Annotated in this window: 36 protein-coding genes (2 of these 36 cut by a window edge); 18 read left to right on the top strand and 18 right to left on the bottom strand. The window is 73.1% G+C overall.

What is annotated here, in order from left to right; all coding sequences use genetic code 11:
• The 3 genes from P696_RS0128220 to P696_RS0128210 all read right to left on the bottom strand — a co-directional run.
• On the bottom strand, positions 1–1030 hold the 5' portion of the coding sequence (locus P696_RS0128220; RefSeq protein ID WP_026414945.1) for an Hsp70 family protein. 554 nt of this gene lie to the left of the window's left edge; the window shows 1030 of its 1584 coding nt (coding positions 1–1030); it begins with the start codon at positions 1028–1030; its stop codon lies beyond the left edge, outside the window.
• Positions 1031–1155: 125 nt separating this feature from the next.
• Positions 1156–1959 (bottom strand): nucleotide exchange factor GrpE, encoded by an 804-nt coding sequence (locus P696_RS58385; RefSeq protein WP_245627844.1) that lies wholly within the window; start codon positions 1957–1959, stop codon positions 1156–1158.
• A gap of 369 nt (positions 1960–2328) precedes the next feature.
• Positions 2329–3243, bottom strand: coding sequence for a carbohydrate kinase family protein (locus P696_RS0128210; RefSeq protein ID WP_026414944.1), 915 nt, complete (start codon positions 3241–3243; stop codon positions 2329–2331).
• 59 nt (positions 3244–3302) lie between these two features.
• Here P696_RS0128210 and P696_RS48700 point away from each other — a divergent pair, with 59 nt between their 5' ends.
• From P696_RS48700 to P696_RS0128195, 3 genes are all read left to right on the top strand, one after another.
• Positions 3303–4034, top strand: coding sequence for a class II aldolase/adducin family protein (locus tag P696_RS48700; protein WP_245627843.1), 732 nt, complete (start codon positions 3303–3305; stop codon positions 4032–4034).
• A gap of 40 nt (positions 4035–4074) precedes the next feature.
• A complete protein-coding gene (locus tag P696_RS0128200) occupies positions 4075–4884 on the top strand; it encodes an enoyl-CoA hydratase (RefSeq protein WP_034487342.1) in 810 nt (269 codons plus the stop codon).
• Between the two features lie 64 nt (positions 4885–4948).
• Positions 4949–5380 carry a TIGR03668 family PPOX class F420-dependent oxidoreductase gene (locus tag P696_RS0128195; protein WP_026414942.1) on the top strand — a complete coding sequence of 144 codons (432 nt, stop codon included), beginning with the start codon at positions 4949–4951 and terminating at the stop codon, positions 5378–5380.
• On the opposite strand, the gene P696_RS57035 is transcribed toward P696_RS0128195, so the two are convergent.
• Genes P696_RS57035 through P696_RS0128175 form a run of 4 tightly spaced genes read right to left on the bottom strand, consistent with a single transcriptional unit; the run spans position 5349 to position 8611 of the window.
• Entirely contained in the window at positions 5349–5897 is a 549-nt protein-coding gene (locus P696_RS57035) for a hypothetical protein (RefSeq protein WP_170026601.1), read from the bottom strand. The two genes, P696_RS0128195 and P696_RS57035, sit on opposite strands and share 32 nt — an antisense overlap.
• Positions 5898–5905: 8 nt before the next feature.
• Positions 5906–6904: an ADP-ribosylglycohydrolase family protein gene (locus P696_RS0128185; RefSeq protein WP_425394168.1), complete on the bottom strand. Its 999-nt coding sequence runs from the start codon at positions 6902–6904 to the stop codon at positions 5906–5908.
• Between the two features lie 37 nt (positions 6905–6941).
• Positions 6942–8060 carry an acyl-CoA dehydrogenase family protein gene (locus P696_RS0128180; protein ID WP_026414939.1) on the bottom strand — a complete coding sequence of 373 codons (1119 nt, stop codon included), beginning with the start codon at positions 8058–8060 and terminating at the stop codon, positions 6942–6944.
• 50 nt (positions 8061–8110) lie between these two features.
• The gene (locus tag P696_RS0128175) at positions 8111–8611 is read right to left on the bottom strand and encodes a MarR family winged helix-turn-helix transcriptional regulator (RefSeq protein WP_026414938.1); all 501 of its coding nucleotides are present in this window, start codon (positions 8609–8611) and stop codon (positions 8111–8113) included.
• Between the two features lie 109 nt (positions 8612–8720).
• Here P696_RS0128175 and P696_RS48695 point away from each other — a divergent pair, with 109 nt between their 5' ends.
• Positions 8721–9941 (top strand): MFS transporter, encoded by a 1221-nt coding sequence (locus P696_RS48695; protein WP_051468278.1) that lies wholly within the window; start codon positions 8721–8723, stop codon positions 9939–9941.
• A 94-nt stretch (positions 9942–10035) separates the two neighbouring features.
• Here P696_RS48695 and P696_RS48690 read toward each other — a convergent pair whose 3' ends face one another.
• The 4 genes from P696_RS48690 to P696_RS48685 form a co-directional block, all read right to left on the bottom strand.
• A complete protein-coding gene (locus tag P696_RS48690; RefSeq protein WP_051468277.1) occupies positions 10036–10380 on the bottom strand; it encodes a DUF6092 family protein in 345 nt (114 codons plus the stop codon).
• Complete coding sequence (locus P696_RS0128160) at positions 10364–10972, bottom strand: nitroreductase family protein (protein WP_084338280.1); 609 nt, start codon at positions 10970–10972, stop codon at positions 10364–10366. The genes P696_RS48690 and P696_RS0128160 overlap by 17 nt, the downstream gene beginning before the upstream one ends.
• A gap of 106 nt (positions 10973–11078) precedes the next feature.
• Positions 11079–12296, bottom strand: a complete 1218-nt coding sequence (locus tag P696_RS0128155) for a cytochrome P450 (RefSeq protein WP_026414936.1) — start codon at positions 12294–12296, stop codon at positions 11079–11081.
• 2 nt (positions 12297–12298) lie between these two features.
• Positions 12299–13006, bottom strand: coding sequence for a tRNA-dependent cyclodipeptide synthase (locus P696_RS48685; RefSeq protein ID WP_051468276.1), 708 nt, complete (start codon positions 13004–13006; stop codon positions 12299–12301).
• Between the two features lie 330 nt (positions 13007–13336).
• Between P696_RS48685 and P696_RS0128140 the strand changes: the two genes are divergently transcribed.
• On the top strand, positions 13337–14779 hold the full coding sequence (locus tag P696_RS0128140; protein ID WP_026414935.1) for a hypothetical protein: 1443 nt from the start codon (positions 13337–13339) through the stop codon (positions 14777–14779).
• A gap of 92 nt (positions 14780–14871) precedes the next feature.
• Here P696_RS0128140 and sbnB read toward each other — a convergent pair whose 3' ends face one another.
• Positions 14872–15897 (bottom strand): 2,3-diaminopropionate biosynthesis protein SbnB, encoded by a 1026-nt coding sequence (sbnB, locus tag P696_RS0128135; protein WP_026414934.1) that lies wholly within the window; start codon positions 15895–15897, stop codon positions 14872–14874.
• Positions 15898–15971: 74 nt separating this feature from the next.
• Entirely contained in the window at positions 15972–16979 is a 1008-nt protein-coding gene (gene sbnA, locus P696_RS0128130; protein ID WP_026414933.1) for a 2,3-diaminopropionate biosynthesis protein SbnA, read from the bottom strand.
• Positions 16980–17347: 368 nt separating this feature from the next.
• Between sbnA and P696_RS0128125 the strand changes: the two genes are divergently transcribed.
• From P696_RS0128125 to P696_RS0128095, 7 genes are all read left to right on the top strand, one after another.
• Positions 17348–18868, top strand: coding sequence for an amino acid adenylation domain-containing protein (locus P696_RS0128125; RefSeq protein ID WP_026414932.1), 1521 nt, complete (start codon positions 17348–17350; stop codon positions 18866–18868).
• A 456-nt stretch (positions 18869–19324) separates the two neighbouring features.
• A complete protein-coding gene (locus P696_RS0128120; RefSeq protein ID WP_026414931.1) occupies positions 19325–30331 on the top strand; it encodes a non-ribosomal peptide synthetase in 11007 nt (3668 codons plus the stop codon).
• Positions 30331–38043, top strand: a complete 7713-nt coding sequence (locus P696_RS0128115) for a non-ribosomal peptide synthetase (RefSeq protein ID WP_026414930.1) — start codon at positions 30331–30333, stop codon at positions 38041–38043. Before P696_RS0128120 ends, P696_RS0128115 begins: the two co-directional genes overlap by 1 nt.
• Complete coding sequence (locus P696_RS48680) at positions 38040–42011, top strand: non-ribosomal peptide synthetase (protein ID WP_051468275.1); 3972 nt, start codon at positions 38040–38042, stop codon at positions 42009–42011. Before P696_RS0128115 ends, P696_RS48680 begins: the two co-directional genes overlap by 4 nt.
• Positions 42008–42217 (top strand): MbtH family protein, encoded by a 210-nt coding sequence (locus tag P696_RS0128105; protein ID WP_026414929.1) that lies wholly within the window; start codon positions 42008–42010, stop codon positions 42215–42217. Before P696_RS48680 ends, P696_RS0128105 begins: the two co-directional genes overlap by 4 nt.
• On the top strand, positions 42210–42857 hold the full coding sequence (locus P696_RS0128100) for a GNAT family N-acetyltransferase (protein ID WP_051468274.1): 648 nt from the start codon (positions 42210–42212) through the stop codon (positions 42855–42857). The genes P696_RS0128105 and P696_RS0128100 overlap by 8 nt, the downstream gene beginning before the upstream one ends.
• Positions 42854–43597 carry a thioesterase II family protein gene (locus tag P696_RS0128095; RefSeq protein ID WP_026414927.1) on the top strand — a complete coding sequence of 248 codons (744 nt, stop codon included), beginning with the start codon at positions 42854–42856 and terminating at the stop codon, positions 43595–43597. Before P696_RS0128100 ends, P696_RS0128095 begins: the two co-directional genes overlap by 4 nt.
• Positions 43598–43702: 105 nt before the next feature.
• Here the strand turns inward: P696_RS0128095 and P696_RS0128090 are convergent, their stop codons facing one another.
• Positions 43703–44770, bottom strand: a complete 1068-nt coding sequence (locus P696_RS0128090) for a S1 family peptidase (RefSeq protein ID WP_026414926.1) — start codon at positions 44768–44770, stop codon at positions 43703–43705.
• Positions 44771–45065: 295 nt separating this feature from the next.
• Positions 45066–46160, bottom strand: a complete 1095-nt coding sequence (locus P696_RS0128085) for a S1 family peptidase (protein WP_084338275.1) — start codon at positions 46158–46160, stop codon at positions 45066–45068.
• 333 nt (positions 46161–46493) lie between these two features.
• Here P696_RS0128085 and P696_RS0128080 point away from each other — a divergent pair, with 333 nt between their 5' ends.
• The 3 genes from P696_RS0128080 to P696_RS48675 all read left to right on the top strand — a co-directional run bounded on the left by P696_RS0128080 (position 46494) and on the right by P696_RS48675 (position 49382).
• A complete protein-coding gene (locus tag P696_RS0128080) occupies positions 46494–47498 on the top strand; it encodes an ABC transporter ATP-binding protein (RefSeq protein WP_026414924.1) in 1005 nt (334 codons plus the stop codon).
• Positions 47499–47523: 25 nt separating this feature from the next.
• A complete protein-coding gene (locus P696_RS0128075) occupies positions 47524–48477 on the top strand; it encodes an ornithine cyclodeaminase family protein (RefSeq protein ID WP_026414923.1) in 954 nt (317 codons plus the stop codon).
• 92 nt (positions 48478–48569) lie between these two features.
• Positions 48570–49382, top strand: a complete 813-nt coding sequence (locus P696_RS48675) for a patatin-like phospholipase family protein (protein ID WP_051468273.1) — start codon at positions 48570–48572, stop codon at positions 49380–49382.
• On the opposite strand, the gene P696_RS56285 is transcribed toward P696_RS48675, so the two are convergent.
• Positions 49379–49588 (bottom strand): hypothetical protein, encoded by a 210-nt coding sequence (locus tag P696_RS56285; protein ID WP_034487338.1) that lies wholly within the window; start codon positions 49586–49588, stop codon positions 49379–49381. The two genes, P696_RS48675 and P696_RS56285, sit on opposite strands and share 4 nt — an antisense overlap.
• A gap of 141 nt (positions 49589–49729) precedes the next feature.
• Between P696_RS56285 and P696_RS48665 the strand changes: the two genes are divergently transcribed.
• Together P696_RS48665 and P696_RS0128055 are read left to right on the top strand one after the other, a co-directional pair.
• Positions 49730–50575, top strand: a complete 846-nt coding sequence (locus tag P696_RS48665) for an SDR family oxidoreductase (RefSeq protein ID WP_051468272.1) — start codon at positions 49730–49732, stop codon at positions 50573–50575.
• A 2-nt stretch (positions 50576–50577) separates the two neighbouring features.
• Entirely contained in the window at positions 50578–51639 is a 1062-nt protein-coding gene (locus P696_RS0128055; protein ID WP_026414922.1) for an NAD(P)H-dependent amine dehydrogenase family protein, read from the top strand.
• A 4-nt stretch (positions 51640–51643) separates the two neighbouring features.
• Here the strand turns inward: P696_RS0128055 and P696_RS58875 are convergent, their stop codons facing one another.
• Together P696_RS58875 and P696_RS48660 are read right to left on the bottom strand one after the other, a co-directional pair.
• A complete protein-coding gene (locus tag P696_RS58875) occupies positions 51644–54610 on the bottom strand; it encodes a helix-turn-helix transcriptional regulator (protein ID WP_281174998.1) in 2967 nt (988 codons plus the stop codon).
• A 164-nt stretch (positions 54611–54774) separates the two neighbouring features.
• Positions 54775–56220 (bottom strand): glycosyltransferase, encoded by a 1446-nt coding sequence (locus P696_RS48660; RefSeq protein ID WP_245627842.1) that lies wholly within the window; start codon positions 56218–56220, stop codon positions 54775–54777.
• Positions 56221–56615: 395 nt separating this feature from the next.
• Here P696_RS48660 and P696_RS0128040 point away from each other — a divergent pair, with 395 nt between their 5' ends.
• Positions 56616–57671: the 5' portion of a serpin family protein gene (locus P696_RS0128040; protein WP_026414920.1), read on the top strand. Its footprint extends 192 nt past the window's final position; the window shows 1056 of its 1248 coding nt (coding positions 1–1056); the start codon lies at positions 56616–56618; its stop codon lies off the right edge, out of view.

The raw sequence follows: 57671 nt of genomic DNA, 5'->3' as shown, positions 1-57671 counted from the left end.
CCGCGCCCTTGGCGACCGCGAGGTCGGGGTCCTGGAGGCGCGGGTTCAGGCCGAGCTCGGTGGACAGCCGCGCCGCGACGACCGGCATCTTGGTGGACCCGCCGACCAGGACCAGGTCGTCGAAGTCGTCGACGCCCTTCTCCTTGGCGGTCTCCAGCGTCCGGCCGGTGATCTCGATCGTCCGGTCCAGCAGGTCGCGGGTCAGCTCCTCCAGGCGCTCGCGGGTGATCTCGACCGTCGCGCTGCGCCCGTCGTGCATCACCCGGACGGTGTGCGCGGTGCGGTTGGTCAGCGACTTCTTGGCGTCCTCGGCGTCCCGGCGCAGCTGCTGCTCGGACTGGCGGTCGTCCAGCGGGTCGCCCGCGTCGGGGTGCTCGGCGCGGAACCGCTCGGCCAGGTACTCCACCAGCCGCGCGTCCCAGTCGGCGCCGCCGAGCTCGTGGTCGCCGTCGGTGCAGATGACCTCGATGTGCCCGCCGCGCAGCGTGATGACCGTCGTGTCGAACGTTCCGCCGCCGAGGTCGTACACCAGGATCGTGCGGTCCTGCTCGGGGTTGAGCACGCCGTAGGTGATCGCGGCGGCGATCGGCTCGGACACGATGTCGATGACGTTGAGCCCGGCGATCCGGCCCGCCTTGCGGGTGGCGTCGCGCTCGGCCGCGCCGAAGTAGGCCGGGACGGTCACGACCACGTCCCGCGCGTCCTCGCCGGACTGGGTGCGCGCGTCGGTGACCAGCTTCAGCAGGATGAACGCCGACAGCTCCTCGGGGGTGTACTCGATCCCCTGGATGTCGCGGGCCACCTCGCGGCCCATGTCCCGCTTCACCAGGCTGACGACGTTCTCGGGCTCCAGGACCGCGGTGTCCTTCGCGGTCTGCCCGACCACCACGTTGTCCTCGCTCTCGAAGTACACCACCGAGGGTGTGGTGTCGGTGCCCTCCAGGTTCCGCAGGACCGCGGGGCGTCCCACGTCGTCGATGGAGGCAATGCAGGAGTAGGTGGTTCCCAGGTCGATCCCGTAGACAGCCATATCCTCTTCACCTATCGCTACCGGGGTGCGGCGGGCGCCGGCCACCGGGTCGCCGGCCACCGGTCGGGCGGACGGCGTGCCGTCCCGCGCCGGGCCGCCGGGAGTGGGCGGTCCGGTCCGGGAGGTCAGCGCGCCGGCCGTCGATGACCATCGTCCCGCTCCGTCCGCCGCCGCGCATCGCTCTTGACCGACTTCCCGACACGGACCCCGGCCTTGCGGACGACCCGGTCGCCCTTCTCGAACCCGTCCGTCAGGACGGCGACGACCGTCCCGTCGCGGTCCGGGTCGTCCACCTCCACCCGCTCCACGGGGCGGTGTCGGGAGGCGTCGTAGGGCTGGCCGGGCTCGACCTCGAACCGGACGGATCCGGTCCTGGCCAGGGTGTCGGCGACCTCGTTCGCGCAGTCGCCGAGCAGCCTGGCGGCCTGCTCGGGCTCCGGCGGGGACGCGGCGGCCTGCCGTAGTGTGTCGTGGACCTTGTACAGCGCGGCGCGGACCGGTTCAAGCATCGACTCGAGCTCGCCGCGCCGCAGCCGCTGGTTCTCCTCGTGCAGCCGGTCGATGACCGACTCGCGGTGGGCGGCGCGGTCGGTCTCGCGGTCGAGCCGTCCGAGCAGGTCGTGCAGCGCGTCGCGGACCTCGCGGGCGACCGCGGTCGCCTCTCCGTCCGCCGCTCCGGCCTCACTCGCGGACTGCCCGGCCTCCGCCGCGTCCTCGCCGTCGTCGGTCGGTTCGGTGGTCGCGTCCGCCGCGTCCGTCGATTTCTCTGTCGTCGTGTCGCCGTCGTCCGAGGACGTCGCGGACGCCGTCTCGTCGGCCTCGGTCCCGGGGGCGGAGGCTCCGGTGGGTGCGGTGCCGTTCGCCGACCCGGTCGGTGGCCGTTCGTCCCGTGACCCCGCGCTGACTTCCCGCTTCCGATCGCTCGACACGTTGAGTCACCCTAATGGGACGAACCTCGCAGGCATAGGGCGCGCTTGACGGCGCGCTGACATTTCCGCGACGCAAGCCGGACCCGCTTCCGACTTCTCCGTCGGAACACGGCGGGCCCGGGCGACGGAAACGCGTGGACGTGACCCTCCTGACGTCGGAGAACGTCGCGCACGGTGTCCTCGCCGCCACAGTTTCGGCGTGTGGTCGCGCGGGGTCGCGCGGTGGGGAAAGAGAAACGCGCAGAGAAGACGAAACCGGACGCCATGGGCGTGCGTCTCATTTCTCGGACACGGCTCCCGGTCGCGGCGGCGCGGTCGCGCTCGGGGCCGTGTCCACGTTCGTTTGTGTCCGCGTTCTTCCGTGCCGGGTCAGAGCAGGGCGAGGACGGCGTCGAGGTCGGTGAGGCCCGCGTCGGAGCCGAGCCCCTGGGCGACGGTCGCGGCGGCGGCCGTGCCCCAGCGCGCGGCCTGCCTGCAGGAGAGGCCGCGCAGCAGGGCCGTCAGGTAGCCCGCGCAGTAGGCGTCGCCGCAGCCGGTGGTGTCGACGACCGGAACGTCCAGCGCGGGGATCCGGTGGACCTCCTCGCGGGTCGCGACCAGGCTGCCCTCCGCGCCGAGCGTGACGACGACCGACGTCGGGCCCTCGGCGAGCAGCGCCCGGGCGGCGAGTTCCGGGTCGTCCTCGCCGGTCAGCGCGGCGGCCTGCTCCTCGTTCGGCAGGACGTGGTCCACGTGCGCGAGGAACGGGCGGGCGCCGTCCAGCAGGTCGGGCATGTTGGACAGGAAGTCCATCGTCACGATGGTCCCGGACGCGCGGGCGGCGTCCAGGGCGGCGAGGAACCCCGGGTCGTTCAGGCCGAACGTCACGTCCGGGCCGCCGAGGTGGACGGCGTCGGCGGCCATGAGCAGGCCGGGGTCGACGGCGCTCGCGGTCAGCGTCAGGTTCGCGCCGGGGGCGTGGAACGAGGGCCGTCCGCCGTCCGCGCGGATCGGCAGGACGGACGCGGAGGTCTGCGCGTCCGTGCGCCGGACCAGGCCGCCCACGTCGACGCCGTGCCTGGTCATCAGCGAGGTGAGCAGGCCGCCGAGGTCGTCGTCGCCGATCGCGCCGACCGACACGACTTCGTTGCCGAGGTGCGCGAGGACGACGGCCGTCCCCGCGGCGGACCCGGCGGCGGTCACGCGGATCTCGTCCACGACGACCGTGTCCTGGCCGTCCGGGATCGCCTCCACCGGGCGGGCCAGGACGTCCACGATGTGCGCTCCGAGCGTCAGAACCACCACGTCGGGTCTCCCTCAGAAGATCGGCAGGGCGTTAGCCTACGGTCCGGAACGTCTCGAATGTGAGGGGTGGACGGGTGCTGCTGCTCGGCGCGGGTCGGACGAGTGTGTGCTGGGCGGGTCGGCGCGTGGTCGAGGAGGGCCTCGTCACCGGCTCGGCGGGGAACATCAGCGTGCGCGTCCGGGACGACAGGGTGGTCGTCACCCCGGGCGGCGCCAGGCTCGACCGGCTGGACGAGCGCGACTGCCCCGTCCTCGAGATGGACGGACGCGTGCTGGAGGGCGCGCGGGAGCCGTCGTCGGAGACGCCGATGCACCTGGCGATCTACCGCGAGACCGACGCGGGCGCGATCGTGCACACGCACTCGGCCGACTGCGTGGCGGTCTCGGCCGTCCTGGACGAGCTGCCGCCGATCCACTACTACACGCTGATGCTGGGCGGGATCGTCCGGGTCGCCGGGTACGCGACGTACGGGACGCCCGAGCTGGCCCGCAACGTCCTCGCGGCGCTGGAGGGCGGACGGCGCGCGGCGCTCATGGCGAACCACGGCGCGGTCGCGCTCGGCCGCGACCTGGACGAGGCGATCCAGAACGCGCTGCTCCTGGAGTGGCTGTGCGGGGTGTACCTGAGGGCGCGGGCGATAGGCGAGCCGCGGGCGCTGACGGAGGCGCAGCTCGGCGAGGCGGTGGAGCGGTTCGCGGGGCCCGGTTACGTCCCTCCCGCGGGTCCGGCGGTCGCGCGGTTCGTGGGGGGCCGGGCCCGGCTCCTCCCGCCTGAACCCGGGGGTGTGTAACCTAGCGCTTGCTAGGTGACCCTGGAGTGAGGGGATGCCCATGTCCGACTTCGTGCTGGTCGAACGGCCCCGTCCGCACGTCGCGCTGGTCACGCTGAACCGGCCCGAGCGGATGAACGCGATGGCGTTCGACGTCATGGTCCCCTTCCGCGACACGCTCGCCGCGCTGTCCCGCGACAACGACGTGCGCGCGGTCGTCGTCACCGGCGCCGGGCGGGGGTTCTGCTCGGGCGCCGACCAGGAGTCGCCCGGCCGCATCCCCGGCATCGACGGCCTCACGGTGTCGACGATCGCGCTCCGCTCGATGGAGCTGCTCGACGACGTGATCCGGACGCTGCGCCGCATGCGCCAGCCGGTGATCGCGGCCGTGAACGGCCCGGCGATCGGCGGCGGGCTGTGCCTGGCGCTCGCCGCCGACATCCGGCTCGCCGCGTCCGGCGACGCCTACTTCCGCGCCGCCGGGATCAACAACGGCCTCACCGCGAGCGAACTCGGCCTGTCCTACCTGCTGCCGCGCGCGATCGGGTCGTCCCGCGCGTTCGAGATCATGCTGTCCGGACGGGACGTCGACGCCGCCGAGGCCGAGCGCGTCGGCCTGGTCTCCCGGGCCGTCGAACCGGACAAGCTGCTGGACGCCTGCTACGAGCTCGCCGAGCGGATCATCGGGTTCAGCCGTCCCGGCGTGGAGCTCACCAAGCGGATGCTGTGGGCGGGTCTGGACGCCGGGAGCCTGGACGCGCACATGGACCACGAGGGCCTCGGCCAGCTGTTCGTCCGGCTCACCACCCGCAACTTCGAGGAGGCCACGTCGGCGCGCAAGGAGGGGCGCTCGCCGCGGTTCGCCGACTGACAGGGTTCGCCGACCGGCAGGGTTCGCGGACTGCCCCTCGGACGCGCTGTGATCTGATGGGCGGGTGCCGAGCCTCAGCCACGAGGACGCGCTCGCCCGCCTGGCCGCAGCGCCCGTCGCCCGCCTCGCCACCGTCACGCCCGGGGCGGACGGGGCGGCCGGCCGTCCGCACCTCGTGCCGATCACGTTCGCCGTGTCCGGCGGCAGCGTCTTCACGGCCGTCGACCACAAGCCCAAGACCACCCGCGACCTGCGGCGTCTGGAGAACCTGCGGGCGAACCCGCGCGCGTCCGTCCTCGCCGACCACTACGAGGACGACTGGGACCGGCTGTGGTGGGTCCGCGTGGACGGCCACGCCCGCCTCATCACCGACCCGGACGCGATGGCCGTCCCGCTCGACCTGCTCGCCGCCCGCTACCCGCGCTACCGCGAGCGCCGTCCGGACGGCCCGGTGATCGAGGTCGTCATCGACCACGTCGTGGGCTGGACGGCATAGACCACGTCGTGGGCCGGACGGCCGCGTTCTGGGCGTTCTGGTCGAGGCGTCGGCCGCGGTTCCACAGGACGGTCGCGCTGACCCCGCCCAGGATGCCGAGGACGCCGAGGACGAACGTCCCCATCGAGTTCGCGACCGTCGAGCCCCACTCGGCCTTTCCGCCCTCGGCCTGCACGAACCGTCCGACGTCACGGACCCGGATCCGCTGCCCGGCGCGGACGGACGACTCGTGCGCGCCGCGCAGTTCCCGGTCACGCGCGTCGGGCGCGGCGAGGCCGTCGGCGGTGAAGCCGCCGTACCAGGAGCACGTCCTGCCGCAGCGCCGGACGTCGGCGGTGAAGGTGCCGGGACGTCCCTTGCCCGCGTGGGCCCGGCTCGTGGCGTCGCCCTGCGTGATCGCGCTCTCCAGGCACAGGCCCGCCCCGGCGAACATCGCCGCGGTCAGAAGGAGCGTCGTCGCCAGCCTGACCCACGGACGTCGCGCCCTGACCGGCTGATCCGCCTGTCGTGTGCTCATCGGACGGCTCAGTCCCAGGCGTCGGCGACGGCGTGGAGCCGGTCGGCGTACTCGATGCGGGACGCCCATCCGGCGGGCCAGGCGTCCATGCCGAGGTGCGCCCCGGCGAACGCCCCGGCCAGGCAGGCGATCGAGTCGGAGTCGCCGGAGCTGGCCGCGCCGCGCCAGATCGCCGACACGGGATCCTCGGGGAACAGCAGGAAGCAGTAGAGGCCGGTCGCGAACGCCTCCTCGGCGATCCAGCCCGCGCCGGTCGCCTCGCACGGGTCGGCGCTGCGGTCGGGGAGGGCGAGCGCCGCGTCCAGGCGGTCGAGGACGGCCAGGCAGTCGTCCCAGCCGCGCGCGATGAACGCTTCGGCGGACGGATCCTGGGAGTGCGTCCACAGCGCGCCGAGCCACGCTTCCCGGTACACCGTGCGCTGCTCGTTCGCGCGCTGCCGGAGCGCGGCGGGGAGGTCGGCCGGGGCCAGGCCGTCCGCGAGCCATCGGGTCGCGAACGCCGTCAGTTCGCTCGCGGCGAGCCCGGTCGGGTGCCCGTGCGTGAGCGCGGCCTGGAGTTGCGCCGCGCCCGCCCGTTGGTCGTCGCCGAGGCCCGGCGCGAGGCCGATCGGTGTCACGCGCATGTTCGCGCCGCAGCCCTTGGACCCCATCAGGGTCGCCTGCTGCCAGGGCAGGCCCCGGTCGAGTCCCTCGCAGGCCCGCAGGCAGGTGTTGCCGGGCGCGCGGTTGTTCTCGGGATCGTGCAGCCAGTCGATGAAGCGCCGCCGCCACATCGGCGTGACCAGGTCGGCGGTGAACGGCGGATTCCGCAGCGCGTCGACCAGTCCTTCGGCTACGGCGAGCGCCATCTGGGTGTCGTCGGTGACGAGCGCGGGCGTCCGCTCGAAGTCGCGCGGCCCGTCGAATCCGTACCGCTTGTGGATCTGCTTCATGCCGAGGAACTCGGTGGGCGCGCCCAGCGCGTCCCCGTAGGCCAACCCGAAGAGGCTCCCGCTCGCACGTTTCACACGTGTCATTGTGCCCCGGACGCGTACATACCGGGAGTCAGGCCGTCGCTGCGCCCGTGATGCCGACCAGGCCCGCCAGCCGCCTGCGGTGGTCGGCGGGCGGGCCGAACAACTCCTGCGACGCCCTCGCCCGCTTGAAGTACAGGTGCGCGTCGTGCTCCCAGGTGAACCCGATGCCGCCGTGCAGCTGGATCGTCTCGGCCGTGACGTGGAAGTAGGCGTCCGAGCAGAACGCCTTGGCGAGCGCGGCGGCGGTGGGCAGCTCCTCCGGGGCGTTGTCGGCGGCGTCCACGGCGTTCAGCATGGCCGAGCGCGCCGACTCCACCTGGACGAACATGTCCGCGCAGCGGTGCTTGACGGCCTGGAAGCTCCCGATGGCCCGTCCGAACTGCTTCCGCACCTTCACGTACTCGACCGTCATCTCCAGCCCGCGTTCGGCCCCGCCGACCTGCTCGGCCGCGAGCAGCGCGGCGGCCACGTCTCGTGCGCGCGCAAGGGCGGCGTCCCCGCTCTCGGTGAGGAGCCGGGCGGGCACGGAGTCGAAGTCGAGCCGGGCGAGCTTGCGGGTCTGGTCGAGGGTGGGGAGCGGGGTCCGGGTGAGCCCCGGCGCGTCGCCGTCCACCGCGAACAGGGCCGTCGCGCCGTCGCGCCTGGCCGTGACGAGGACGACGTCGGCCGTGTGGCCGTCCAGGACGTAGGTCTTCGTGCCGGTGAGGACGCCGTTCTCGGAGGACGTAGCGGGCGGGGCGTCCCAGCGGTCATCCTCCGTCCAGGCGAGGGTCGCGACGGTCGATCCGTCGGCGATGCCCGCCAGGACGTCGGCGGCCTCCCCCGAAGCGGCCGTGGCCAAGGCCGCCTCGGCGGCGGGCAGCGCGAGGCCGACGGTGGCGAGGAACGGACCGCAGAACAGGACGCGTCCCATCTCCTCGAAGACGACGGCGAGTTCGCGCGCCCCGAAGCCGGACCCGCCGTGCTCCTCGGGGACGGCGAGCCCCTGAAGTCCCAGCTCACCGGCCATCCGCCGCCACAGCCCCCGGTCGAGACCGTCGCGGGTCGCCATCAGCCGCCGCGCCTCGGCGACCGGCGCGTGCTCGGTGAGGAAGCGGCGCAGGACCTCGCGCAGCTCCCGCAGCTCGTCGGTCTCGACCAGGCCCATCGTCCGCCTCCCGATGTTGCGGCCAAACGCTTGCTTGGCAAGCATACGGGTCAGTCGATGGACGTGTCGTCCAGGGCCTCCAGCAGGATCCGCAGCGAGGCGTCGAACTGCTCGCGCCGCTCGGGCGTCAGCGCCGACAGCATCCGGGAGACGTTCGCGACGTGCGGCCCCATCAGGCCGTCGATCAGCTCCAGCCCCTCCGGAGTGAGCTGGATGAACACCGAGCGGCGGTCGGCGGCGTCCCGCACCCGCTCGACCAGGCCCTTCGCCTCCAGCTTGTCGATCCGGTTGGTGATCGCCCCGGACGTGACGAGGGACGCCTTCAGCAGGCCCCCCGGCGTCAGCCGGTAGGGGGCGCCGGACCGGCGGAGCGTGGCGAGCATGTCGAACTCGTGGTTCTCCAGCCCGTGCTCGGCGTAGAAGTCCCGGTTGGCCTGCTGGAGCCGGTGCCGCAGCCGTGCGAGGCGGCCGTTCACGCCCATGGCCCAGGTGTCCAGGTCGGGGCGCTCGTGCGCCCACTGCTCGAGGATCGCGTCCATCGCGTCGCCCATGGCGGGGTCCTCCCTGTGGCAGGTGTCTCAATGCTAAGAGACTTGACGTTGAAGCGCTTCCATGATGATATCTCAACGTTGAGATTATCAAGATGAAGGGGACAGGGCGATGAACTCCACGAAGGCCAGGCCCGCCCAGGCACCGGCCCGGACCCAGGCGACGGCCCAGGCCCAGGCCCCCGAGAAGGTCCCGCTGCGCCGCTGGCTGGGCGTGGGCGCGGTCGCGTCCGGGACGTTCGCGATGGTCACCCTCGAGCAGCTGCCCGTCGGCCTGCTCAGCGCGGTCGGCTCCGACCTGCGCGTCTCCGAGGGCGTCGCGGGCCTCATGGTGACCGTGCCCGGCCTGGTCGCCTCGGCCGCCGCGCCCCTGCTGCCCGTCGCGATCCGCCGCCTCGACCGGCGCCTCGTCCTGATCGGGCTCATCTCCCTGATGGTCGTGGCGAACATCCTCACCGCGATCGCCCCGAACTTCCCCACCCTCCTGGCCGCGCGCTTCCTGGTCGGCATCGGCATCGGCGGCTTCTGGGCGATGGCCGCGGGCATCGCGGTCCGCCTCGTGCCGTCCCACGCCGTCCCCAAGGCCACGGCCCTGACCTTCGGCGGCGCGACGGCCGCGAACGTCCTGGGCGTCCCCGCGGGGACGCTGATCGGCAGCCTCACCGACTGGCGCGTGGCGTTCGTGGCGGTCGCCGTCCTCGGGCTGCTGATCGTCGGCGCCCTGGCCGCCCTCCTGCCGTCCCTGCCCGCGGGCGACCCCGTCCGGCTGCGGGCGCTGGGCGAGCAGCTGCGCGTCCCGGCCGTCCGGACCGGCATCCTCGCCACGTTCTTCCTGGTCAGCGGCAACTTCGCCGCCTTCACCTTCATCAACCCGCTGCTGCGCGAGGTGGCGGGTCTTCCGAAGAACTCGGTCGGCGGCCTGCTCCTGCTCTTCGGCGCCGCCGGGATCGCGGGCAACTTCCTCGCGGGCATGATGCTCTCCCGCGACATCCTCCGGACGATCCTGACCCTCAGCCTGACCCTCGCCGCGGTCCTCGCCCTGTTCCCCCTGGTCGGTGCGAACCCGGTCGGCGGCGTCGCCCTCCTCGTCCTGTGGGGCCTGGCGTTCGGCGGCATCCCGGTCAGCGTCCAGACCTGGATCCTGCGCTCGGCCCCCGACGCCGCCGAGGCCGCGACCGCCCTCAACACCAGCCTCTTCAACCTGGCCATCGCCCTGGGCGCCCTCTTCGGCGGCCTGGTCGTCGACCACCTCGCACTCCGGGGCGTCCTCTGGCTGGGCGCCGTCCTGATCCTCGGAACCTCCACCGCCGTCTACCGGGCCCGCAAGCACTGACGGAACACGTCAGAGAGGCACCCTGGGGCGTCGGCCTCGGGGTGCCTCTCCTGTTGTTCGTCCGTCCCTGCCAGGCGGCGCGGCGGACGGGTGATCAGAGGTTGGTGTCGAGGGTGTCGGGATCGGCGGCCTTGAGGGCGTGGGCCATCTGAAGGCACAGGGTGTCGAGGAAGGCCTGGACGTCGACCTCGGTCTTGGCGCGGACGACCTCTTCGATCTGGGTTCGGACGGCGGTGAAGTCGGCGTTGGCGACGCCCTCGGACTCCAGGATGAGCAGCGTCCGGCGGGCCGCGTCGATGAGGCGGAAGGAGCCGTAGACCGCGGGGTCGTCCAGGAGCGAACGACTGCTGGCCAGGAGATAGGCGGCCAGCTGGGCGAGTTCGGATTCCCGGCGGCTGAGACCGGCCTCCCGGCGGGTGGACTCAGGCGTAGTTGTCATAGTGGACGACCTCGTCGATGTCGCGGCGCGGAGCGGGTTTCGGCGGGTGGGCCGGGTGACCGGCGGAGACCACCATGACGGGTTCGAGATGGTCGGGCAGATCCAGCAGCACCCGGATCGGGCCGGGAAGGAAGCTGGAGGACGGGCAGGCGCCCAGGCCGAGCGCGTGCGCCGCCAGCAGGAAGTTCTCCACGGCCATCGCCACGCACAACCTGCCCTCTTTGTGGGTCCGGGTGTCGCTCTCGTCGGCGGCGCGGGAGTGGTCGAGACAGGCGACCAGGATGAGCGCCGGGATCGCGAACACGCCGGGCGCGAAGGCGCGGACCGAGAGCAGGAGCTGAGGCCTCCGGACGATGACGAACGCCCACGCCTGCAGGTTCGCGCCGTTGGGCGCAGCCACCAAGGCGGCGGCGAGGGCCTTGGCGTCGTCGTCCGAGACGGGCTCGCCGGTGAACTCGCGGACGACGGCGCGCGTCCGGATCACCTGGAGGACCCCGGCGGGGTCGACGGCGTGTTCGGCGGGCGGCGGCGCCGGTGGCGCGGACGTCGCCTGTGGCGCGGCCGGCGCCGGAGGAGCGGTGTCGGTCGTCATGCGGACTTCTCTCCCATCTCCGCTCGGGCGGGCCGCCCTCGCGGGGTTCCTCGTTCGCCGGAGGCGGCACCGTTCACCGGGCGCGTCGCGGCGTTTCCCCGGCGGGTCACCAGGTCACGGGGATGGCCCGGGGGATCCGGAAGGCGGCGCCCTCCGTCCAGCGCAGGTCGTGGGCGGGGACGGCGAGGCGCAGCTCGGGGGAGTGGCCGGCCAGCGCGGCGACCGTGGCCTCGATCTGCATCCGGGCGAGCCGGTTGCCCGGGCAGAAGTGGCCGCCGTGCCCGAAGCCGAGCTGGCCCGGGGAGTCCCGCCCGGGGGTGAAGGCGTCGGGGTCGTCGAAGGCGGCCGGGTCGTGGTTGGCCGCCTCCAGCGAGACCAGGACGAGCTCGCCCGCCCTGATGGTCAGCCCGTCGAGGTCGATGTCCTCCAGGGCGACGCGCTTCGCGCCGCCGGTGGCCATCGGGGTGTAGCGCAGCAGTTCCTCGGTGGTCGCCGGGACGAGCGCCGGATCGTCCCGGACGGCCCGCAGGACGTCCGGGTGGCGCAGCAGCGTGACCAGCGCGCCGCTCAGGAAGCTCGACGAGGTCCGGTATCCGGCGATGTACATCAGGACGGCGAAGACCGCCAGGTCGGGTTGGGCGAGCACGCCGGGAGCGGCGATCTTCCTGACCAGGTGGTCGCCCGGGGCGGCGACGAGGTCGGGGACGCGGCTGAGGAAGTACCGGTAGATGTCCTCCTGGGCCGCGGACAGGTCCGCGAGTTCGTGGCGGGTGTGCTTCGGCCCCCACGTCAGGATGGTGTCGGCCCACGCGTTGAGCCGGGGCAACTCGTCCTCGCGCAGGTCGCCCAGCAGGATCCGGCCGGTGACCGCGAAGGGGAGCCGCAGGGCGAGCCCGGCCCGCAGGTCGGCGGGAGCGCCGCCGCGGACGAGTTCGTCGAGCAGCCGCCGGGCCTGTCCGACCGTCCACTCCTGGTGCCGTCTCACCGCCTTCGGGCCCAGCGCGTCCGCGACGACCTTGTGCAGGCCGGCCTCTCTGAGCGTGGCCATGACGTCCCCGGTGCCCTCGGACGCCCGCAGCGGCAGCGGCTCCTGCCGAGGGGCCCCGGGCTCCAGGGCCGCGGCCAGGCTCACGCGCGGATCGCCGAGGATCCGGCGGCCGAGGTCGTAGCGGGTGACCAGCCAGGCGCGGTCGCCGCTGACGGTGGTCACCCGGCACGCGGGTGGGCGGGCCGCGCGCGCTCCCGCGTACTCGGGAGCGAGCTCGAAGCCCCAGTCGCCGAAGGGGAAGGGAAGGGCGTCCGCGGACGCGTCCGTCTCGATCACGGCTACCGGCCTCCCTCGGACGGCCGCACGACGGCGTGGCCCTGCAGGGGCGAGACGTTCAGGTACGGCGAGGAGAACATCACCTCCGCCATGGGCAGCCGGTGGTGGTAGACGGCCACGGACGAGCTGACGCCGAGGAGCGCGGGGGTGTCGAGGCACAGCGGCATCTCGGCCGTCAGGTAGTTCTTGCCCTCCTCGACCTGCTCGTCGGTGGGCTCCTCGTCCTTCAGGAACGCGCTCAGCACCCTGCGGCTGGTCTGGAGGAACGCCTCGCGCAGCGCGGGGTCCCGCTCGACGGCCCGGTCGGTCTCGTCGCGCAGGTGGGTGTAGACGGGGTGGTCGACGAAGTCCGACAGCAGGTGGATGCGCTGCTCGCCCGGCGGGACGCCGATCTCCGCCCAGGCCCGCGCGACGCGCCGGTAGGTCTTGCCGACCTTGTGCCTGGCGTTCGTCCACGCGGTCTCCGGGGACTGCCCGAGCGCCTGGTAGGTGTGCACCAGGGACGCGTCGGGGACGATCGCGTCCACTTGGCCGAACGTCGCGCTCGCCCAGCGCAGCAGCGCCGTGAGCCGTTCCTGGTTGAAGTAGCCGTTGCCGGGGCTGACCCCTACGAGCACGTGTTCGGCCCGCTCGCTCAGCCGCGCGCAGTTCTCCGTGTACGGCGTCATGGTGAAAGGCGCGGTCAGCCTCTCCACGGCAGCCTCGTGCATGGTGGAACCTCCCCCCGAATGACCGATAACAACTTTCTGTATATCCACTATCACTCTTGGTTAGCGCACTGGTGAGTCCCGTGGGATAGGCGAGGTAAAGGGTGTGCGCCCGCCGGGTGGAGCCGCGGTCGCTCCCGGCAGAGGCGCTCCCCGGTGAACGGCCCCTCCGTGATGGCTGGACGTCACCTTGGCGTGGGCGGTATGACCACTGAAAGCCGCCATTGCCGGATTTAGCCATCAATGGCATGGTCGAGGGCCACCAGTGAAGTGATCTTGGTCGTGACGCTCCCCGCTTCGTGCGCGGCCAAGACCCCCGAACAGGAGCCCCCCATGCCAGCACGCCTTCGGGCGCTGGGCCGGATCATCGCGGCGACCGCCGTGGCGGTCGCCGGCCTCACGGCGGTGACGGCCGCGCCCGCGCGGGCCGACGAGCCCACCCCCAGCCTGGACAACTACTACATGCGCGAGGCCAACAACCAGGACGAGCTGATGCAGCGGGTGAAGGAGCTGGATGCCGAGCTGCCCAAGCTCGGCATCCAGAACATCCTCGCCGAGGCCCCGCGGACCGGGAAGCTCGCCGACGACAAGGCCTGCAACACGAGCGCGGTCGATGGCGGCAACCCGGTCAACGTCGACTTCAGCTTCTGCTGGGACACCGCCGACTCGGCGAACACCTCCGACTACGAGTGGACGCCGCAGGGCATCACCACGGTCGCGGACGCGCAGGAGGACAAGCACTGGGGAACCGCCCAGCCGCTGATCGCCACCTGGTACCAGGAGCCGCACGGCGCCGCCGTGGACGAGAAGTGCGAGTTCAAGGACGCCAACGGCGACTGGGCCGAGCAGAAGTGCGTCAAGGGCGCGCGGATCTCGATCATCGACCCGAACACCGGCAGGTACGCGCACGTCCTGCTGGCGTACCCGTTCCTCAACGACTCGGGCAACGCCACCTACATGAGCCTGCGCACCCAGCAGAACTCCGACGGCACGTCGCTGCACGCGGGCGGCATCGCCTGGTACGGCAACTACCTGTACGTCGCGGACACCGCGCGCGGGCTGCGGGTGTTCGACACGCGCTACATCCTCGACCTGCAGGCGGCGGGCGACAAGGGCGACACCACCAACAAGAAGCGCATCGGACGCCATGACGGCACGTTCTACGCGCACGGCTACCGGTACGTGATGCCCGAGGTCGGCGCGTACACCAACAACAGCCCGCGCCTGAACGACCCCGACCCGGACAAGGACGGCACGACCGGCGAGCCGTTCGCGTGCGACAACAACAGCTCGCCGAACACCTCCTTCGTGTCGATCGACCGCAGCGGCGCCGACCACCTCATCACCGGTGAGTTCTGCCGCCGGGACTCCGGCAACACCAACGGCCGCGTGGCGACGTGGGAGCTGGACGGCGACACCGGCAAGCCCAAACTGAACGCCACCTGCGTGTCCAGCACGCCCGGGCACCTGACGATCCCGTGCTGGCACGCCGACGGCGCGTACACCATGTACGCCGACAACATCCAGGGCGCGGTCCGGTACGACAACCGGTGGTTCACCAGCAAGAGCCGGGGATCCACCGGGGGGCTGCTCGTCCAGGGCAACCAGCCCGCCGGGGCGACCGGTGTCATCGAGGCGCGCACTCCGGCGAACAACATGGCCATCGGCCCTGAGGACCTGTCCTACTGGCCGGGCGGCGACGCCAACCGCAGCGGCATATGGACGCTGACCGAGCATCCCGGGCAGCGGATGGTCTACCTGACGCCCAAGCCCTGACCGACCCGGTCGAGCGCCGCCTCCGTGAGGAGGCGGCGCTCCGTCTTCCGCCGGGGCGAGACGCGCAGGATGACCGGAATCTGGCCAGAAGGTCAGCCGTAGCGCTTCATTTCGTGGAAGAAGCCCGGGACCTCCTGGAGCTCGCCGGACGCCGTCACGTGGTCGTACACGTGGCGGGCGACGGCGAGGTCGAGGACGCCGAGGCCGAAGGGGGAGAAGACGACGGGCCGGTCCGCGGGCGGGACGACCTTGCCGACGAGCACGTCGTACAGCGCGCCCGCCACGAAGTCGCGGTGGCCGACGCGCTGTTCGGCCAGGTGGGGGGAGGTGTTGGCCTTCATGCAGTGCTCGACGTCGTCCACCACGTTGCAGGACGCGAGGATGATCTCGGGGGACAGGTCGCGCAGCGACACGTGCAGCACCAGCGGGTTGTGCGCGAACCAGGCCGGGTCGTGGACGTGCGGCTCGCCCGCGACCGTCGCGAAGACGATCAGGTCGGACGAGGTGACCAGGTCCTCCGCCGAGCCGTGGACGGTGATCTCGCCGGTCTCGGTGCGCCCGAGGTACTCCTTGAAGCCCTCGGCGTGCTCCCGCTTCAGGTCGAAGACGCCAAGCTCGTCGAAGGCGAAGCCGTTCGCGGCCAGGTAGGTGTGGATGTACCGGGCGATCAGGCCGACGCCGAAGAACCCGACGCGGCGCGGGCGGTCGCCGCGGGCGTCGGCGATGCGGGCGGCGGCGAGGGCGGCGGACGCGGCGGTGCGGGCGGCGCTGATGATGGACGACTCCAGGCACGCGAACGGGTACCCGGTCGCGGTGTCGTTCAGGATCAGGACGGCCGAGGCGCGCGGGATGCCGTCCGCGACGTTCCCCGGGAACGAGGAGATCCACTTGATGCCGTGCGCGTTCACCTCGCCCTTCACCGACGCGGGCAGGGCGATGATGCGGTTGGCGGGCTCGTCCGGGAAGCGCAGGAAGTAGGAGTCGGGATTGACCGTCGCGCCCTCGCCGTGCAGCCGGTAGGCCGCCTCGACCATGGCGGTGACCTCGGTCTCGCGGCCGTGCACGGCGTCGTGCACCTGCGCGCCGGAGATCACGGCGAAGGACGGGGTCTGGGACATCAGGGGTCGCTCCTCTGCGGGTCGCGCGAATCGGGGATCGGGGCGCTCGGGCCGGGTCAGGCGCCCGGGCCGGGTCAGGGGTGGACGCCGAGGACGTCGGCGTCCGTCAGCTCCAGCCCGGAGGGTGCGGGCAGGTCGGGGAAGTGCTCGGCGAGCCAGCCCTCCTCGTAGATCGAGTCGAGGTAGCGCTCGCCGAGGTCGGGGGCGATGGCGACGGCGACCGGGCGGCGGCCTCCGGACGGGTGCCGGGCGGCGAGCCAGCGGGCGGCGCCGGAGACGACCGTCCCGGTGGAGCCGCCGAACAGGAAGCCGCGCGCGGCCAGCCGGTGGACGGTCCGGATCGTGTCGGGCTCGGGGACGCGCACGACCTCGTCGATGTACGACTCGTCCACCAGGGCCGGGCGGGTGCTGGTGCCGAGTCCCGGGACCATGCGGCGCTGGGGGATGTCGCCGAAGGTGACCGAGCCGACCGCGTCGATCGCGACGATGGTGACCGGACGGCCGCGTTCGCGGAAGTAGCGGGCGCAGCCCATGAGGGTTCCGGTGGTGCCCGCGCCGACGAACAGGACCTCCAGGTCCGGGAAGCGGCGGTCGATCGCGGGCGCGGTGCCGCTGTAGTGGGCGAGCCAGTTGTTGCGGTTGGCGTACTGGTTCAGCCACACGTGGTCGGGGCAGTCGGCGCAGAGCCGCCGGACGTGGGCGATGCGGCTGGCGAGGTAGCCGCCGTTGGCGTCCTGGTCGGCGATCACCAGCACCTCGGCGCCGAGCGCGCGCATCACCCGGATGGACGCGGGGTTGCAGCGCGGGTCGGTGACGCACAGGAAGCGGTAGCCGCGGTCGGCGGCGATCACGCTGAGCGCGATGCCGAGGTTGCCCGAGGAGGACTCGACGATCGTGGAGCCGGGGCGCAGCAGGCCGTCCCGCTCGGCCGCCTCCACCATCGCGGCGGCGGCCTTCAGCTTCACCGAGCCCGCGAAGTTGAACCCCTCGCACTTGAGGAGCAGCGGAACGTCGAGCACGGGACCGAGGTCCACATAGAGGTCCTCGACGTTGAAGTCCTGCGGCGAGGTGATGATGGGCACGCTGCCACCCTGGGGAGAAAACCGATCTCGTTGGCCGGAGGAAGTGGGGACGACACCATGGCGAAAGGGTTCGGAAGGCCTCTCGCCGATCCGTTGTACGAATGGCTCGAACGCAATTTCCGGCCGTTCTCCAGCTTCTCCGAACTGTGCCGCGATCATCTGGTCGAACCGTGGCCGATCATCACGGTACCTAGCAGCATGTTCTCCCGCAACCCCCGGCTTACCGGCCGGTAGGGTGGATATCCGACAGAAACCCGGCAGGACTGGCCGGGGCCGGACATAAGCTTCTCCCGCGCTGCGAACCGGGTCCGAACAGGCGGATTATCCGGTGATGACGGGTGAGCGCCACCACATCACGGAGGGTGACGATGAACGCTGGGCTGCCGGTCCGCGACCGCCTGCTGCCGGTCGAGGCGCTGCCGGTGCTGGACGTCCCGTCCGCTGAGATCGCGCGCGCCCGCGAGCTGGCCGCGCGGCACGGCATGGTCCGTGACAGGGGCCTGGACATCGACGCGCCGGTGATCGCCCGGGTGGAGCGGTTCGCCGCGGAGCGCGACCGTCCGGCGGTGGCCGACGGACGCCGCCAGCTCAGCTACGCGGAGCTGGCCGTCGAGGCGCGGCGGTTCGCCACCCTGCTGGAGCGCGAGGGTGTAGAGCCGGGCACGGTCGTCGGCGTGGGCGGCGAGCGGCGCATCGAGGTGCTGGCCGCTTTCCTGGCGTTGGAGCTGGTGGGGGCCTTGTACGTGCCCGCCGACGGGAGCTGGCCGGCCGGGCGCGTCCGGGACGTCCTGGACCAGGCGGGCGCGGCGCTGCTGATCACCGTGGAGGACGAGGGCGAGGTGCCCGCCGCGCTGCGCGAGGGCGCGGAGGCCGCGGGCTGCCGCATCGTCCCGGCGAGCGGGGCGCGGGAGTGTGAGCCGTGGCGGGGGGAGGCGCGGCTGGAGTCGCTCGACCAGCCCCGGTACGTCTTGTTCACCTCGGGGTCCACGGGCAGGCCCAAGGGCGCGGTCGTGGAGCACCGGGGGATGGTCAACCACCTCTGGGCCAAGATCGTCGACCTGGGCATGACCGGGGACGACGTGCTCGCGATGACCTCGCCGCTGGGCTTCGACATCTCGGTCTGGCAGATGGTCTGCCCGCTGCTGCTGGGCGGCCGGGTCGAGATCGTCCCCGACGAGGTGGCGCACGACCAGGTCGCCTTCGCGCGCGCCGTGGACGACCGGGGCATCACGGTCGTGGAGCTGGTGCCGACCATGGTCCGGCACCTGCTGGACGACCTGCCCGACGCGCCCGCGGGCTCGCTCGGCGGGCTGCGCTGGATGATCGCGACCGGCGAGGAGCTGCCCGCCGAGTTGTCCCGGCGCTGGCTGGAGGCGATGCCGCACGCCGGGCTGCTCAACGCCTACGGGCCGACCGAGTGCTCCGACGACGTCACCCACCACTCCGTCACGGCCCCTGACCTGGAGCTTCTCCGCCTGCCGATCGGGTCGCCGATCGTGAACTCGCGGCTGTACGTGCTGCGCGGCACCGAGGACGGCGCGTGGGCGGCGTGCGACGTGGACGAGGTGGGGGAACTGTTCGTCGGCGGGATCTGCGTCGGGCGCGGCTACCTCGGCGACCCCGACCGCACCCGCGCCGCGTTCTTCCAGGACCCGTTCGAGAGCTCGCCCACCGGCCGCCTCTACCGGACCGGCGACGCCGTCCGGCTGCTGCCCGCCGGCGCGGGCGGCGAGGACCGGCCCGTCCTGCAGTACCTCGGCCGGGTCGACCGTCAGGTCAAGATCGCCGGGGTGCGGATGGAGCTGGGCGAGATCGAGGCGGTGCTGCAGCGGCATCCGGGGGTCGGCGCGGCGGCCGTCGTGGTCCACGAGTTCGGTCACGCCGAGTAGTCAGTTCGGGTCGTTTCGGTCGTGGGGCATTGTCACATCCTGCGCGTCCGTGTCCGCACGGCGAACGTTCAGGTGCCGAGATTTGTCACCTTCGTTAGTGATTTCAGAGGTCAAGTTCTACTTTCGGGGGGATTGCGGGGCATGTGACGGGCTGGTTAACTGAGCCCCTGCTACTCCTGAGTAGAGGTGCGGGTCGAGGGAACCTCGGCACCGGGCGAAAGCAGCGGCGCTCCCGTCCGACACGCGGCCGGGAACCCTCGGTGACGTGCGTGTTCCGCAACGGCCGGGCGCACGGCCGGGCGAGACCTTACGAAGGGCTCGGGGAAAGGGGATGAGCGCAACCCGACGGTTTTCGTGTTCATCGCTTTTCGCATTTCGCGTGGCTTCCCGGCATGGGCGTGGCGTCCGTGCCGCACCGGGAGCGCCGACCCCCTTCGACCGGGAAAGTTCCACTTGATGTCGCCCTCCGAGTCCGTCCCTCTTTCGGCCGCCCAGCAGAGTGTCTGGTACGCCCAGCAGCTCTACCCCGAGGTGCCGATCTGCATCGCGCAGTACATCGAGATCGAGGGGCCGCTCAGGCCGGAGCTGTTCGACCGCATCGCGACGCTCGCCAACCACGAGGTGCCGAGCCTGCAGATCCGGCTCGTCGAACGCGACGGGGTCCCGTTCCAGGAACTCGGCGCCGTCTCCGACGCGCACATCCCCACGCTCGACTTCTCGGCCGAACCCGACCCGCGCGCCGCCGCCGACGCCTGGATCCGCGCCGACATGGCCACCCCCATGGACCTGTACGGCGACCGGCTCTACACGATGCGGGTCCTGCGCCTCGGCCCCGAACTGCACCGCTGGTACCTGCGCGCGCACCACATCGCGGTGGACGGTTTCGCCGGGGCGATGGTCAACGCGGGCATGGCCGAGCTCTACACCCGGCTCGCCGAGGGCGGCGAGTACGAGCCGCAGGAGCGCGGCGACTTCCGGGCGCTGCTGGCCGAGGAGGCCGGGTACCGCGCGTCCGGCCGGTTCGCCAAGGACCGCGAGTACTGGACCGAGCGGTTCGCCGACCTCCCCGAGATCGTCACCTTCACCGCGCGGACCGTGCCGCCGACCATGGACTTCGTGCGCGCCACGACCACGCTGGCCGGTGAGGAGAGCGCCGGGCTGGCCGCCGCCGCGCGCCGCCTGCGCACCGCCACGCCCGGCATGGCGATCGCCGCGACCGCCGCCTACATGGCCCGCGTCACCGGCTCGGAGGAGGTCGTGCTCGGCCTCGCCGTCACCGGCCGCACCACCGAGCTGGCCCGGACGACCCCGACGATGATGTCCAACATCGTGCCGCTGCGGATCACCGTCGACCCGGACCTGACCATCGAGGCGCTGACCCGCGCGGTGTCCCGGGCGACCGCCCGCGCGCTGCGGCACCAGCGCTACCGCGTCGAGGACCTGCGCCGCGACCTCGGCCTGCTCGCCGACGGGCGGCGGCTGTACGGCGCGATCGTCAACATCATGCCGTTCGACTACAGCGCGGACTTCGGCGGCAGCCGCGCCACCGCGCACGCCCTCGCGCTCGGCCTCACCGAGGACCTCGCGTTCAACATCTACGACGGCCTGGACGGCCGCGGCACCCGCCTCGACCTGGACGGCCACCCCGCGCTGTACTCCCGCGAGGAGATCGCCGCGCACCACGAGCGGCACGTCCGGTTCCTGCGGACGCTGGCCGAGGCCGACCCCGCGACCAGGATCGGCGACCTGCCGCTGCTGTCGGACGAGGAGACCGCCGAGGTCCTGACCGGGTGGAACGGCGCCCGGTCCGGACGCCCCGCCGCGACCGTCACCGGGGTGTTCGCCGAGCGCGTCGCCGCGACGCCGGACGCGCCCGCGCTGGAGACCGCGGACGGCGCGCTCCGCCTCACCTACGCGGAGCTGGACGCCCGCGCCGACCGCCTCGCCCACCGCCTCGCCGCGCTTGGCGTCGGCCCCGAGACGCCGGTCGCGACGCTGCTGGAGCGGTCGCCCGACGTCGTCGTGTCGTCCCTGGCCGTCCTGAAGGCCGGGGGCCACTACGTGCCCGTCCACCACTCCTACCCGGCGGACCGGGTGGCGTGGCTGATGCGCGACGTCGGCGCGTCCGTGCTGGTCACCGACCGCGCGATGGTGGAGCGCAACCCCTGGCTCGCGGACGCGCCGCAGGGCGGGGTCACCCTCCTCGTCGTGGACGAACCGGGCACTGTGGGCGAACCGGATGCGGGCGCTGTGGACGCGCCGGGTGCGGAGCCCGCGCCGCCGGTCGCGTTCGCGGACGTCCATCCGGAGCAGCTCGCGTACGGGATCTTCACGTCCGGCTCCACCGGCCTGCCCAAGGGTGTCGGGATCAGCCACCGGGCCGTGGTCGACTTCGTCACCGACTCCCGCGTCCGGCTCGAGCCCGGCGACCGGATGCTGCTGCACTCGGCCCACGCGTTCGACGCGTCCACGCTGGAGCTGTGGCGTCCGCTGCTCGCGGGCGCGACCATCGTCGTCGCCCCGCCCGGCATGATCGACGCCGAGGTCCTGGAGCGGGTGATCGCGGACGCGGGCCTCACGCACGTCTTCGCGACGACGTCCCTGTTCAACCTGGTCGCGGCCGAGCGGCCGGCCGTGTTCGCGCCGCTGCGCGCGGTCGACTTCGGCGGCGAGGCCGCGTCGGCGTCGGCCGTCGCGCGCGTGCTCGCCGCCTGCCCGGACACCGCCGTCCTCAACGTCTATGGCCCGACCGAGGTCACGACCTACACGACCCTGTTCGCGGCACGCGGCGGGGTCGCGGCGGACGACCCGTCCGTCCCGATCGGCTCGGCGCTCGACGACACCCGCCTGTACGTGCTGGACGAGGCGCTGCGCCCTGTCCCGGTCGGCGTGCCCGGCGAGTTGTACGTGGCGGGCGCGGGCGTCGCGCGCGGTTACGTGAACCGGCCCGGACTGACTGCCGCCGCGTTCGTCGCCTGCCCGTTCGGGCCGCCCGGTGAGCGCATGTACCGCACGGGCGACCTCGTCCGGCTCCTTCCGGCCGAGGACGCGCGCGGCGGACTCCGCACGCTGGAGTACGTGGGCCGCGCCGACCAGCAGGTCAAGATCCGAGGGTTCCGGATCGAGCTGGGCGAGGTCGAGGCCGCGCTCTCGCGGCACCCGGACGTCGCGCACACCGCCGTCGTCGCCCGCGAGGACAAGCCCGGCGTCAGGCGCCTGGTCGGCTACGTCGTCGCCGCGCGGGACACCGCGCCCGACCCGGCCGGGCTGCGGCGGTTCCTCCTGGACACGCTGCCCGAGTACATGGTGCCGTCCGCCGTCCTGGTGGTGCCGACGCTGCCGCTCACCGGCAACGGCAAGCTCGATGTGCGGGCGCTGCCCGCGCCCGACCCGGCCACGGCCGACCGTCCGTTCCGCGCGCCGCGCACCGAGGCCGAGACCACGCTGGCCCGGCTGTTCGCCGAGGTCCTGGAGGTGGAGCGGGTCGGCCTGGACGACGGGTTCTTCGACCTCGGCGGCGACTCGATCATCGCGATGCGGCTGGTGTCGCGCGCCCGCGCCGCCGGGCTCGCGCTGTCCCCGCGCGAGGTGTTCCAGCGGCCGACCGTGAGCGAGCTGGCCGCCGTCGCGACCGTCGCGGACACGGCCGCCGCCGAGCTCGCCGACCCGGTCGGCGACGTCCCGGCGACGCCGATCGTGCACTGGCTGCGGGAACGCGGCGGCCCGGTCTCCGGGTTCCACCAGAGCGTCCTGCTGCGGACACCGCCCCGGCTGGGCGCGGACGCGCTCGCGCGGGCGCTCGGCGTCCTGCTCGCCGAGCACGACGCGCTGCGGATGACGCTCGCCACCGACGGTTCCCTGGCGATCCCCGCCGAGGCGCCGGACGCCGCCGCGCTCGTCCGCCGCGTGGACGTCGGGGGCCGCGACGCCGACGAGGCCGCCGCCGCCGAGCTGACCGCCGCCCGCGACCGGCTCGACCCGGCGTCCGGCGTGAACGTGCAGCTCGTCTGGCTGGACGCCGGGGACGCCCCGGGCCGACTCCTCGTCGTCGTCCACCACCTGGTCGTGGACGGCGTGTCCTGGCGCGTCCTGCTGCCCGACCTCGTCACCGCCTGGGCCGGGGCCGACCTCGAACCCGCCGGGACGCCGTTCCGCGACTGGGCCCTCCGCCTCCCCGCCGAGGCCGCCGCCCGCACCGGCGAGCTGCCGCTGTGGCGCGAGATCCTCCGCGGCCCGGACGTCCCGCTCGGCGCCCGGCCGCTCGACCCCGCCCGCGACACGCACGGAGCCGCGCGCTCCCTCACCGTCGAGCTGGACGCGGCGACCACGCGCGCCGTCCTGACGACCGTGCCCGCCGCGATCCACGGGCGTCCGACCGACGTGCTGCTCACCGGCCTCGCCCGCGCCGTCGCCGCCTGGCGCGGCGACGCCAGCCCCGTCCTGGTCGACATCGAGGGGCACGGCCGCGAGGACCTGTTCCCCGGCGTCGACCTGTCCCGGACGGTCGGCTGGTTCACCAGCAAGCACCCGGTGCGGCTCGACGCGTCCGCCGACCTGCGCGAGACCAAGGAGCGGCTGCGCGCGATCCCGGACAACGGCATCGGCTTCGGCCTGCTCCGCCACCTCGACGCGGACGCGGGCGCGGAGCTCGCCGCGCTGCCCGTCCCGGAGATCGTCTTCAACTACCTCGGCCGGATGGAGACCGGCGACGGCGACTGGAGCGTGTCGGCGGTGTCCGGCGGCGCGGACGACGCGATGCCGCTCGGCCACGCCCTGGCGATCGACGCGATCGTCCCGGCCGCGTTCGGCGAGATGTCGGTCACCTGGACCTGGGCGGACGGTGTGCTGAGCGAGGCGGACGTGCGCGAACTCGCGTCCGCCTGGTTCACCGCGCTCCGCGACCTCGCCGCCGCCGGGGACGCCGGTCACAGCCCGTCCGACTTCCCGCTCGTCGCCCTGGACCGCGCCGACGTCACCGACCTCGACCGGACGTTCCCCGACCTCACCGACGTCTGGCCGCTCGCGCCGCTCCAGCAGGGCCTGTACTTCCACGCGCTGCTCGACGCGTCCGCGACCGACGTCTACACCGGTCAGCTCGTCCTGGACTTCGACGGCGACCTGGACGTCGCGCTCCTGCGGGACGCCGCGTTCGAGCTTCCCGCACGGCACCCGTCGCTGCGCACGGCGTTCACCCAGACCGTGGCGGGCGACCCGGTCCAGGCCGTCCTCGGCGCGCCGCCGTGCGACGAGCTGTGGCGCGAGGTCCACGCGGACGAGGACGCGCTGCCCGCGCTCATGGAGGCCGAGCGGACCCGCCGGTTCGACCTCACCCGGCCGCCGTTCCTGCGGTTCACGCTGGTCACGCTGGGGGAGCGCCGGTACCGGCTGCTGCTGACCTTCCACCACATCGTCCTGGACGGCTGGTCGATGCCGTCCCTCGCGGCCGAGCTGCTCGCCCTCTACAACGGCCAGCTTCCGCCGCGCGCGCCCGACTACAAGGACTACCTCGGCTGGCTCACCCGGCAGGACCGCGCCGACGCCGACGCCGCCTGGAGCAGGGCCCTCGCCGACCTGCCTGGCGGGACGCTCGTCGCGCCCGGAACGCCGGACGCCCCTCCCGGCCTCCCGGAGAAGGTCCGCGTCCCGCTCGGCGCCGAACTCTCCGACTCGGTGACCGCGACCGCGCGCCGCCTCGGGGTCACCGCCAACACCGTCGTCCAGGGCGCCTGGGGCCTGCTGCTCGCCCGCCTTCTCGGACGCGACGACGTGGTCTTCGGCGCGACCGTGTCGGGCCGTCCGATGGACGTGTGCGGCGTCGACCGGATGGTCGGGCTGTTCATCAACACGCTGCCCGTCCGCGTCCGGCTGGACGCCGCCGAACCCGCCGCCGCGCTGCTCGCGCGTTTGCAGGGCGAGCAGGCCGAGCTGATCCCGTTCCACCACCACGGGCTCGGCGACCTGCACCGGCTCGCCGGGGTGCCCGCGCTCTTCGACACGATGACGGTGTTCGAGAACTACCCGCTCGACGCGTCGCTGCTCGGGGCCGAGATCGGCGCGGGGACGCGGCTCGCGGGCGCCGACCTGCTCGACTCCACGCACTACCCGCTGACGCTCGACGCCGTCCCGGGCGCCGAGCTGCAGCTCAGGCTCGGCTACCGGACGGACGTGTTCGACCGTTCCGTGGCCGACCGGCTCGTGGCGCAGCTCGTCGGGATCGTCCGGGCGCTGACGGAGACGCCGGACGCCCTGGTCGGGACGCTCGACCTGTCCGGCGACGACGCGGACGCGCTGCGCGAGGCGTTCGCGACGCTCGCCGCGCAGGATCCGTCCGCGACGCTCGCCGCGGCGGCCCGCTCGGCGGTCGCGCCCGTCAGGAAGCTCGTCGCGTACGTCGTCCCCGCGCCCGGCGCGACCCTCGACCCGGAGGAGCTGCGCGCGCACGTCCGCGAGCACCTGCCCGAGCCGATGGTCCCGGCCGCCGTCGTGATCATGGACGAGCTGCCGCTCACCCCGAACGGCAAGGTCGACACCAAGGCGCTGCCCAAGCCGGTGCTGACCGTCCCGCTGCGCGAGTACCGCGCGCCGCGCGACGGCCGCGAGACCGCCGTCGCGGCGATCTTCGCCGAGCTGCTCGGCGTGGACCGCGCCGGGATCGACGACGACTTCTTCGACCTCGGCGGCGACTCGCTGATCGCGATGCGCGTCGTCAGCCGGGTCCGGCGGACCCTGGACGTCGAGCTGCCCGTGCGGGCGCTGTTCGAGGCCCCGACCGTCGCCGCGCTCGCCGCCCGGATCGCCGCCCTGACGGGTGTCGAGGCCGCGCGGCCCGCGCAGCCCGCGCTGGTCCGGCGCGAGCGGCCCGCGGCCGTGCCCCTCTCCTACGGGCAGCAGCGGTTGTGGTTCCTCAACCGGTTCGAGGGGCCGTCCTCGACGTACAAGATGCCGCTCGCGCTGCGGATCCGCGGGGCGCTGGACGAGTCCGCGCTGCGCGCCGCGCTCTCCGACGTCGTCGCCCGCCACGAGTCGCTCCGGACCGTCCTGCCGGACGTCGACGGTGTTCCTCACCAGCACGTTCTGCCGCTGGAGGTCGCGACGCCCGAGCTGTCGGTCGTGGAGACGAGCGAGGCCGAGCTGCCGATGCGGCTGGCGATGGCCGCCGGGTACCTGTTCGACATCACCGCCGAGCCGCCGCTGCGGACGTCCCTGTTCCGGCTGTCCGCTGACGAGCACGTCGTGCTGCTGCTGATGCACCATGTCGCCTGTGACGGCTGGTCGCTCGCTCCACTGGCGCGTGACCTGCTGGCCGCCTATGCGGCGCGGGTCTCCGGGGACGCGCCGCAGTGGGCTCCGCTGCCGGTGCAGTATGCGGACTACACGCTTTGGCAGCGTTCGCTTCTCGGTTCCGAGGATGACGCGTCGTCGCTGGTGGCTTCGCAGATCGCGTTCTGGAAGGGGGCTCTGGACGGTCTTCCGGAGGAGCTGGCGCTTCCGGCCGATCGTCCGCGTCCGGTGGAAGCGTCCTACCGGGGCGGGATGACCCGCTTCACGCTGCCGCCCGCCACGCACGAGGCCCTGCTCGCGGTCGCCCGCGAGACCGGCGCGAGCCCCTTCATGGTCACCCAGGCCGCGTTCGCCGCGCTGCTCACCCGCCTCGGCGCCGGGACGGACGTCCCGATCGGCTCCCCGATCGCGGGCCGCACCGACGAGGCCCTGGACGACCTGGTCGGCATGTTCGTGAACATCCTGGTCTTCCGGACCGACACGTCCAGGAACCCGACGTTCCGCGAGCTGATCGCGCGCGTGCGGGAGACCGACCTCGCGGCGTACGCGCACCAGGACGTCCCGTTCGAACGGCTCGTGGAGGTGCTGAACCCGCCGCGCCACCTGGGCCGCCACCCTCTGTTCCAGGTCGGCCTCACCTTCCAGAACAACCCTGAGGCGCGGCTCGAACTGCCCGGTTTCACCGCCGAGCCCGAGACGCTGAACGCCGGAGTCGCCCGGTTCGACCTGCTCATGGTCCTGACCGAGAGGACCGGCGCGGACGGCTCCCCGGCCGGGCTGGACGGGGAGCTGGAGTTCGCCCTCGACCTGTTCGACCCGGCGACCGCCGCCGGCATCGCCGCCCGCTTCGAACGCTTCCTCACCGCGCTGCTCACGTCGCCGGACGCCCGCGTCGGCGAGGTCGAGGTACTCGACCCGGCCGAGCGCGCCACGATCCTGGACGACTGGGCGGGCGGTTCGTCGCCGGTCGCCGAGCGGGCGACGATTCCGGCGTTGTTCGAGGCGCAGGTCGCGGCTCGTCCTTCTGCGGTGGCGGTGTCGTTCGAGGGGCGTTCGTGGACGTATGCCGAAGTGAACGCGGCGGCGAACCGGCTTGCCCGGCACCTCGTCGCGCAGGGCGTCAGGCCGGAGCAGAACGTCGCGCTGTCACTTCCGCGTTCGGCCGAGATGGTGATCGCTGTCCTGGCCGTCCTGAAAGCGGGCGCGGCGTACGTCCCGATCGATCCGGACTATCCGGCCGACCGCATCGCCTACATGATCGAGGACTCCGCGCCCGTCCTCACGCTGACCAGCATCGATGTCGAAGGCGACTACTCGTCGGAGAATCTCGAAGGCGTCGAGATCTCGCCGGACCATCCGGCGTACGTGATCTACACGTCCGGGTCGACGGGACGGCCGAAGGGCGTCGTCGTCCCGCATCAGAACGTCGTGCGTTTGCTGCGTTCCACTGAGCCCTGGTTCTCCTTCGGTCCGGACGACGTGTGGACGTTGTTCCACTCTTATGCGTTCGACTTCTCGGTGTGGGAGCTGTGGGGGCCGCTGCTGAACGGCGGTCGTCTCGTCGTTGTTCCGTATCTGACCTCGCGGTCGCCGGACGAGTTCTTGAAGCTGTTGGCGGCGGAGCAGGTCACGGTGCTGAATCAGACGCCGTCGGCGTTCTATCAGCTCATGGCTGCCGACCGGGAGAATCCGGGCTCGGATCTGGCACTCCGGTATGTCGTGTTCGGCGGCGAAGCGCTCGAACTCGGGCGTCTGGACGACTGGTACAGCGGTCACGCTGAGGATGCGCCGACGCTGGTCAACATGTACGGGATCACCGAGACCACCGTTCATGTCTCCTATGTCGCGCTCGACCGGACCTATGCGGCGACCGCGCCTGGCAGCGTGATCGGTGTCGGCATCCCTGACCTGCGCATATATGTGCTGGACGAGCGGCTTCAGCCCGTTCCGGCGGGTGTGGTCGGTGAGCTGTACGTCGCGGGTGACGGCCTGGCGCGCGGATACCTGAACCGGCCGGGCCTGACGGCTGAGCGGTTCGTGGCCGACCCGTTCGGCGGCGAGCCCGGCGCGCGCATGTACCGGACGGGCGACCTCGGCCGTTGGCTGAGCGATGGCCGCCTCGAGTACCTGGGTCGTTTCGACCAGCAGGTTCAGTTGCGCGGGTTCCGGATCGAGTTGGGCGAGGTCGAGTCCGCACTCGTCCGGCACGAGACGGTCGCGGATGCGGCGGTCGTTCTGCGGGACGAGAAGCTGATCGCCTACGCCGTCCCGTCCACGCTAGGCACCGAGCTTGATGCTTCTGACCTGCGGCGTTTCGTCAATGCGACACTCCCGGACTACATGGTCCCGGCGACCGTCGTCGCTCTCGACGCCCTCCCGCTGACCGTCAACGGCAAGCTCGACCGCAAGGCACTGCCGAACCCCGACTTCCAGGCCAAGGCCGATTCCCGCGTCGCCCGGACGCCCGAGGAGGAGACCTTGGCCGGGCTGTACGCCGAGGTTCTCGGCCTCCAGCACGTCGGGATCGATGACGGGTTCTTCGATCTCGGCGGCGACTCGATCATCGCCATCCAGCTCGTCTCCCGCGCCCGCCAGCAAGGGCTCGTCATCTCCCCCCGCGACGTCTTCCAGCACCAGACCGTCGCGGAGCTGGCGGCCGTCGCGCAACCGGTCGGCGAGGACGAGCGCGTCGAGATCGAGGAGCCCGGTACGGGAACCGGGCCGGTCCCGGTGACGCCGGTCGTCGGGTGGCTGCGCGAGCGCGTCGGCGGCGACGCCGCGCTGATCTCCGGATTCCACCAGGCCACGCTGCTGATCACCCCGCCCGGCCTCGCGCTCGGCGGCCTCACCGAGGCGTTCCAGAAGGTCCTGGACCACCACGACATGCTGCGCCTCACGCTCGACGTGGACGGCGACCAGTGGCGGCCGGTCGTCCGGGACGCCGGAAGCGTGAAGGCGGACGGCCTGGTGACCCGCGTGGACGTCGCGGGCCTGGACGCCGACAAGCTCCGGCAGGTCGTCGCCGACCAGGTGGCCGCAGCTCGCACCGCCCTCGACCCCACGCGCGGCGAGGTCGCGCGGATCGTCTGGCTGGACGCGGGCGAGGAGCGCGGACGGCTCCTGGTCGTCCTGCACCACCTGGTCGTGGACGGCGTGTCCTGGCGCATCGTCCTGCCCGACCTGGTCGCGGCCTGGGCCGGAGCCGACCTCGAACCCGTCCCCACCTCCTTCCGGCGCTGGGCGCAGAAGCTGACCGGCGCGGCGTCCGACACGGCCGTCACCGGCGACCTGGACGACTGGCTCGACATCGTCGACGGCCCCAGGCAGGACCTCGCCGACCGTCCGCTCGACCCGCGCGTTGACATCGCCGCACGGGCCGCCTCGGTCCGGCTGACGCTGCCCGCGGAGGTGACGAAGTCGCTGCTCAGCGACGTTCCCGCCGCCTACCACGGCCGCGTGAACGACGTCCTGCTGACCGGGCTCGCGCTGGCCGTCACGCACTGGCGCAAGGGACGTGGCGGACGCACGACCGGCGGCGTCCTCGTCGACCTCGAAGGGCACGGCCGCGAGGACGTCGTGCCCGGCGTCGACCTGTCCCGGACGGCGGGCTGGTTCACCGCGATCCACCCCGTCCGGCTCGACCCGGGCACGACCGACTGGGCCGAGGTCGAGAGCGGCGGGCCGGTCGTCGGGACGGCGTTGAAGAAGGTGAAGGAGCAGCTCCGCGCGGTCCCCGGCGGCGGCGGACTCGGATACGGCCTGCTGCGTCACTGCGGTGACGGGGACGCCGCCGCCGAACTCGCCGAGATCCCGGCCGCGCAGATCGCGTTCAACTACCTGGGCCGCGTCGGCGCGGGAGGCGACGGCGACTGGGAGATCGCGCCCGAGGAGCTGCCCGCCGGGGAGGACCCGCGCATGCCGATGGCGCACGTCCTGGAGGTCAACGCCGTGACCCGCGACCTGCCGTCCGGGCCGGAGCTGACCGCCGTCTGGTCGTTCCCGGACGGCCTGCTCGCCGAGGACGACGTCCGCGACCTCGCCACGGCCTGGTTCGCGGCGCTGCGCGGCCTGGTCGCGCACGCGGCGTCGGGCGAGGCGGGCGGGTTCACCACGTCCGACCTGCTGGTGGACCTGGACCAGAACGAGATCGACAAGCTGCAGGACGCGTGGAGGAACAGGTAGTGAACCGGGGGGACCTCGAGGACATCCTGCCGCTGTCGCCGCTGCAGCAGGGGTTCTTCTTCCACGCCGTCTTCGACGACGCCGCGGCCGACGTGTACACGGCGCAGCTCGTCCTGGACCTGGACGGACCGCTCGACGCGGCCGTGCTGCGCCGGTCCGCCGAGGCGCTGCTGCGCCGCCACGCGAACCTGCGCGCCGCGTTCTGGCACGAGGACCTGTCCAAGCCCGTCCAGGTCGTCCCGCGCTCGGTCGACCTGCCGTGGGAGGACATCGACGCGGCCGACGACGCCGAGGCGGACGCGGTCGTCGCCCGCGAGCGGTCGCGGCCGTTCACGCTGACCGAGCCGCCCCTGCTGCGGTTCGTCCTGGTGCGGCGCGGACCGGAGCGGCACCGGCTGATCCTGACGAACCACCACATCCTGCTGGACGGCTGGTCCACGCCCGTCCTCGCGACCGAGCTGTTCCTGCTGTACCTGCAGGGCGGTGACGACAGCGGCCTGCCACGCGTCACCCCGTACAAGAACTACCTCGCCTGGCTCGCGAAACAGGACCGCGGCGCCGCCGAGGTCGCCTGGCAGAAGGCGCTGTCCGGCCTGGACGAGCCGTGCCTGGTCGCGTCGGAGGCCGCCGGGCTCCGGCCCGTCCCGCCCGGCCGCGTGGTCACCGAGCTGGAGGAACGCTTCACGCGGAGGCTGACGCGGGTCGCGCGCCGCCACAACGCCACGCTCAACACCGTCCTTCAGGCCGCGTGGGGGATCGTCCTCGGGCGGATGCTCGGCCGCGACGACGTGGCGTTCGGCGCGACCGTCTCGGGGCGTCCGGCGGACCTGCCGGGCGTCGAGCAGATGATCGGCCTGTTCATCAACACGCTGCCGGTCCGCGTCCGGTTCCGCCAGGACGAGCCGTTCGGCGCGCTCGTCGAGCGGCTCCAGGAGGAGCAGACCGAGCTGCTCCCGCACCACCACCTCGGCCTCACCGACATCCAGCGGGCGGCCGGGCACGGCGGCGCGTTCTTCGACACCATGACGGTGCTGGAGAACTACCCGTTCGACCCGGCGAGCATGGACGGCTCGCTGAACGGCGTCCGGATCACCGGCGCGGACGCCTACGACGCGACGCACTTCCCCCTCTCGCTGGTCGCCGCGCCCGGCCCCGACCGCATGGAGCTGCGCCTGAACCACCGTCCCGACGTGTACACGCGGGACGTCGCGGAGGCGCTGCTCGGACGGGTCCGGCGCGTCCTGGAGCGGTTCGCGGACGACCCGGACCGCCCGATCGGCGCGCTCGCCCCCGCCAGGGACGACGAGCTGGCCCGCTTCGCCGCCTGGAACGACACGTCCGTGACGCCGCGCCCGGGCACGGTCATCGACCTCTTCGAGGCGCGGGCCGCCCGCACCCCGGACGCGGTCGCGCTGGTCAGCGGCGACACGACCCTCACCTACGCGGAGCTGAACGGCCGCGCGAACCGCCTCGCGCACGAGCTGATCGCCCGTGGCGTCGGCCCGGAGGACCGCGTCGCGCTCGTCCTGCCCCGGACGCCCGAGATCGTCGTCGCGATCCTCGGCGTCCTGAAGGCGGGCGCGGCCTACGTCCCGGTCGATCCCGAATACCCGGACGACCGCATCGCGTCCATGCTGGAGGACGCGAACCCGGCCCTCTCCCTCACGCCCGCGCACGAGGCGTTCGCCGCGGACCGGCCCGCGACGGACCCCGCCCGGACGGTGTCGCCGGAGAACTCGGCGTACGTGATCTACACGTCCGGCTCGACGGGACGTCCCAAGGGCGTCGTCGTCCCGTACGCGGGCCTGCTGAACTACTACGACGCGCACCGCGTCCGGTTCTTCGAGCCCGTGGAGGCCGAGGCGGGCGCAGGTCGGCGGCTGCGGTTCGCGCACCTCGCGTCGTTCTCGTTCGACACCTCGTGGATGGGCCTGCTGTGGATGATCCACGGCCACGAGCTGCACCTGATCGGCGACGGCGTCCGGCGCGACGTGGAGGCGTTCGCGGCTTACATCGCGTCCCGCCGGATCGACCTGGTCAACACCACCCCGTCCCATTTCCAGTCGCTCCGCGAGGCCGGGCTGCTCTCCGCGGGCGGGCACCGGCCGACGCAGCTGCTCATCGGCGGCGAGGCGATCGGCGACGCGCTCTGGGACGACCTGCGCGCGCTCGACGGCGTGACCGTCCGGAACTTCTACGGCCCGACCGAGGCGACGATCGACACCATGAGCGTCGTCGTCGCGGACGCCGCCCGGCCGACCGTCGGCGGCCCGCACCCCGGCGCCCGCGCCCACGTGCTCGACTCGGCGCTCCAGCCCGCCCCGGTCGGTGTCCCCGGCGAGCTGTACCTGGCGGGCGTCCAGGTCGCGCGCGGATACCTGAACCGGCCGGGCCTGACGGCCGGACGGTTCGTGGCCGACCCCTTCGCAGGCGAGCCGGGCGCGCGCATGTACCGGACGGGCGACCTCGCGCGATGGACCCCGGACGGCACGATCGAGTTCCTCGGCCGCGCCGACGACCAGGTGAAGATCCGCGGCTTCCGCGTGGAGCTCGGCGAGATCGAGAACGTCCTGTCCCGGTTCGACGGAGTCGGGCAGGCCGTCGTGACCGTCCGCGAGGACGCCTCGGGGGACAAGCGCCTCGCCGCGTACGTCGTGCCCGCGACCGTGGACGCCGCCGCGCTCCGCCGCCACGCCGCCGCGCACCTGCCGGACCACATGATCCCGTCCCTGACCGTCCTGCCCGCGCTGCCGCTGACCGTCAACGGCAAGGTCGACAAGCGCGCCCTGCCCGAGCCCGACGCCTCGGCCCCGGGCGCCGGACGCGCGCCGCGCTCCCCGCAGGAGGAGATCCTGTGCGGGCTGTTCGCCGAGGTCCTCGGCGTCGCGCGGATCGGCGTGGACGACGGGTTCTTCGAACTCGGCGGCGACTCGCTCACCGCGACGCGCCTGGTCAGCCGGATCCGGACGGCGCTCGGCGTGGAACTGCCCGTCCGGGCGCTGTTCGAGGCCCCGACCGTCGCCGGGCTGTCGGCGCGGCTCGCCTCGGCCGCCGGAACCTCCCGTCCGGCGCTGGTCCCCGCCGAGCGTCCGGACGTGCTTCCGCTGTCGTACGCGCAGCAGCGGCTCTGGTTCCTCAACCGGTTCGACGGGCCGTCCGCGACGTTCAACATGCCGGTCGCGCTGCGGTTGAACGGCCCGCTCGACGCGTCCGCGCTCGAAGCGGCGCTGGCCGACGTCGTGACCCGCCACGAGGCGCTGCGGACGATCTTCCCCGACGTCGCGGGCACGCCCCGCCAGCTGGTCCTGGACCCGTCGGCCGCCCGTCCCCGGCTGCCGGTCACCGAGACCGCCGCGGACGCCCTGCCGCTCGCCCTGGCATCCGTCGTCGGCCAGGGCTTCGACCTGTCGGCCGAGCCGCCGCTGCGCGCGGCCCTGTTCCGGCTGTCCGCCGACGAGCACGTGGTTCTGCTGGTCATGCACCACATCGCGGGTGACGGCTGGTCGATGGCCCCGCTCGCGCGCGACGTCCTGACCGCGTACGTGGCGCGGGTCGCCGGGGACGCGCCGACGTGGGCTCCGCTGCCGGTGCAGTACGCGGACTACACGCTTTGGCAGCGTTCGCTCCTCGGCTCCGAGGACGACGCGTCGTCGGTGGCCGCCTCGCAGATCGCTTTCTGGAAGGAGGCCCTGGAGGGCCTGCCGGAGGAGCTGGTGCTTCCGGCGGACCGTCCGCGTCCGGCGGAGGCGTCCTACCGGGGCGGCACGTTCACGTTCGAGCTGGACACGGGCCTGCACGGCGCGCTCCTCGGCCTGGCCCGCGAGTCGGGCGCGAGCCTGTTCATGGTCATGCAGGCCGCGTTCGCCGCGCTGCTCACCCGTCTCGGCGCCGGGACGGACGTCCCGATCGGCTCCCCGATCGCGGGCCGCACGGACGAAGCCCTGGACGATCTCGTCGGCATGTTCGTCAACATGCTCGTGCTGCGCACCGACACGTCCGGCGACCCGTCCTTCCGTGAGCTCATCGCGCGCGTGCGGGAGACCGACCTCGCGGCGTACGCGCACCAGGATGTCCCGTTCGAGCGCTTGGTCGACGTGCTGAACCCGGCGCGTTCCATGGCCCGGCACCCGCTGTTCCAGGTCGCGCTGTCCTTCCAGAACAACCCCGAGGCGACCCTCGAACTCGACGGCCTCACCGGCGGCCCGGTGGACCTCCCACTCGGCACCGCCAAGTACGACCTGTCGCTCTACCTGCAGGAACTCGCCGACGACGCTGGATCCCCGGCCGGGATCGCGGCCGGGCTGGAGTACGCGCTCGACCTGTTCGACCCCGACACGGCAGCTGGACTCGCCGCCCGCTTCGAGCGCTTCCTGCGTGAGGTCGTGGACGCCCCGGACGAGCCGATCTCCACCGCCGAGATCCTCGACCGCTCCGAGCGCCGCACCCTGCTGCGCACGTGGGCGGGCGGTTCGTCGCCGGTCGCTGAGCGGGCGACGATTCCGGCGTTGTTCGAGGCGCGGGTGGCGGCTTGTCCTTCTGCGGTGGCGGTGTCGTTCGAGGGGCGTTCGTGGACGTATGCGGAGGTCAATGCGGCGGCGAACCGCCTCGCCCGGCACCTGGCCGCGCAGGGCGCGGGCCCGGAGACCTTCGTCGCGCTGAAGCTGCCCCGATCGGCCGACCTGGTCATCGGCGTCCTCGCCGTCCTGAAGACGGGCGCCGCCTACGTCCCGATCGATCCGGACTATCCGGCCGACCGCATCGCCCACATGGTCTCGGACGCCGCGCCGATCCTGACCGTGACCAGCATCGATGTCGAAGGCGACCACTCGCCGGAGAACCTCGAAGGCGTCGAGATCTCGCCGGACAACCCGGCGTACGTGATCTACACCTCCGGGTCGACGGGACGGCCGAAGGGCGTGGTCGTTCCGCATCAGAACGTCGTACGTTTGCTGCGCTCGACCGAGGAATGGTTCTCCTTCGGTCCGGACGATGTGTGGACGTTGTTCCACTCCTATGCGTTCGACTTCTCGGTGTGGGAACTGTGGGGGCCACTGCTGAACGGCGGTCGTCTCGTTGTGGTCCCGTATCTGACTTCGCGTTCGCCGGAGGAGTTCCTGAGGCTGCTCGCGGCGGAGCAGGTCACCGTCCTGAACCAGACGCCGTCGGCGTTCTACCAGCTCATGGCGGCTGACCGGGAGAATCCGGGCACGGATCTGGCACTCCGGTATGTCGTGTTCGGTGGCGAAGCGCTCGAACTCGGACGTCTGGACGACTGGTACGGCCGTCACGCCGACGACGCTCCGACGCTGGTCAACATGTACGGGATCACCGAGACGACCGTCCACGTCTCGTACATGGCGCTCGACCGCGTCCACGCCGCCAACGCTCCCGGCAGCATCATCGGTGTCGGCATCCCTGACCTCCGCATATACGTCCTGGACGAGCGGCTTCAGCCCGTTCCGGCGGGTGTGGTCGGTGAGCTGTACGTCGCGGGTGACGGCCTCGCGCGCGGCTATCTCAACCGGCCGGGCCTCACCGCCGAACGGTTCGTGGCCGAACCGTTCTCGGGCAAGCCGGGCGCGCGCATGTACCGCACCGGGGACCTCGGCCGCTGGTGCAAGGACGGCGCGCTCGAATACCTCGGCCGCGCCGATCAGCAGGTTCAGCTGCGCGGGTTCCGCATCGAGTTGGGCGAGGTCGAGTCCGCACTCGTCCGTCACGAGACCGTGGCGGATGCGGCGGTTGTCCTGCGGGACGAGAAGCTGATCGCCTACGCCGTCCCGTCCACGCCCGCCACCGACCTTGACGCCTCTGACCTGCGGCGTTTCGTCAATGCGACACTTCCGGACTACATGGTCCCGGCGACCGTCGTCGCCCTCGACGCCCTCCCGCTGACCGTCAACGGCAAGCTCGACCGCAAGGCGCTCCCCGCACCCGACTTCCAGGCCAAGCCCGGCTCCCGCGTTCCCCGGACGCTCGCCGAAGAGACCCTGGCGGGGCTGTTCGCGGAGGTTCTCGGCCTGGAGAAGGTCGGGATCGACGACGGGTTCTTCGACCTCGGCGGCGATTCGATCATCGCCATCCAGCTCGTCTCCCGCGCCCGCCAGCAGGGCCTGGTCATCTCCCCTCGCGATGTCTTCCAGCACCAGACCGTCGAAGGGCTGGCCGCCGTCGCGCAACCGGTCGGGGAAGGCGAGCAGGCCGAGGCCGAGGCGCCCGGCGCGGCGCTCGGGCCCGTCCCGCCGACGCCGATCATGCGCTGGTTCGGCGGGCTGCACGGCCCGACCGGCGACTACAGCCAGCGGATGCTCCTCGTCACCCCGCCCGGCCTCGGCGTCGACCGCCTGACGGCCGCGCTCCGGCGCGTCCTGGACCACCACGACATGCTCCGCCTCCGCGTCACGGCGGGCGGTCACTTCGAGGTGCCCGAGCCCGGTGTGCCGGACGCGTCGCAGCTCGTCCGCCGCGTGGACGTCCAAGGGCTGGACGTCGCCGCGCTCAGGGAGATCCTGCGCGAGGAGTCGCTGAACGCCCGCCGCAGGCTGGCACCCGAAGACGGCGTCATGGTTCAGGCGGTCTGGCTCGACGCCGGTCCCGACCGGCGCGGACGCCTTCTCGTCACGGCCCATCACCTGGTGGTGGACGGTGTGTCCTGGCGCATCGTCCTGCCCGACCTGGTCGCGGCCTGGGCCGGAGCCGACCTGGAACCCGTCCCGACTTCCTTCCGGCGCTGGGCGCAGAAGCTCGTCGCCGAGGCCGCGGACCCCGGGCGCGCCGCCGAGGCGTCCTTCTGGCGGGAGATCGAGGAAACGCCGGACCCGGCGCTGGCGGCCCGCGCGCTCGATCCGGCCGTCGACACCTTCGGCACGGCCCGGCACCTCACCGTCGAGCTGCCCGCCGACGTGACCGGGCCGCTGCTCACCGACGTTCCGGCCGCGTTCCACGCCCGAGCGAACGACGTGCTGCTCACCGCGCTCGCCGTCGCCGTCGCGGGCTGGCGCGGCGACCCGCGTACGGCCGTCCTCATCGACCTCGAAGGGCACGGCCGTGAGGAGGTCGTGCCGGGCGTCGACCTGTCCCGGACGGTCGGCTGGTTCACCTCGATCTTCCCCGTCGCGCTCGACGCGGGCGAGGCGGGCGTCGCGGGCCACGCGGGCCAAGCGGGCCACGTCGCCCGGAGCGAGGTCGAGAGCGGCGGCGAGGCTGCGGGAACCGCGCTGAAGAAGGTCAAGGAACAGCTGCGCCGCGTCCCCGACAACGGCATCGGCCACGGTCTGCTCGCCGCTCCGGGTGAAGGCCGCCGGACGCCGCAGATCGCCTTCAACTACCTCGGGCGCGTCGCCGCGGCCGAGGACGGCGACGCCGACTGGTCGCCCGCGGGCGCCGGCGACGACGCCGCGCTCGCCGGGGGCCAGGACGACGCGCTCGGTCTCGTCCACGCGATCGAGGTCAACGCGCACACCCGCGGCCTGCCGTCCGGGCCGGTCCTGTCCGCGACCTGGACGTACGCGGGCGGCCTGTTCGAGGAGGACCGCGTCCGCGCGCTGGCCGACCGCTGGACCGCCGCGCTGCGCGGCCTGGTGATCCACGTGACCGAGGGCGCGGGCGGCGGGTTCACCCCGTCCGACCTGTCCCTGATCGAGATCGACCAGGACGAGATCGACGAGCTGGCCGCCGAATTCGACGACTTCTCCGACTTGGAGCTCGATTGACCGCCGTCCCCGGGGCCGCCCCGAAGAAGCCGTCGCAGCTCCAGGACGTCTGGCCGCTGTCGCCGCTGCAGCAGGGCCTGTTCTTCCACGCCCGCTACGCCGACGCGTCCGCCGACGTCTACACCGCGCAGGCCGTGGTCGAGCTGCGCGGCGCGCTCGACACGGGCGCGCTGAAGGCCGCCGCCGCGACGCTGCTGCGGCGGCACGCGAACCTGCGGGCGGCGTTCCGGCAGCGCAAGGAGGGCACGCCGGTCCAGGTGATCGTCCGCGAGGTGCGGACGCCGTGGGAGGAGATCGACCTCACCGCGCACCCGGACGCCGAGACCGAGGCCGACCGCCTCGCGGGCCGCGAGCGCGCGCGGCCGTTCGACCTGGCCAAGCCGCCGCTGCTCCGGTTCGTCCTGCTCAGGCTGGCGGACGACCGCCATCGGCTGATCTTCACCAACCACCACATCCTGCTGGACGGCTGGTCCACCCCGATCCTGCAGACCGAGCTGTTCGCGCTGTACCTGACCAAGGGCGACGACAGCGGCCTGCCGCGCGTCACCCCGTACAAGAACCACCTCGCGTGGCTCGCGAAACAGGACCGCGAGGCCGCCGAGGCCGCCTGGCGCGACGCGCTGGCCGGGATCGAGGAGCCGACGTTCGTCGCGCCGGGCGCTCCCGAGCCGCCCGAGGGCGCCGAGCCCGGCCGTGTCCGCCGCGAACTCGACCCGGAGCTGACGCGGGCGCTCGCGGGCCGGGCCCGCGCGCACAACGTCACGCTCAACACCGTCCTGCAACTGGCGTGGGGCGTCCTGCTCGGACGGCTCACCGGACGCGGCGACGTGACGTTCGGCGCGGCGGTGTCGGGCCGTCCGGCGGACCTGCCGGGCGTCGAGCAGATGATCGGCCTGTTCATCAACACGCTGCCCGTCCGCGTGACGGCGAGCCCGCAGGACACGATCGCGCAAGCGCTGACGGACCTCCAGGGCCGCCAGGCCGACCTGCTGCCGCACCACCACCTCGGACTGGCCGACATCCAGCGGCTGTCCGGGATCGGCACGCTCTTCGACACGATGACCGTCCTGGAGAACTACCCGTTCGACCCGGAGGCCGCCGGAGCCGAGCTCGGCGGGCTGACCCTGCACGGCGTCGGCGGCTACGACGCGTCGCACTACCCCCTCGCGCTCGCCGCCGTCCCGGGCGAGCGGCTGTCGCTGCGGCTCGACCACCGCCTCGACCTGTTCAGCGCCGACCAGGCCGAACGGATCATGGACCGGCTGGAACGCGTCCTCCGCGCCGTCGCGCACGAGCCGGACGTCCCGCTGGGCCGCATCGACGTGCTGTCCGACGACGAGCGCAGGCAGCTCCTCGAAGGCTGGCAGGGGGAGCCGGTCGGACGCGTCCCCGAGACGATCATCGCGCGCTTCGCGGCCCTCGCCGAGGCCGATCCTGACAGGGAGGCCCTGCGCACGCCCGACGGCGGCATCACCTATGGCGAGCTGAACCGGCGCGCCAACCAGCTCGCCCATCTCCTGCGCGCGCGTGGCGTCGAGCGCGAGACACGCGTGGCGATGCTCCTCGAACGGTCGGCGGACGTCGTCGTCGCGACCCTCGGCATCCTCAAGGCGGGCGGCGCGTACGCGCCGATCCACCACAGCTACCCGGCGGACCGCATCACGTGGGCGGTCGCCGAGGTCGGCGCGCCCGTCCTCCTGGTCGACCAGGCCATGCTGCACCGCGTCACGGACCTGGACATCGACGCCGAGCTCATCGTCATCGACCGGTCCGCCGACCTCGCCGCGAGCCCGGACACCGATCCCGGCGTCGCCGTCCACCCCGAGCAACTCGCCTACGTGATGTTCACATCCGGCTCGACCGGGCAGCCCAAGGGCGCGATGCTCACCCACCAGAACGTCGTGGACCTCGCCACCGACCCCGCGATGCGGAGCGGCGCGCACGACCGCGTGCTCGTCCACTCGCCGCACGCGTTCGACGCGTCCACCTACGAGCTGTGGGTGCCGCTGCTCGCGGGCGGCACGTCTGTGGTCGCCCCGCCCGGACGCGTCGACGCCGCCGAGATCGAACGCCTGGTCAAGGACTGCGACGTCACCGGCCTCTTCATCACGACGGCCCTTTTCAACCTGGTCGCGGAGGAGCGGCCCGAGGCGTTCGCCGGGCTGCGCGAGGTGCTGACCGGCGGCGAGTCCGGCTCGGTCGCCGCCATGCGGAAGGTCCTCGCCGCCTGCCCGGACACCGCCCTCGGCCACGTCTACGGACCGACCGAGAGCACCACCTACGCCACCCACGCCGACATGCGGACGGCACTCGCGAACCCGGACGAGACCACGCCTGTTCTGGGCCGTCCGATGGGCGGCATGCGGCTGTACGTGCTGGACGAGGCGTTGCGTCCGGTACCATCCGGCGTGACCGGCGAGGCGTACATCGCCGGTTCCGGCACCGGACGGGGTTACCTGCACCGGCCCGCCCTGACCGCCGAGCGCTGGGTCGCCGACCCGTTCGGCCCGCCCAGCGCCCGCATGTACCGCACCGGCGACCTGATGCGCCGCCGCGAGGACGGCGTCCTCGAGTACGTCGACCGCGCCGACTTCCAGGTGAAGATCCGCGGCTTCCGGATCGAGCTGGGCGAGATCGAGGCCGCCCTGACCGGACTGGACGGCGTCGCGCACGCCGCCGTTCTCGTTCACCGGGACGGCGACGTGAAGCGCCTGGTCGCCTACGTCGTCCCGTCCGCCGGGACGCCCGTCGACGCGCCCGCCCTGCGCGCCGCGGTCGCCCGGCGGCTGCCCGACCACATGGTGCCGTCCGCGATCGTCGCGCTCGACGCCCTGCCCCTCGGGCCGACCGGCAAGCTCGACCGCCGCGCCCTGCCCGTCCCGGACCTCGCCGGGGCCGCCGCCGGACGCGCCCCCGAGACCGCCGACGAGAAGACCCTCTGCGCGGTGTTCGCCGACGTCCTCGGTCTGGACGAGGTCGGCGCGGACGTGTCGTTCTTCGACCTCGGCGGCGACAGCGTCACCGCGCTCCGGCTGGTCGGCCGGGCCAGGCAGGCGGGCGTCGAGCTGACCCCGCGCGACGTGTTCACCCACCAGACCGTGGAGAAGATCGTCCGGCGCGCGTCCGCCGACGCCGACATCGGTCTGGAGCCCCTCCTTCCGATCAGGCCGATCGGCGGGACCGCGACGAAGCCGCCGCTGTTCTTCGTCCACCCGGCGGGCGGCCTGGCCTGGGGTTACCTGCAGTTCCAGGCGCACCTGCCCGCCGACCAGCCGGTCTACGGACTCCAGTCGCGGGTGTTCACCGGCGCGGAACCGGCCGCCGACGTCGCCTCGCTGGCCGCCGACTACGTCGAGCTGATCCGGACCGTCCGGCCGCACGGCCCGTACCACCTCGCGGGCTGGTCGCTCGGCGGCCTCATCGCCTACGAGATGGCCTGCCTGCTCCAGGCCCAGGGCGAGGAGATCGGGATGCTCGCGCTGATCGACTCCTATTACGGCCAGGATCTGGGCTCGGCCGAGCGCGACGTCCTGCCCGAGGTGCTCGGCGCGATCGGCATGGACCCCGAGGCGGTCGCCCCGGGCGGCGAGCCCGACGTCCCGAAGATCATGGAGCTGCTCGCCGCGCGCGCCGACGTCCTGTCCACCCTGGGCGAGGACGACCTGGTCCGGGTCTTCCACGCCTACCAGGCGGGCATCCGCCAGGCCGAGACCTACGAGCCCGGCGCCTACCGCGGCGACCTGCTGTACTTCACCGCGCTCCGGGACCGTCCGGCGGACGCGCCCGCGCCCGCCGAGCACTGGGGCGCGGTCATGACCGGACGCGTCGCCGAGCACCCCGTGGACGCCGGGCACCACGCCCTGATGGAGCCCGGCCCGGTCGCCGTGATGGGGCCGGTCCTGGCCAGCGAGCTGGACAAACAACACGCTAATCTGACAAATCCCCAGGCCGGAAGGATCGCCCGATGACCAACCCGTTCGACGACCCCGAGGGCACGTTCCTCGTCCTGCGCAACGACGAGGGGCAGTACTCGCTCTGGCCGTCGTTCGCCGAGGTCCCGGCAGGCTGGACGATCGCCAAGGCCGCCGACGGCCGCGCCGCGTGCGTCGAGTTCATCGAGACGAACTGGACCGACATGCGGCCGAACGGCCTGGTGGAGGCCATGGGTGGCTGATCCGGGGCCCGGTCCTGTCGAGATCCCGGCGGTCACCGAGTGGACGATGGAGATGCGCGACCCGGACGCGCTCCGTCCCGCCCCGCTCCCGTCCGTCGAGATGACCTTCACCCTCGCGCGGGTGCCGTCCCCGGACGTCAACCGCGCGCTGTACGCGGCGGTCGGCGCGCGCGTCTGCTGGACCGACAGGTTCGGCTGGACGCACGCCGACTGGACGCGCTGGGTGGACCGCCCCGAGCTGTCCACCTGGATCGTCATGGCCGAGGGCACCGTCGCCGGGTACTTCGAGATCGAGGCGCAGCCCGGCGGCGACACCGAGATCCACCTCGTCGGCCTCACCCCGGCGTTCGTCGGCCGCCGCTACGGCGGCTACCTCGTCGAGCAGTGCACGCGCCGCGCCTGGCAGCGCGGGCGTCTCTGGGCCGGGCACGCCGGTCCCGCCACCCGCGTCTGGCTGCGCACCAGCTCGCTCGACCACCCCAACGCGATCGGCAACTACCGCAGCCGAGGCTTCACCGTCGCCGCCGAGTCCGTCGAGTCCAAGACCGTCCCCGATCCGCGCCTCGCCCCCTGGCCCCTGCCGAACGACCCCCGTGTGGCCCGCCCCGTCCCCGAGGAAGTCGAGGAGTTCGTGCCATGACCTGGTTCCGATGCACGGTCGCGCGTCCGTGGGCGCCGCTGCGCATGTTCTGCTTTCCGCACGCGGGCGGGTCGGCGGTGTTCTACCGCGACTGGGCCGAGGCCGTCGGGCCCGCGATCGAGGTGCACGCCGTCCAGTACCCCGGACGCTCCGACCGGATCGGGGAGGCGCTGATCCCGGACGCGCGGCGGCTCGCGCGGCTCGTCGCCGGGGCCATCGCCCAGCACGCGGACCGTCCGGCGATCCTCTTCGGGCACAGCATGGGGTCGGTGGTCGCCTACGAGACGGCGCGGCTCATGCGGGAGCGCGGGATGCGGATCGCGCACTTCTTCGCGTCCGGGGCGCGCGCTCCGCACGACTGGGGCGAGCGGCGCCGCATCTCCGCGATGGACGACGACGCCGTGGTGGCCGAGCTCGTCGCGCTCGGCGGCACCGACGTCGCCGCGATGCAGGACCCTGAGCTGCGCGAACTCGTCCTGCCGTACGTCCGCAACGACTTCGCGGTCGTCGAGTCGTACCGGCCGGACGACGGGCCCCGGCTGGACGTCCCGGTCACCGCGATCGTCGGCGACAAGGACAAGGACGTGTCCGTGGAGCAGGCGGCGCAGTGGCGCGGGTCCACGTCCGGGGACTTCGCGCTGAAGGTGCTGCCCGGCGGCCACTTCTACCTCCAGGAGCAGCGCGACGCGGTGGTCCGCGAGCTGCTGAGCCGCCTCGAGGTCCCCACGTCCGGTCACTGACCTGGCCGGCAGCCCGGGCCGCTGAACTAGGAGCCCCCGGCCGGACGGTCGGAACCGTCCGGCCGGGGAACCCCGACCGGGGACACGGATCGGGGTGTGACGGATTTAGTAGACGGACGCGCCGTACGCGCTCAGCGCGCCGGTGACGGGCTGGAAGAACGTCGTCCCGCCCGAGGTGCAGTTGCCGCTGCCGCCGGAGGTGAGGCCCAGCGCGGTGGTGCCCGAGTAGAGCGAGCCGCCGCTGTCGCCGCCCTCGGCGCAGACGGTCGTGCGGATCATGCCGGTGACGGTGCCCTCGGCGTAGTTGACGGTCTGGTTGAGCGCGGTGACCGTCCCGGAGTGGACGTGCGTCGTGCTGCCGCTGCGGCGCACGCTCTGCCCGACGGTCGGGTTGGCCGCGGAGGTGATGTTCTGGCTGCCTCCGTAGGTGTCGACGACGCCGGTCGTGTCGGTCGGCGTGGACGAGTACTTCACGATGCCGTAGTCATGGCCCGGGAAGGTGCTGCCCGCCCTCGTGCCGAGCACGGCGGTGTGCGCCGAGTTGGAGTACCAGGTGCTGCCGAGGTTCGTGCAGTGCCCGGCGGTCAGGAAGTAGTACGCGCCGCCCACCTTGACGTTGAAGCCGAGGGAGCAGCGGTAGTTGCCGGTGTAGATCGCGTCGCCGCCGGCCGTGAACGTCCGGAACGCCCCGGCCACGCGCTCGGTGCGGACGGCCGTGCCCTGCTTGGCCGCGGCCTTCTTCACCTTCGCGAGCTTCGCGCCGGTGACGGTGCTGTCCACGGACAGGACGACCTGGTTGGTCTTCGGGTCGACGGCCCACGCCGTGCCGGGGACGGTCGCGTCCCGCTTCAGCGCGTCCATGGCCCGGTTGAGGACGGCGCCGGTCCGGGCGACGGTGCGCGGCTGCGCGCCCGCCGCGCGCACGGCGTTCGCGCTCGCGGCGTCCGACACGGTGACGACGAGCTTGCCGGACGCGTCGAGGTAGGACCCGGCGCTGCGGTCGCCGAGCGTGCGCGCGAGCGAGTCGGCGAGCCGGTTCTGGCGGTCGGCGGGGGAGGGGGCGGGGGACGTCGCCGACGCGTGCGCGGCGGGGGTGGACAGGGCGGCGGTGAGGAGCGCGGCGGCCGAGCCGACGAGGGCGACGCGGCGTGCACGCGAGTGCGGGGTACGCACTGGGAGCCTCCAGGGGGATGCGGGCGCGCCCGGTTGACGCGCCGGAGGTCTGCTGAGCATCCGTGACCCGGAGCCGTCCGCCTAGGGATGATCATGCTTATCTCAGGTGGGACGAATTGGCGGAAAACGTACGGGATATCTGCGAAGAAACGGGCATGATTGCTGGTTTGACAGTTGTAGTCGAGACGAGTGCGGCGTCCCGTCGGCCGCCGGGACACCGCACCCTCCGCGATGGGAGCCGGCCCGCGGTCAGTACCGCGGTCGTGCTGCGGTCAGGACCGCTTCAGTGCTGCGGTCAGTACAGCTCGGCGCCGAACGCCTCCAGCGCCGGGCCGACCGGCTGGAAGAAGGTCTCCCCACCGGACGTGCAGTCGCCGCTGCCGCCCGAGGTCAGCCCGAGGGCCTTGTCCCCGGCGAACAGCGACCCGCCGCTGTCGCCCGGCTCGGCGCAGACGGTGGTCTGGATGAGGCCGGAGACCGACCCCTCCTGGTAGTTCACCGTCTGGTCGAGCGCGGTCACCTTGCCGTCGTGCACCTGGGTGGTGCTGCCGCTGCGGGTGACGGTCTGCCCGACCACCGCCTCACCGGCGCCGGTGATGTCCTGCTCGCCCTTGCCGTACAGGCTCACCACGCCCTTGGTGTCGGACGGGGCGCTCGCGTACTTGACCAGGCCGTAGTCGTGGCCGGGGAAGGTCCCGTCCACGGTGTCGCCGAGCGGCGTGCCGCCCTGCGTGGCCGACCACGACTTGCCGATCGCGGTGCAGTGCCCCGCGGTCAGGAAGTAGTAGTCCGAGCCCTTCTTGACGTTGAACCCCAGCGAGCAGCGCCCGCCGTCGGTCCAGATGGCCTCGCCTCCCGCCGTCAGCGGCCGGAACTTGCCGCCGACGTGGGAGAGCCGGACGGCGGCGCCGTGCTTGGCCGCCGCCTTCTTCACCTTCGCGAGCCTCGCGCCGGTGACCGTCCTGTCGACCGACAGGACGACCTGGTCGGTCTTGGGATCGGCCGCCCAGGCGGTGCCCGGGACGGTCGCGTCCCGTTTGAGCGCGGCCATCACCTTCTTCAGATCGCCGCCCGATCGGCTGACCGTGCGTGGTTGGGCGCCCGCCGCGCGGACGGACTCGGCCGCCGTCGCGTTGGTCACGGTGACCACGAGCCTGCCGGTCGCGTCGTCCACGTACGACCCGGCGGTGGCTCCGCCGAGCTTGGTGGACAGTCCCCTGGCCAGGTGGGACTGGGCGAGCATCGGGGAGTCGGACGCCGTCTGGGCGACGTCCTCGCTCCGGGGGGTCGCGTTCGCGAGGCTCGGGACGACGGCCAGGCCGGCCGCCGTCAGTCCGAGGGCCGCGCACAGCACGACCGGTCCGCGTCCGCGGGTGTGACGGATCTTCACTGGGCCTCCAGAGGGGATTGGGCGCGCCCCTTGTGGCGCGCCGGAGGTCGCCCCCGAGCCTGGTGTCCCGCCTCGCTGAACGGAACCCGAGAATCTGCCGAAGGATCACCGCATGCGTTGGCACATTGGGTTCGAGTCCGAACCCATATTTCGGGCATGGTGGCCCGATGGCCGAAACCCGGCCGACCTTGGATGAGGCGTCCAATACCGGTCGCCGGCGGTCCGGGACGGGCCTCCCCGGCGCGTCCGGCCGGACGTATCGTCGAAGGCGGCGGGGGCGGCTGCAGGCCACGGGATCCACCCCGCCCCCGGCCTCCGCCCGTTGGAGTCGCCATGGGCATCGAGATCCGGGTGGAAGGGCTCAAGAAGTCGTTCGGGCGGCAGGTGGTGTGGGAGGACGTCACGCTCACGATCCCCGCCGGTGAGATCTCCGCGCTGCTCGGGCCGTCCGGCACGGGCAAGTCGGTCTTTCTGAAGAACCTGGTGGGGCTGCTGCGCCCGGACCGCGGCCACGTCTACGTGGACGGCCGCGACGTGCCCCGCGTCCGCGAGAACGAGCTGTACGAGGTGCGCCGCCGGTTCGGCGTCCTGTTCCAGGACGGCGCGCTGTTCGGCTCGATGAACATCTTCGACAACATCGCGTTCCCGCTGCGCGAGCACACCCGCAAGAGCGAGACCGAGATCCGGCGGATCGTCCTGGAGAAGATGGAGATGGTCGGCCTGACCGGCTCGGACGACAAGCTGCCGGGCGAGATCTCGGGCGGGATGAAGAAGCGCGCCGGGCTCGCCCGCGCGCTGGTGCTCGACCCCGAGGTGATCCTCGCCGACGAGCCCGACTCGGGACTCGACCCCGTCCGGACGGCCTACCTGAACCAGCTGTTCGTCGACCTGAACGCCGAGATGGGCGCGACGTTCCTCATCGTCACGCACGACATCGGCACCGCCCGCGTCCTGCCGGACAACCTCGGCCTGCTGTTCCGCCGGGGCCTGGTGATGTTCGGGCCGCGCGAGATGATCCTGTCGAGCACCCACCCGGCGGTGAACCAGTTCTTCAACGCCCGCCGCGAGGGCCCGATCGGCATGGCCGAGGAGAAGGACAGCGCCGAGCTCGCCGCCGAGTCGGCCCTCGGGGGCCCGGCCCCGAGGGCGCTGCCCGCGCCGATCCTGCCGCAGCTCATGCCGAGCGACGGACGCGTCCGCCCGGCGATGCGGCGGCCGGGGGAGTGGCTCGCCGCCCACCACGTCCAGCCGCCGCCCGGCTCGTTCGTCGACGAGGTCGGCCGGGACTGGCTGCGGGACTGGGATTCCCTCACCTCCGCGCGGCAACGTCCCGAGTAGCCCGGCCAATTGCGACAATCAGGACGTGACGCTGCTGCTGAACCGCACCGACCTGGAACGCCTCCTCGAACCGAGCCCGATCATCGCCGCCCTGCGCACCGGATTCACCGCCGAACCCGGCGAGACCGGCGCGCGCCGGGTGGTGACCGCGCTGCCCGGCCCGGGCAGCGCGACCGCCCTCATCCCGGGCCTGGTCACGGGCGTCCCGGCCTACACGGTCAAGGTCAACGCCAAGTTCCCCGACTCCCGTCCCGCGCTACGCGGCGTCGTCTGCCTGCACGACCTGGACTCCGGTGAACTGCTCGCGCTGCTCGACTCGGCGACCGTCACCGCCTGGCGCACCGGGCTCGCCGCCGCGCTCGGCACCGACGCGCTCGCCCGGCGCGGCGGCGGGAACGTCGCGGTCATCGGCGCGGGCGCCCAGTCCGACCTGGTGCTGTTCGGCCTCGGCGCGCTCCGCGACGTCACCGGCCTGACGGTCGCCGACCTCGACGCGGGCCGCGCCGCCGCGTTCGCCGAACGGCACGGCGAGCGGCTCGGCGTCCCGTCCGGGACCGCCGCCGACGCGCGCGCCGCCGTCGAGGGGGCGGACATCGTGATCACAGCGACCTGGGCGCGGCGCCCGCTGCTGCACGCCGCCGACATCGCCCCCGGCACCCACATCACCTCACTCGGCGCGGACGAGCGCGGCAAGACCGAGCTGGCCTCCGACCTGCTCGAACACGCCCGGGTCGTGGTCGACGACGTGCCCCTCGCGGTCGACATGGGCGTCCTCGCGACCGCGGGCCTGTCGGTACGGCACGCGGCCGGGACGCTCGGCGACCTGCTGCGCGGCGAGGTCCCCGGCCGCGTCCGGGACGAGGAGGTCACCGTCTACGCCCCGGTCGGCCTGCCCTGGCAGGATCTCGCCCTCTCCTGGACGGCCTACCGGGCCGCGCGCGAGGCGGGCGCGGGCACGTCCTTCGACTTCCTCGGCTGAGACCTGCCCGAGGCAGCCCTCCCAGGTGAGACCTTGGTCCCCCGCCGAAAGTCCGATACCGCCCGTCACCTGCGCCGATATAAGATTTGATCATGACAACCGCTTCCGGTCCCGCGCCTTCCCCCGATGTCGCGCTCGTCCTCGGACCCGGCGGCCCGGTCGGGGCGGCCTGGCTCCTCGGCCTCGCGAACGGGCTGCGCCGCGCGGGCGTCGACCTCGCCCGCGCCGACCTGATCGTCGGCACCTCGGCGGGCGCGATCGCCGCGGGTGCCCTCACCTCCGGCCGCGACCTGGACGGCCTGGCCGAGCTCCCGCCGGGCGAGCGGCTCGGCGACCCGTCCGCGATGCCCCGCGCCCTCGCGATCATGAACACGCCCGGCGCGGACCCGCGCGACTCGCTGCGCCGGGTCGGCGCGCTGGCCCGCGAGGTCACCGCGATGCCCGCCGAGCAGCACGCGGCGGCCATGGAACGCACCCTCGGCACCCGCGCGTGGCCGGACGCGAACCTGCTGGTCACCGCCGTGGACGTCGAGGCGGGCCGGCCCGTCGTCTGGACGCGCGACAGCGGCGTCCCGCTCCACGTGGCCGTCGCCTCGAGCAGCGCCGCGCCCGGAGCGGTCCGTCCGGTCCCGATCGACGGCCGCGAGTACATCGACGGCGCGTTCGGCGGCGGGTCGAACGTCCACCTCGCCGAGGGCGCCGGGACGCTGATCCTCATCGAGCCGATCGGCCACCTCATGCCCGGCCCGGACGGCGGCGCCGACCTGCGCGTCCGTCCGGACGCCGGATCCGTGGAGGCCTACGGCCCCGACCTCGGCGACCGCACCCGCTGGACCGCGGTCTACCGGGAGGGCCTGCGCCAGGCCGCCGACCTCGCCGAACCCCTGGCCGCGCCGCTGCGCTAGCCGCTCACGCGCGGCTGCTGCGAGGTGAGGTGCCAGCCCGCGCAGGTCGGGCAGCGGTAGACCCGGGTCTCCGCCTTGTCCCGGTCCTGCCGCCCCTGGCGCTGGATCGTCGCCAGCGCCAGCGTGGCGGCGATGCGGTCCCGGAAGCGCACCTTGCCCGTCGGGCAGCGACCCGGGGAGTGCTGCGGGGTTCGGCGACGGGACATCGGAACCACCTCCGGCGCATCGGGGAGATGATTCCGGTGTACATCAGGTTGGGAACAATGTCCCGACTTGAGGCGGCAAATGGGCGCAAATGACGCGAGTTACGCATTGAACCCCGTTCGCTTTCGTGTTGGGGTGGGGAGGTGATCTGGGACCGCTTCCGCCTCGACGGTCGGGTCGCCGTCGTCACCGGCGCCGGGCGCGGCATCGGCGCGGCCTCCGCCGTCGCGCTCGCGCAGGCGGGCGCCGACGTGGTGCTCGCCGCCCGCACCGAGGAGCAGCTGCGCAAGGTCGCCGCCGAGGTCGAGGCCGCCGGACGGCGCGCGCTGGTCGTCCCGTCCGACCTGGCCGACCCGGCCGCCTGCGCCGAACTGGCCGGACGCGCCGCCGAGGCGTTCGGGCGGATCGACGTCGTCGTCAACAACGTCGGCGGCGCCATGCCCCGCGCCTTCCTCGACACCTCCCCGGCGGACCTGGAGGAGGCGTTCCGGTTCAACGTCTCCGGCGCGCACGCCCTGACCAGCGCCGCCGTCCCGCACATGCTCGCCGGCGGAGGGGGCGCGGTCGTCAACATCGCGTCCGCGATGGGACGGATGGCCGGACGCGGCTACCTCGCCTACGGAACGGCCAAGGCGGCGCTCGCCCACTACACCCGCCTCGCCGCCTGCGACCTCGCGCCGCACGTCCGCGTCAACGCGATCGCCGTCGGGTCGGTCGCGACGTCCGCGCTCGACATCGTCATGACCGACGACGGCCTCCGGACGCACATGGAGGCCAACACGCCGCTGCGCCGCATCGGCGACCCCGAGGAAGTGGCCGCGTCCGTCCTCTACCTCGCCTCGCCCGCCGCCGGATACGTCACCGGGACCCTCCTGCGCGTGGACGGCGGCACCGACGTCCCCAACCTCGACCTCGGCCTGCCCGATCTCGCAGCGTCCGATCTCGCGGTGCCCGACCTCGCCGCCGACCGGCCCGGCCCGGAGGAGTGACCATGACGTACCGCGTCGCGCTGTGGGGAACCGGCAACGTCGGACGGCACGCCCTCGCGGGCATCGTCGCCCGCCCCGACCTGGAACTCGTCGGCGTCTGGACGTCCACCCCCGCCAAGGCCGGACGCGACGCCGGGGAACTGTGCGGGCTCGCCCCGGTCGGCGTCGCCGCGTCCGGCGACGAGGCCGAGATCCTCGCGCGCGGCGTCGACTGCGTCGTCTACACCTGCATGGCCGACGTCCGCATCCAGGAGGCCCTGGACGACCTCGCCCGGCTGCTGCGCGCCGGCGTGGACGTCGTGTCCGCCAGCCCGGTGTTCCTCCAGTTCCCCGACCAGGTCATCCCGGACGGGATGAGCGCGCCGATCCGCGCGGCGGCGGCCGAGGGCGGCGCGTCGCTGTTCGTCAACGGCATCGACCCCGGCTTCGCCAACGACGTCCTGCCGATCGCGCTGTCGGGGATCGCCGAGCGCATCGACCAGATCCGCTGCATGGAGATCCTCAACTACGCCACCTACGACCAGGGCACCGTCCTGTTCGACATCATGGGCTTCGGCAAGCCGCTCGACGAGACCCCGATGCTGCTGCTCCCCGGCGTGCTGAGCATGGGCTGGGGCAGCGTCGTTCGGCAGCTCGCCGCCGCCCTCGACGTCGAGCTCGACGACGTCGAGGAGCACCACGTCCGGCTGCCCGCGCCCGAGACGTTCGAGATCGCGTCCGGGACGATCGAGAAGGGCACGGCCGCCGCGCTCCGCTTCGAACTGCGCGGCATGTCCGGCGGACGGCCCGTCATCGTCCTGGAGCACGTGACCCGGCTGCGCGACGACCTCGCGCCCGACTGGCCACAGCCGTCCGGGCAGGGGTGCTACCGCGTCGAGCTCACCGGCGAGCCGAACTACACGCTCGACCTGCGGCTGCTCGGCTCAGACGGCGACCACAACACCGCCGGACTGAAGGCGACCGCGATGCGGATCGTCAACGCCGTCCCGGCCGTCGTCGCGTCCCCGCCCGGCCTGCTCACCGCCCTCGACCTGCCCCTGATCCCCGGCCGCGGCCTGGCCTGACCCGCTACAGGTTCTCGCGGTGTGCGAGGGCGGCGGCCTGCGTGCGGCTCGTGACGTTCAGCTTGGCCAGGATGTTCGACACGTGCACGCTCGCGGTCTTGGGGGAGATGAACAGCGTCGCCGCGATCTCCTTGTTGCCCATGCCCGTCGCCACCAGCTTCAGCACCTCACGCTCGCGCGAGGTGAGCCCGCCGAGGGGGCCGCGGTCGCTCGCCGCGCCGCCTTCGTGGCGGGACCGGTCGTCCGAGAGCCGCGCCCGCGAGCCAAGGTCGCGCAGCACCCGCAGCAGCGGACGCGCGTCCAGCCGCTCCGCGTCGGCGACCGCCGCGCGCCACTCCTCCGCCGCGCCGTCCCGGTCGCCGTGCTCGGCGAGCGACTCCGCCAGCCGCCACCGCGACCGCGCGACCTCGTAGACGAACCCGTAGTCGAAGATGTCCCGGGCGGCCCGCCAGTGCTCCGGCCCGTCCGTGCCGTGCGCGCGCCGCCACTCGGCCTCCGCCCGCGCCAGCCAGCCGCGCCCCTCGGCGCCCATCCACGCGTCGTGCCGTCCGTCCAGGCTGTGCGTCGCCGCGAACCGGGCCCGCTCCACCAGATCGTCGGCGGCGGCACAAGCGGCGGCCTCGGCGGCGGCGTCCTTGGAACGCCGCGCCCGGACGGCCCGGTCGGCGTGCGCCCACAGCCCCACCGCCGCGATCCGGATCAGGCTGGTGTGGGCCGGCCGCTCGTTCCGCAGGACGTTGGCGACGTGCTCCAGCGCCCCGGTGTCGTCGCCGTCCCACATCCGCTGCTCGGCGGCCATGCCGCGCGCGACATACGCCAGGAACGTGTCGTCGTCCCACAACGGCGCGATCCACTGGAGCCGGTGCGTGGCGCGCGTGCTGCCCCGCCCCACGTCCAGGAACAGCGCGTACGCGGACACGACCGCCTCCACGTCCCGCGCCACGCGGATGCCGAACCCGTCGGCGATCTCGGACGCCCGGTCCCAGTCGCCGTCGGTGTAGGCGATCAGGAACTGGAGGAACCGCAGGTTGATGCCGTAGGTCGACCAGGCGAGCCCGTTGTCGAGAGTGAACCGGACGGCCTCGTCCGCCAACGCGCGGGCGCGCGCGAGCTCGCCCATCTCGTACGGCAGGTGCGCCTGGACGTACAGCGCGCGCAACATCACCTGCATGTTGCCCGAGGTCCGCGCCAGCCGCACCGCGTCGGAGTAGGCGCGCGTCACCTCCGGCCCCGGCCCGAGCGTCGCCTCGGTGTGCTGCCCCAGCGAGATCAGCGCGGCGGCCTCGGCGGACGGCACGTCCGCCTCGCGCGCCACGCGCAGCGTCTCGGCCGCCATCGCCGGAACCTCGTCGAACCGTTCGGGCGTGGCCAGCAGCGACCGCACATAGGTCGCCAGTACGCGCGCCCGCGCGGGAGTCGGCGGCTTCTCCGGAGTGAGGTCGAGCGCCTCCTGAGCCCACTTGCGTGACTCGTCCAGATGGTCGGTCTCGTGGAGGTAGTACGCCAGGCGCTCGCGGACCTCCGCGCTGAGCGCCTTGTCCTCCGGATCGACCAGGGCCAGCAGGCGCCGCAGCCGCTGCACCGCCCGGCGCACGTCCCCGGCCCGCGCGGACGACCGGACCGCCGCCCACTCCAGCTCCACCCGGCTCATGCCCGCCGCCTCGTCCGGCCCGGGCACGCTGTCCCACAGCGACAGCGCCTGGTCGTAGTGCTCGTACGCCTCGTCCGGCGCGCCCATCCGCTCGGCGTCCTTGCCCGCCCGCACGGACGCGGCGAACCCCGTCGGCAGGTCGTGCGCCGCCATCGAGTGGTAGGCCAGCTCCGCGGCGGCGCGCGGCGTCCGGTTCGCGTCCGGGACCTGTTCACCGGCCGGTGCGAGGGCCTGGAGGAACTCGGCCGCGAACGCGCGGTGCAGGCGGGTGCGCTCACCGGGAAGCAGATCGGCGTAGACGGCCTCGCGGAGCAGCGCGTGCCGGAACGTGTACCCGGCGGTGCCGCTCGGCACCAGGATCTGGTGCGACACCACTTCGCGGAGCGCCTCGCCCGCCGCGTCCTCCGACAGTCCGGAGACGTGGCGCAGCAGCTCGTCGTCCACGCGGCGCCCGGCGACGGCCGCGACCCGCACCACGTGCTGGGCGTCCTCGGACAGCCGCTCCACCCGCGCGAGCAGCAGGTCGGCCAGCGCGGACGGCAGCTCCCGGTCGTCGGCCGCCGCGAACAGCTCGCCCGCGTAGAACGGGTTGCCCTCCGACCGCCGGTGGACCTGGTCGACCAGGTCGGGGGACGGTTTGGCGCCCGCCCCGGACAGCGAGGCCAGGAACTCCGACGTCTCGTTCGGCCGGAACGGCTGCAACTCGACCGCCGTGACGTTCGGCAGCCGCAGCAGCTCGGCGACGACCGGCCGCAGCGGGTGCCGCCGGTGGAGGTCGTCGGTCCGGTAGGTGCCGACCAAGCAGACCCGCTCCCGCTGGAGCACCCGGCTCAGGAAGACCAGGAGGTTGCGGGTGGAACGGTCCGCCCAGTGCAGGTCCTCCAGGACGAGCAGCACCGGACGCTGCCCGCCGAGCTCGCCCAGGAGCCCGAGCGTCGCGCCGAGCAGCTGCTGCCTGCCCAGGTCGGACGCCTCGTCCGGCGCGCCGTCGCCGTCGGGCAGCAGCCTGCGCAGCACCGGACGGTCCACCAGCGCCGTCTCGAGCGCCTCGCGCTCGGCCCCGGCGGACTGCGGGTCGCGCAGCGCCGTCCAGAGGGCGTCGGCCAGCGGCAGGTAGGGCATCGACTCGCCGAGCGCGGCGCACTGCCCGGTCAACACGGCGAAACCGCGCTCCCGCGCGGTCGTGGTGAGCTCGCCGACCAGGTGCGTCTTGCCCACCCCGGCGTCCCCGCCCACGAGGACGACCCCGGCGTGTCCGGCGGCGGCCCGGTCCAACGCCGCGGTGAGCGCGGCGAACTGTGCCTTCCTGCCGATCAGCACCCTTGTCAGCACCTCCGTGAGAGTTGCCTCAGTATGCCATCGGACCAGGACGATTCAGGCAGGCCCCGGCCCCCGGTCCTGGGAGGACCGGGGGCCGGGACGGCACCGGGCCGCCGGACGGGAGTGACGGACGGCCCGGCAGGTCACACCGTGCGCGACGAGGGTCAGCGCGGCGAGCCCACAAGATCACTGCCGGACTCGGCCACCACCCGGTCAGCGCTCGACCCGGACCGGGACTCGGACCCGGACTTGGACTTCGAACGGGACCCGGACTTCGACCTGGACCCGGACTCGGACGCGGTTCCGGGCGCGGTTCCGGACTCGGCCCCGGACTCGGACGAGGCTCCGGACGCGGGCTCGGGCTCGCGCTCGGGCTCCGGCGCGGGGGCCGGGATCCTGATCGGCTCGGGCGCCTCCTCCGGATCCTGGTCCGGCTCCGGCAGGGTCTCGGGCTCGGGGATGACCGTGAGGTAGACCCGCTCGGTCTCGTCGGCGATGCGGTTCCAGCCGTGCCGGGAGCGGGCGCGGTCGGCGGCGGCGATCGCGTAGCCGCGCCGCATGGTCTCCTCGGCGAGCAGCCCCCGGACGGCCAGCCCGATCTGGCGCGGACGGCCCGCCTGGACGTGCAGCCCGGTGATCTTGTCGAGCACCGCGTCCGCGTTCGTCCCGACCGGCGTCACGACCGCCGGGACGCCGCAGGCCATCGCCTCCAGCGCGGACGTCGGCGCGGGCTGCGCGGGGGCCAGGCTGAGCGCGAGCCGGGTCGTCCGCAGCAGCCGCGGCAGCGACCGGCGCGGCACCCGGCCGAGGAAGATCACCCGGTCCGAGACGTGCAGCTCCTTGGCGAGGACTGTCAGCCGATGCACCGACGCGTCGTTCTCCAGCTCCTCCCGGTCCGGGCCGCCCGCGACGGCCAGCTCGGCGTCCGGGACGTGCTGCAACGCCCGCAGCGCGGTCTCGGCCGAGCCGTCCGACAGGTTCCGCGCGACCACCGTGAGCCGCTGCCGGTCGCCGTGCGGCATCGCCGGGCCGACCTCGGAGAACAGGTCCACGTCCACGCCGGGCGGGACGACCCGGACGATGTCGCGCGCGACGCCCGTCCGCACCGCGTCGGCGGCCTCGTCGGCGCAGCGGGCGAGGACGGCGGCGGCGCCGCGGCCGATGGCACGCTCCAGCCGGGCGCGCGCGGGGTGGACGGTCCGTCCGGCGCGCGCCTCGGTCGCGGCCATGCCGTGGAAGGTCTGGACGAAGGGGATGCCGAGCTCACCGGCGACGGCGCACGCGGCGAGCCCGCCGATCCAGCCGTGCGCGTGGACCACCTCCGGGCGTCCGGCGCCGGACCAGCGGCGGCGCAGCTCGTCGGCCAGGTCGCGGACGTGGTCGAGGAGCCGGTCGTCCGGCAGCGGACGCTCCGGTCCCGCGGTCAGGTTGAACAGCGTGGCGCCGGACGCGAGCCGCGTGCGACCGCGGGCGTCGGGGGAGCAGCGGCGGCCGTAGACCGAGACGCGGTGCCCGGCCCCGCCCTCGTCCTCGGGACGGCCGAGGGCGCGCGCGAGCTCACGGACATGGGACACCTGGGACCGGTCTCCGCCGAAGTCGGAAGCGGACACGAGAGCGATGTTCAGGGACCGACGCATGGGGGACCTCCGGGTCAGCACAGGGGTAACCGGGAGGTATCTGCGTCGTAGACACCTGTTCGAAGCGCGAGTGACCTGCGGGAAAGCGCCCGCTGGGGGCGCAGGGGGCGGGGGGTTTTCTGTCCCCACCCGGTTTCAGGCGGTCACGACGACCATAGTCCCCGATCGCCGGACCGGGCAAACGTGACGGTGTCGGGCATCACGCCGAAAGTGGCGCGTCCGCCAAAGCATTCTCACCGTCCAGTGACAGTCATTCGGCTCGTCACCTGACGAAACCGGCAGGAACGAGTCGAAGAGGATGACATCCGACATGACCCGTAAATTCGCTTCGCCGGGAACCGTGGGATTCGCGACGCCGTCCTAACGGCATGCCGACTCCCCGCTCTCTCGCCGTCCTGGCATGCGCGACGGCGCTCACCACAGGCGTCGCGGCCTGCGGCGACCAGACGCCCAAGGCGCACGAGCTGCGCGGCGCCGTGATCAAGGTGCCGCCCGGCGACCCCCGCCCCCTCGGACGCGCCGACACCGCGTTCGGTTTCGGACTGCTCTCCTCCTGGTGCGGCGCCGACCCGAACGCCAACATCGTGCTGTCGCCGAGCAGCGTCGCGTCCAGCCTCGGCATGGCCTACCAGGGCGCGCGAGGCCGGACCGCCACCGCCATGGCCCGCGCCCTGCACCTGCCGTCCGGCGATCTGCTGCCCGGCCTCCGCGCGCGCATGAGCGAGATGCGGTCGTTCAACACCAAGAAGGCGTCCGTCAAGGTCTCCGACCAGATCTGGGCCAACACCGGCATCCCCACCGACAAGGGCTACCTGGACAAGCTCGCCACCGGATACGACGCGGGCCTGAAGACCCTCGACTTCGCCGAGAAGCCCGAGGACGCCCGCAAGGCGATCAACGCCCAGATCAAGAAGGACACCGGCGGGAAGATCGCCGAACTGCTCCCGAAGGGCCAGATCACCTCCCACACCGGCTGGGTCCTCACCGACGCCGTCCACCTCAGGGCCGAATGGCGGACGAAGTTCAAGTCCGGCGCCACCGACCGCTTCACCACCTCGGACGGACGGACCGTCCAGGCCAGGTTCATGGACGCCGAGAGCCACTTCGGCTACGCCCACACCGCCGGATGGACGGCCGTCGACCTGCCCTACTCCGGCGACAGGCTCCGCATGACCGCGCTGGTCCCGGACAAGTCCGCCCACGGCTGCCCGAACCTCACCGCCGCGACCTTCGACCGGCTCACCGCCACGCTCGCCACGGGCACCCCCGTCCAGCTCTTCATGCCCAAGACGGACCTCTCGTCCCAACGCGAACTCACACCGCTGCTCACCCGCCTCGGCATGGGCGTCGCGTTCTCCGGCCAGGCCGACCTGCGCGGCATCTCACCGAAGGCGGAGAGGATCGGCTTCGTCCGGCACGCCGCC

Source organism: Actinomadura oligospora ATCC 43269 (assembly GCF_000518265.1).
Taxonomy (GTDB): domain Bacteria; phylum Actinomycetota; class Actinomycetes; order Streptosporangiales; family Streptosporangiaceae; genus Spirillospora; species Spirillospora oligospora.
The sequence above is the reverse complement of the archived record's forward strand: the minus strand, read 5'-3'. Positions and strand labels throughout refer to the sequence as shown.

Excerpts from the sequence above, each read along its gene's own strand:
- P696_RS0128140 (WP_026414935.1), top strand. The coding sequence starts at position 13,337 with ATGCCAGCACGCCTTCGGGCGCTGGGCCGGATCATCGCGGCGACCGCC.
- P696_RS48685 (WP_051468276.1), bottom strand. The coding sequence starts at position 13,006 with ATGCACGAGGCTGCCGTGGAGAGGCTGACCGCGCCTTTCACCATGACG.
- P696_RS48675 (WP_051468273.1), top strand. The coding sequence starts at position 48,570 with ATGACAACCGCTTCCGGTCCCGCGCCTTCCCCCGATGTCGCGCTCGTC.
- P696_RS0128160 (WP_084338280.1), bottom strand. The coding sequence starts at position 10,972 with ATGACGACCGACACCGCTCCTCCGGCGCCGGCCGCGCCACAGGCGACG.
- P696_RS0128105 (WP_026414929.1), top strand. The coding sequence starts at position 42,008 with ATGACCAACCCGTTCGACGACCCCGAGGGCACGTTCCTCGTCCTGCGC.
- P696_RS0128175 (WP_026414938.1), bottom strand. The coding sequence starts at position 8,611 with ATGGGCGACGCGATGGACGCGATCCTCGAGCAGTGGGCGCACGAGCGC.
- P696_RS48690 (WP_051468277.1), bottom strand. The coding sequence starts at position 10,380 with ATGACAACTACGCCTGAGTCCACCCGCCGGGAGGCCGGTCTCAGCCGC.
- P696_RS48695 (WP_051468278.1), top strand. The coding sequence starts at position 8,721 with ATGAACTCCACGAAGGCCAGGCCCGCCCAGGCACCGGCCCGGACCCAG.
- P696_RS0128095 (WP_026414927.1), top strand. The coding sequence starts at position 42,854 with ATGACCTGGTTCCGATGCACGGTCGCGCGTCCGTGGGCGCCGCTGCGC.
- P696_RS0128125 (WP_026414932.1), top strand. The coding sequence starts at position 17,348 with ATGAACGCTGGGCTGCCGGTCCGCGACCGCCTGCTGCCGGTCGAGGCG.
- P696_RS0128055 (WP_026414922.1), top strand. The coding sequence starts at position 50,578 with ATGACGTACCGCGTCGCGCTGTGGGGAACCGGCAACGTCGGACGGCAC.
- P696_RS56285 (WP_034487338.1), bottom strand. The coding sequence starts at position 49,588 with ATGTCCCGTCGCCGAACCCCGCAGCACTCCCCGGGTCGCTGCCCGACG.
- P696_RS57035 (WP_170026601.1), bottom strand. The coding sequence starts at position 5,897 with ATGAGCACACGACAGGCGGATCAGCCGGTCAGGGCGCGACGTCCGTGG.
- P696_RS0128080 (WP_026414924.1), top strand. The coding sequence starts at position 46,494 with ATGGGCATCGAGATCCGGGTGGAAGGGCTCAAGAAGTCGTTCGGGCGG.
- P696_RS0128200 (WP_034487342.1), top strand. The coding sequence starts at position 4,075 with ATGTCCGACTTCGTGCTGGTCGAACGGCCCCGTCCGCACGTCGCGCTG.
- P696_RS0128120 (WP_026414931.1), top strand. The coding sequence starts at position 19,325 with ATGTCGCCCTCCGAGTCCGTCCCTCTTTCGGCCGCCCAGCAGAGTGTC.
- sbnB (WP_026414934.1), bottom strand. The coding sequence starts at position 15,897 with ATGTCCCAGACCCCGTCCTTCGCCGTGATCTCCGGCGCGCAGGTGCAC.
- P696_RS0128180 (WP_026414939.1), bottom strand. The coding sequence starts at position 8,060 with ATGGGCCTGGTCGAGACCGACGAGCTGCGGGAGCTGCGCGAGGTCCTG.